49 protein-coding genes are annotated in these 42650 nt (G+C 67.2%); 19 read left to right on the top strand and 30 right to left on the bottom strand.

Annotated features, from left to right (window positions below; genetic code table 11):
• The 5 genes from LQR33_RS04270 to LQR33_RS04250 form a co-directional block, all read right to left on the bottom strand.
• On the bottom strand, nt 1-407 hold a 407-nt coding region (locus LQR33_RS04270), incomplete at its 3' end, for a hypothetical protein (RefSeq protein ID WP_231467746.1).
• Between the two features lie 84 nt (nt 408-491).
• Nucleotides 492-1016: a hypothetical protein gene (locus tag LQR33_RS04265; RefSeq protein WP_231176528.1), complete on the bottom strand. Its 525-nt coding sequence runs from the start codon at nt 1014-1016 to the stop codon at nt 492-494.
• 151 nt (nt 1017-1167) lie between these two features.
• Entirely contained in the window at nt 1168-1542 is a 375-nt protein-coding gene (locus tag LQR33_RS04260; RefSeq protein WP_221665471.1) for a DUF4440 domain-containing protein, read from the bottom strand.
• Between the two features lie 22 nt (nt 1543-1564).
• Complete coding sequence (locus LQR33_RS04255; protein ID WP_166438734.1) at nt 1565-1957, bottom strand: VOC family protein; 393 nt, start codon at nt 1955-1957, stop codon at nt 1565-1567.
• Nucleotides 1958-2015: 58 nt separating this feature from the next.
• Nucleotides 2016-2738 carry a helix-turn-helix transcriptional regulator gene (locus tag LQR33_RS04250; protein WP_166438735.1) on the bottom strand — a complete coding sequence of 241 codons (723 nt, stop codon included), beginning with the start codon at nt 2736-2738 and terminating at the stop codon, nt 2016-2018.
• Nucleotides 2739-2837: 99 nt separating this feature from the next.
• On the opposite strand from LQR33_RS04250, the gene LQR33_RS04245 reads away from it, so the two are divergent.
• The 3 genes from LQR33_RS04245 to LQR33_RS04235 all read left to right on the top strand — a co-directional run bounded on the left by LQR33_RS04245 (nt 2838) and on the right by LQR33_RS04235 (nt 4510).
• Nucleotides 2838-3107 carry a hypothetical protein gene (locus tag LQR33_RS04245; RefSeq protein ID WP_166438736.1) on the top strand — a complete coding sequence of 90 codons (270 nt, stop codon included), beginning with the start codon at nt 2838-2840 and terminating at the stop codon, nt 3105-3107.
• A gap of 99 nt (nt 3108-3206) precedes the next feature.
• Nucleotides 3207-3824, top strand: coding sequence for a glutathione S-transferase family protein (locus LQR33_RS04240; RefSeq protein WP_231467744.1), 618 nt, complete (start codon nt 3207-3209; stop codon nt 3822-3824).
• A 14-nt stretch (nt 3825-3838) separates the two neighbouring features.
• On the top strand, nt 3839-4510 hold the full coding sequence (locus LQR33_RS04235; RefSeq protein WP_231467742.1) for an O-methyltransferase: 672 nt from the start codon (nt 3839-3841) through the stop codon (nt 4508-4510).
• Between the two features lie 78 nt (nt 4511-4588).
• Here LQR33_RS04235 and LQR33_RS04230 read toward each other — a convergent pair whose 3' ends face one another.
• A complete protein-coding gene (locus LQR33_RS04230; RefSeq protein ID WP_166438739.1) occupies nt 4589-5326 on the bottom strand; it encodes a BPSS1780 family membrane protein in 738 nt (245 codons plus the stop codon).
• Nucleotides 5327-5567: 241 nt separating this feature from the next.
• On the opposite strand from LQR33_RS04230, the gene tkt reads away from it, so the two are divergent.
• From tkt to LQR33_RS04190, 8 genes are all read left to right on the top strand, one after another.
• Nucleotides 5568-7556, top strand: coding sequence for a transketolase (gene tkt / locus LQR33_RS04225; protein ID WP_231467740.1), 1989 nt, complete (start codon nt 5568-5570; stop codon nt 7554-7556).
• 94 nt (nt 7557-7650) lie between these two features.
• Nucleotides 7651-8661, top strand: a complete 1011-nt coding sequence (gene gap / locus LQR33_RS04220; RefSeq protein ID WP_166438741.1) for a type I glyceraldehyde-3-phosphate dehydrogenase — start codon at nt 7651-7653, stop codon at nt 8659-8661.
• A 309-nt stretch (nt 8662-8970) separates the two neighbouring features.
• Nucleotides 8971-10146, top strand: coding sequence for a phosphoglycerate kinase (locus LQR33_RS04215; RefSeq protein WP_221665462.1), 1176 nt, complete (start codon nt 8971-8973; stop codon nt 10144-10146).
• 138 nt (nt 10147-10284) lie between these two features.
• On the top strand, nt 10285-10914 hold the full coding sequence (locus LQR33_RS04210; RefSeq protein ID WP_231176515.1) for a LysE family translocator: 630 nt from the start codon (nt 10285-10287) through the stop codon (nt 10912-10914).
• 84 nt (nt 10915-10998) lie between these two features.
• Entirely contained in the window at nt 10999-12063 is a 1065-nt protein-coding gene (gene fba / locus LQR33_RS04205; RefSeq protein ID WP_221665460.1) for a class II fructose-bisphosphate aldolase, read from the top strand.
• 287 nt (nt 12064-12350) lie between these two features.
• Complete coding sequence (moaD, locus tag LQR33_RS04200) at nt 12351-12602, top strand: molybdopterin converting factor subunit 1 (protein ID WP_166438745.1); 252 nt, start codon at nt 12351-12353, stop codon at nt 12600-12602.
• A 1-nt stretch (nt 12603) separates the two neighbouring features.
• Nucleotides 12604-13080 (top strand): molybdopterin synthase catalytic subunit MoaE, encoded by a 477-nt coding sequence (gene moaE, locus LQR33_RS04195; protein WP_231467738.1) that lies wholly within the window; start codon nt 12604-12606, stop codon nt 13078-13080.
• Nucleotides 13081-13105: 25 nt separating this feature from the next.
• Nucleotides 13106-13891: a TIGR00266 family protein gene (locus tag LQR33_RS04190; protein ID WP_231467736.1), complete on the top strand. Its 786-nt coding sequence runs from the start codon at nt 13106-13108 to the stop codon at nt 13889-13891.
• Nucleotides 13892-13897: 6 nt separating this feature from the next.
• Here LQR33_RS04190 and thpR read toward each other — a convergent pair whose 3' ends face one another.
• The 5 genes from thpR to LQR33_RS04165 form a co-directional block, all read right to left on the bottom strand.
• The gene (gene thpR / locus LQR33_RS04185; RefSeq protein ID WP_221667529.1) at nt 13898-14419 is read right to left on the bottom strand and encodes an RNA 2',3'-cyclic phosphodiesterase; all 522 of its coding nucleotides are present in this window, start codon (nt 14417-14419) and stop codon (nt 13898-13900) included.
• Between the two features lie 7 nt (nt 14420-14426).
• Nucleotides 14427-16040, bottom strand: a complete 1614-nt coding sequence (locus LQR33_RS04180; protein WP_231467733.1) for a response regulator — start codon at nt 16038-16040, stop codon at nt 14427-14429.
• 50 nt (nt 16041-16090) lie between these two features.
• Nucleotides 16091-17704: a response regulator gene (locus tag LQR33_RS04175; protein WP_231176500.1), complete on the bottom strand. Its 1614-nt coding sequence runs from the start codon at nt 17702-17704 to the stop codon at nt 16091-16093.
• A 25-nt stretch (nt 17705-17729) separates the two neighbouring features.
• Nucleotides 17730-18866, bottom strand: coding sequence for a PilT/PilU family type 4a pilus ATPase (locus LQR33_RS04170; RefSeq protein WP_166438750.1), 1137 nt, complete (start codon nt 18864-18866; stop codon nt 17730-17732).
• Nucleotides 18867-18954: 88 nt separating this feature from the next.
• Complete coding sequence (locus LQR33_RS04165; protein ID WP_021475421.1) at nt 18955-19992, bottom strand: type IV pilus twitching motility protein PilT; 1038 nt, start codon at nt 19990-19992, stop codon at nt 18955-18957.
• A 137-nt stretch (nt 19993-20129) separates the two neighbouring features.
• Here LQR33_RS04165 and LQR33_RS04160 point away from each other — a divergent pair, with 137 nt between their 5' ends.
• From LQR33_RS04160 to aroG, 6 genes are all read left to right on the top strand, one after another.
• Nucleotides 20130-20825, top strand: coding sequence for a YggS family pyridoxal phosphate-dependent enzyme (locus LQR33_RS04160; RefSeq protein WP_166438751.1), 696 nt, complete (start codon nt 20130-20132; stop codon nt 20823-20825).
• A gap of 52 nt (nt 20826-20877) precedes the next feature.
• Nucleotides 20878-21681, top strand: a complete 804-nt coding sequence (gene proC / locus LQR33_RS04155) for a pyrroline-5-carboxylate reductase (RefSeq protein WP_231467731.1) — start codon at nt 20878-20880, stop codon at nt 21679-21681.
• A 9-nt stretch (nt 21682-21690) separates the two neighbouring features.
• Nucleotides 21691-22272 carry a YggT family protein gene (locus LQR33_RS04150; RefSeq protein ID WP_166438753.1) on the top strand — a complete coding sequence of 194 codons (582 nt, stop codon included), beginning with the start codon at nt 21691-21693 and terminating at the stop codon, nt 22270-22272.
• 79 nt (nt 22273-22351) lie between these two features.
• Nucleotides 22352-22657 (top strand): c-type cytochrome, encoded by a 306-nt coding sequence (locus LQR33_RS04145; protein ID WP_046156063.1) that lies wholly within the window; start codon nt 22352-22354, stop codon nt 22655-22657.
• A gap of 284 nt (nt 22658-22941) precedes the next feature.
• Nucleotides 22942-23352 carry an RNA polymerase-binding protein DksA gene (gene dksA / locus LQR33_RS04140; protein ID WP_021478430.1) on the top strand — a complete coding sequence of 137 codons (411 nt, stop codon included), beginning with the start codon at nt 22942-22944 and terminating at the stop codon, nt 23350-23352.
• A gap of 134 nt (nt 23353-23486) precedes the next feature.
• Nucleotides 23487-24545 carry a 3-deoxy-7-phosphoheptulonate synthase AroG gene (gene aroG / locus LQR33_RS04135; RefSeq protein WP_021478431.1) on the top strand — a complete coding sequence of 353 codons (1059 nt, stop codon included), beginning with the start codon at nt 23487-23489 and terminating at the stop codon, nt 24543-24545.
• A 64-nt stretch (nt 24546-24609) separates the two neighbouring features.
• On the opposite strand, the gene LQR33_RS04130 is transcribed toward aroG, so the two are convergent.
• The 3 genes from LQR33_RS04130 to LQR33_RS04120 all read right to left on the bottom strand — a co-directional run bounded on the left by LQR33_RS04130 (nt 24610) and on the right by LQR33_RS04120 (nt 29306).
• The gene (locus LQR33_RS04130; RefSeq protein ID WP_231467729.1) at nt 24610-25602 is read right to left on the bottom strand and encodes an extracellular catalytic domain type 2 short-chain-length polyhydroxyalkanoate depolymerase; all 993 of its coding nucleotides are present in this window, start codon (nt 25600-25602) and stop codon (nt 24610-24612) included.
• Between the two features lie 217 nt (nt 25603-25819).
• Nucleotides 25820-27076: a deoxyribonuclease II family protein gene (locus LQR33_RS04125; RefSeq protein ID WP_231467727.1), complete on the bottom strand. Its 1257-nt coding sequence runs from the start codon at nt 27074-27076 to the stop codon at nt 25820-25822.
• 208 nt (nt 27077-27284) lie between these two features.
• Nucleotides 27285-29306 (bottom strand): NADPH-dependent 2,4-dienoyl-CoA reductase, encoded by a 2022-nt coding sequence (locus tag LQR33_RS04120; protein WP_221667524.1) that lies wholly within the window; start codon nt 29304-29306, stop codon nt 27285-27287.
• A gap of 190 nt (nt 29307-29496) precedes the next feature.
• On the opposite strand from LQR33_RS04120, the gene LQR33_RS04115 reads away from it, so the two are divergent.
• Nucleotides 29497-30063 (top strand): carbonic anhydrase, encoded by a 567-nt coding sequence (locus LQR33_RS04115; protein WP_021477330.1) that lies wholly within the window; start codon nt 29497-29499, stop codon nt 30061-30063.
• A gap of 156 nt (nt 30064-30219) precedes the next feature.
• Here LQR33_RS04115 and LQR33_RS04110 read toward each other — a convergent pair whose 3' ends face one another.
• The 16 genes from LQR33_RS04110 to LQR33_RS04035 all read right to left on the bottom strand — a co-directional run bounded on the left by LQR33_RS04110 (nt 30220) and on the right by LQR33_RS04035 (nt 41606).
• Complete coding sequence (locus LQR33_RS04110) at nt 30220-30831, bottom strand: glutathione S-transferase family protein (RefSeq protein WP_221667523.1); 612 nt, start codon at nt 30829-30831, stop codon at nt 30220-30222.
• Nucleotides 30832-30867: 36 nt separating this feature from the next.
• Complete coding sequence (locus tag LQR33_RS04105) at nt 30868-31785, bottom strand: alpha/beta hydrolase (RefSeq protein WP_231467725.1); 918 nt, start codon at nt 31783-31785, stop codon at nt 30868-30870.
• A gap of 58 nt (nt 31786-31843) precedes the next feature.
• Complete coding sequence (locus tag LQR33_RS04100) at nt 31844-32425, bottom strand: GNAT family N-acetyltransferase (protein ID WP_231467723.1); 582 nt, start codon at nt 32423-32425, stop codon at nt 31844-31846.
• Nucleotides 32426-32567: 142 nt separating this feature from the next.
• Nucleotides 32568-33446, bottom strand: coding sequence for a phosphoribosylaminoimidazolesuccinocarboxamide synthase (locus LQR33_RS04095; protein ID WP_166438864.1), 879 nt, complete (start codon nt 33444-33446; stop codon nt 32568-32570).
• Nucleotides 33446-34147 (bottom strand): DNA alkylation repair protein, encoded by a 702-nt coding sequence (locus LQR33_RS04090; protein ID WP_231467722.1) that lies wholly within the window; start codon nt 34145-34147, stop codon nt 33446-33448. Before LQR33_RS04090 ends, LQR33_RS04095 begins: the two co-directional genes overlap by 1 nt.
• 488 nt (nt 34148-34635) lie before the next feature.
• On the bottom strand, nt 34636-35766 hold the full coding sequence (locus LQR33_RS04085; protein ID WP_166438760.1) for a 5-(carboxyamino)imidazole ribonucleotide synthase: 1131 nt from the start codon (nt 35764-35766) through the stop codon (nt 34636-34638).
• Nucleotides 35766-36254, bottom strand: coding sequence for a 5-(carboxyamino)imidazole ribonucleotide mutase (gene purE, locus LQR33_RS04080; protein ID WP_221665445.1), 489 nt, complete (start codon nt 36252-36254; stop codon nt 35766-35768). Before purE ends, LQR33_RS04085 begins: the two co-directional genes overlap by 1 nt.
• Nucleotides 36255-36379: 125 nt before the next feature.
• Complete coding sequence (locus LQR33_RS04075) at nt 36380-37201, bottom strand: CPBP family intramembrane glutamic endopeptidase (RefSeq protein WP_166438762.1); 822 nt, start codon at nt 37199-37201, stop codon at nt 36380-36382.
• Between the two features lie 96 nt (nt 37202-37297).
• On the bottom strand, nt 37298-37621 hold the full coding sequence (locus LQR33_RS04070; RefSeq protein ID WP_231467720.1) for a hypothetical protein: 324 nt from the start codon (nt 37619-37621) through the stop codon (nt 37298-37300).
• The gene (locus tag LQR33_RS04065; protein WP_231467717.1) at nt 37618-38844 is read right to left on the bottom strand and encodes a molybdopterin-dependent oxidoreductase; all 1227 of its coding nucleotides are present in this window, start codon (nt 38842-38844) and stop codon (nt 37618-37620) included. Before LQR33_RS04065 ends, LQR33_RS04070 begins: the two co-directional genes overlap by 4 nt.
• Before the next feature lie 80 nt (nt 38845-38924).
• Nucleotides 38925-39215 carry a hypothetical protein gene (locus LQR33_RS04060; RefSeq protein WP_231467715.1) on the bottom strand — a complete coding sequence of 97 codons (291 nt, stop codon included), beginning with the start codon at nt 39213-39215 and terminating at the stop codon, nt 38925-38927.
• Between the two features lie 73 nt (nt 39216-39288).
• Entirely contained in the window at nt 39289-39750 is a 462-nt protein-coding gene (locus LQR33_RS04055; protein ID WP_166438765.1) for a CYTH domain-containing protein, read from the bottom strand.
• Nucleotides 39751-39788: 38 nt separating this feature from the next.
• Nucleotides 39789-40205, bottom strand: a complete 417-nt coding sequence (locus LQR33_RS04050) for a CopD family protein (protein WP_021476082.1) — start codon at nt 40203-40205, stop codon at nt 39789-39791.
• A gap of 64 nt (nt 40206-40269) precedes the next feature.
• Nucleotides 40270-40617, bottom strand: coding sequence for an MmcQ/YjbR family DNA-binding protein (locus LQR33_RS04045; RefSeq protein WP_231467713.1), 348 nt, complete (start codon nt 40615-40617; stop codon nt 40270-40272).
• A gap of 3 nt (nt 40618-40620) precedes the next feature.
• Complete coding sequence (locus LQR33_RS04040) at nt 40621-41442, bottom strand: M48 family metallopeptidase (protein ID WP_166438768.1); 822 nt, start codon at nt 41440-41442, stop codon at nt 40621-40623.
• Nucleotides 41442-41606, bottom strand: coding sequence for a rubredoxin (locus LQR33_RS04035; RefSeq protein ID WP_011133707.1), 165 nt, complete (start codon nt 41604-41606; stop codon nt 41442-41444). Before LQR33_RS04035 ends, LQR33_RS04040 begins: the two co-directional genes overlap by 1 nt.
• A gap of 74 nt (nt 41607-41680) precedes the next feature.
• Here LQR33_RS04035 and thiD point away from each other — a divergent pair, with 74 nt between their 5' ends.
• The gene (gene thiD / locus LQR33_RS04030) at nt 41681-42526 is read left to right on the top strand and encodes a bifunctional hydroxymethylpyrimidine kinase/phosphomethylpyrimidine kinase (protein WP_104945801.1); all 846 of its coding nucleotides are present in this window, start codon (nt 41681-41683) and stop codon (nt 42524-42526) included.
• Nucleotides 42527-42650: the final 124 nt, after the last annotated feature.

The raw sequence follows: 42650 nt of genomic DNA, 5'->3' as shown, positions 1-42650 counted from the left end.
GGCGCCAACCAGCGGCGCGCGGCCGCCGGCAGCGCGGCCATCCGCTCATGCCGCAGCCAGGCCAGCCGGCACAGCGGCAGTACCCACAGCGCGATCAGGTCGCCGTAGTCGACGGTGCGGGCGATGGCGAACGGCAGCGCGGTGTTGAAGGACTGGATCGCCGGCGTCGATATGGGGCTTTTCCACCACAGCCAGGCCAGCGCCAGGCCGGCGGCCGACGCCAGAAAGCGGCGCGGCCAGGCAGCCTGCAGCAGCAGGCCGATCAGCATCAGGCCCGCGAAATCGGACAGTTTGCCGCTGAGCCAGCCCGGATGGCTTGGTTTCAGCCACCAGTCGTTGGCCAGCAACAGCAGAAGCGAGATCAGGAAGGGCCAACTGGCGACGACGGCGGAGAGGCGGCTGCGCATGGAGGGGAAATGGAGAGTCGAAGCCGTCATTCTAGCAGAGCGGCCGCGGCCGGCAGCATGCCGGCCATGACGGGGGACAAGGCGTCAGGAACAATCCGCGTTCAGCGACGGATAGGCGGTGTTCAGCAACCATTTGCCGGCGGTGCCGCCGCTGCCGGGCGCGTTGTAATACCAGAAGCAGACCTTGACCGGGGTGAATTTCTGCCAGGTTTCGCACAGGCCGTTGTCGCCGGCCTTGGTGCATTTCCAACCTTGGGTGACGCCGACCAGGCCGGCGTCGACGATGTCCTTGGGGCCGCCGCTGGTGCCGCAGTTGACGTGCGGCTTGGTGGTGTCCTTGCTCCATTTATCGAAGGACTGCTTGAACGCGGCCCAGTTTTCGAACACCGACTTGTCGATCTGGCTTTGCGCGCCGCTGGGCGGCAGCGGCAGCGCCGCGTTTTTCATGTGCAGGCCGACGTGGCCGCCCTTGCCGCCGGCCGCGCGGTTGTCGGCGTCGGACTTGGCGCTGGTTTGGACATTGGCGTTGGAGGTGCAGGCCGCGGCGTGGATCTGCGGCGCGGCGCTCAGCGCTAGCAGGGCGAGGAGGGTGGAGCGGGACATGCGCATGGACGGTCTCCTTGGCCAGTCTGGGAGTGGCCTCATGCCATCGGCGATGGCTGTGGATAAACGAGAGGATTGGCGGGCTTTGTGGATAAGCCGCCATTTCTGTCAACGCGCATGATCGCGCCGCGTGAAGCCGCGCCGCGCAGGGCCTGGACTATGGGACTGGGGTGTCCTGGCTGAACAGGTTGCGCCACTGGCCGTCCCGGTGCAGCCACAACGAGGAGATGTACATGGTTTCCTCCTGTTCGGCGTTGGGGCGCAGCCATTGCGCGCGGTAGCTGAGCAGGCCGGCGCCGGGAGCGGTCCAGACCAGCCGCGCCTGGTCCAGCTGGTAGCGGACGGCGGCCGGGCCGGCGCGCAGCGGCGCGACGTGCTGGTCCCGGTTGGAGAAGCCGCTGGCGTAGACGCCGACGAAGTCGTCGTCCAGCAGCGCGGCGTCGGCATCGGCGTCGCCGGCCACGAAGGCCCGCCATACGCCTTCCTCCAATGACAGCAGCAGCGGCAGGGAGGGAATAGGGATCGCGTTCATGCCTGAAGCATAGCGCATGAGGTCACGCGGCTTCCTCTTCTTCCCGCTCGATGAAGGCGAACACGTGGCCGTCCGGGTCCGGGAAGTAGCAGATCCGGCAGTGGTCGTCCTCGTACCTGGCGATGATGTCTATTTTGTCGCCCGCCTGGTCCAGCTTGGCGAAGATGTCGTCGACGCGCAGGTAGAAGATGGCGCTGGCCGGCGACAGGCTGGATGCCGGGCGCGGCAGGAAGGCGCAGGCGCCCGCGCGCGGCTGCACGGTGAACAGCGTGGCGCCGCCCTCGCGGACTGCGTACACGGTTTCGTGCCGGGAGAGGCTGTCGCGGACGACTTCGTAGCCGAGCGACTCGAAGAAGTCCAGCGTGGCGCCGGCATCCTGCACGGCGAGCCGGACGCAGAAGGGATGGGAAAGCATGGTTTTCCTTTCGTTGCGGGCGGCGGAATGGTTCAGACTGCCGCGCCCATGCGACAGTTTAGAATGCCCCTGCTGACAGCGTATTGTCAGTGGCATGCTCGCGCCGCCACGCCTGCTGCTGCCGGCGCAGGTAGTCGGCCAGGCTGGCGTGCGATGGCGGCGGCGAGGATTCGGTCCGCCGCAGCGCCTGGATCAGGTCGACGCGGAAGCTGCGGTAGTCGCCGCGCAGGCCGCACCACGCCACCAGCGTCCACTTGCCGCCCCAGTACAGCAGGCCCAGCGGGAACACCGTGCGCCGGGTGCGGGCCTGCGCCAGGCTGAAATAGTCGATGTCCAGCGCCGCGCGCTCGGAGATGGCCAGGCGCAGCTGGTCCCAGCGCGCCTTGTGCGCGTCGTCGAACGGCTCGGTGAAGGCCAGCACCTCGCCTCCGCCGTCGCTGGCGCGCGCGTCGGGCAGGCTGGCGTAGATCTTGGCCAGCAGGCTTTGCGCCGCTCGGCTCAGGTCGTTGCCCACCGCGCGCGACAGCATGTCCATCGCCAGCGTCAGCGCTTCCAGCTCGGCCGAGTTCAGCGTCAGCGGCGGCAGTTCGAAGTTTTCGTCCAGCCGGTAGCCGACGCCGGCCTCGCCGTACACCGGGATGCCGTTGACCGACAGATCGTCGATGTAGCGGTAGATGCTGCGCACCGACACGCTCAGCCGCTCGGCCAGCTCCGCCGCGGTGATGGGCTGGCGGGCGCGGATCAGGTTGACCAGTTGGAACAGGCGTTCGGCTTTGCGCATGGGTGTGATCGTCGGCTGCGGGGTTGCCAAGTGTAGCGCCAACGCGCGAGCGGCTACACTGAATCAAGGGCCCGCCGGGCCGTCACGCGGGAGGGAACCATGGACATGCTTAGTCGCGAAAGCCTGTTGTGCCTGGTGGAGGACGTGGAGTCGGAGGACCCGATCGATTACGCCGACCTGCCGTTCGACGAGCAAAACCTGCGCGAATTGATCGTCGATTCGCTGCTGGAGCGCGAACTGGTGTTCCGTGCCGAAGAGCCGGACGAAGCCAAGCGGATGATGGTCTACCTGGCCGCCACCGCGCGGCTGGCGCTGGAGAACATGGTGCTGCACGCCCGACTGCTAAGGGCGGGGCTGGAGGAGGCCTAGCGGCGGTTTGCGGATATTCGGCGCGGCAGGCGCCGACTAAATAATCATCCGGCATGAATCGGATTATACTGGCCGTTTCCCCACCGCGAGGAAGCCGCCATGCTCCGCATTCTCGGCCGCAGCAATTCCATCAATGTCCGCAAGGTGCTGTGGACCTGCCATGAAATCGGTCTCGACTACGAACGCGAGGACTGGGGGCGCGGCGTGCGCCCGGTTTCCGATCCGGAATTCCTGGCGCTGAATCCGTTCTCCATGATCCCGGCGCTGGTGGACGGCGAGGTGAGGCTGTCCGAGTCCAACGCCATCTGCCGCTATCTGGCCGCCAAGCACGGCCGCCACGACTTGCTGCCAGCCGATCCGGCGGCGCGCGCCCAGGTCGAGCGTTGGATGGACTGGCAGGCCGCCGATCTGAATCCGGCCTGGAGCTACGCCTTCCACGCGCTGAGCCGCAACAGCCCGGAGCATCGCGATCCGGCGCGCATCGCCGATAGCGTGGCGGCGTGGAACAAGCAGATGGCGGTGCTGGAGTCGCAGTTGGGCGAGGGCTGGCTGCGGGGCGAGACATTCACGTTGGCCGACATCGTGCTGGGGGTATCGGTGCAGCGCTGGCTGCTGACGCCATTCGACAAGCCGGCGCTGCCGAAAGTCGAAGCCTATTTCGAGCGCCTGCGCCGCCGCCCCGCCTACCAGGCCCACGGGGGCGAGGGCGTGGCCTGATGGAGAACCGAGAGATGACGATGCAAGCGCAATGGAACGCGGTGGACGATTATTTCTGCCAACAGCTGGTCCCGCAGGACGCCGCGCTGGAGGCGGCGCTGGCCGACAGCGCCGCCGCCGGGCTGCCGGCGATCAATGTGGCGCCCAACCAGGGCAAGTTCTTGAATCTGCTGGCGCGCATCCACGGCGCGCGGCGGATTCTGGAGATTGGTACCTTGGGCGGCTACAGCACGATCTGGCTGGCGCGCGCGCTGCCGGCCGACGGCCGGCTGGTGACGTTGGAATACGAAGCCCGGCATGTGGAGGTGGCGGCCGCCAATCTGGCCCGCGCCGGCGTCGCCGGCAAGGTGGACATCATCCAGGGCGCGGCCGCGGACTCGCTGCAACGCCTGATAGACGACGGCGCGGCGCCGTTCGACCTGGTGTTCATCGACGCCGACAAGCCCAACAACCCGGTGTATCTGGAGCTGGCGCTGCGGCTGTCGCGACCGGGCACGGTGATCGTCGGCGACAATGTCGCGCGCCAGGGCGAGGTGGCTAATCCGGCCAATCCCGATCCGGCCATCGTCGGCACCCGCCGTTTCATCGAGCTGATGGGCAGCCATCCCCGGCTGTCCGCCACCGCGATCCAAACCGTGGGCGGCAAGGGCTACGACGGTTTCGCGCTGGCCATCGTCGAACGCTGAGCGCGGAAGCGAAAACGGGCAGGCGCCGAGAGGCCCTGCCCGTTTCGTTTGGCTGCGCGGCCTTGCCGGCCGCGCGGCTTACTGCTGCGGCGCGAACACGTCGCGCCAGCCGGTGTAGGCGGTGACGAAGGCCACCGGGATCCACAGCAGCAGGCCCAGGCCCAGCGGCAGCAAAGCCACCATGCAGCTTAGGCCCAGCACCAGGCTGGCCACCAAGAGCGGCAGCCAGTTGCTCAGGCAGGCCTTCAGGCTGGCGCGCAGCGCCGGCCAGGGATCGATGCGGTTCAGCGCCACCATGGCAGGCGCGAACCAGTAGGCCATGCCCACCAGCACGCCGCCGATCAGGGCCAGCGCCCCCAGCGCGACGGCGGCGCCGCCGCCCGCGGCGGTGGACGCGCCCGCCCCGGCCGCCTTGCCGAGCAGGCCGCCCATCAGGCCGCCGGACACACCCATCGCCACCGCGGCCACGATCACCACCAGCATCAGGCCGAAGATCATCGCGCCCAGCAGCAGCAGCGGGCCGGGCATCTGGCGGAAGGCGGCGAACAGGTCGGCCAGCTCCAGCTCCTCGCCGCGCTCGGACTTGGCGGCGGCCATCACGAAGCCGGCGGCGAACAGCGGGCCGATCAGCGCGCTGGCCAGGTCGCCCAGCACCGGCACCACGCTCAGCGCGATCTGGATCACCAGGTAGACCAGGGTCAGCAGCACCCAGGTCAACGGTTGCTGGCGCACGATCTGGAACGCTTCCACGAACCAGCGCCAGCCTTGGCCGGCGCCGACTTTGCGATGGATGGGCGGACTGTTGGGTTGCTGCATGGGGTTCTCCGGAAAGGCGCGCTCGGGCGCGCGATGTTGATCGAATATGTCGAAAGAATGCGTTTGATCGTTGCTTATGCCTGATTGTACTCAATTTGCGCCGGGACGGCCGGTTGCCGGGAAAGGGCAAAATCGGCGATAATCTCGCGGTTTTGCGACGGAGTGCCCCTGTCGCCAGCCGCATCGAGCGCGAGGGATGGACCGTCGTACCGGTTCCCAATAGTCTTGAGGTTTTACCTGCATGGTTACCCGCACCGAGCTTGCCAACGCTATTCGCTTCCTCTCCATGGACGCCGTGGAAAAAGCCAAATCCGGCCACCCCGGCGCTCCGATGGGCATGGCGGACATCGCCGAAGTCCTGTGGCGCGATCACCTGAAGCACAATCCGGCGAACCCGGCCTGGGCCGACCGCGACCGCTTCGTCCTCTCCAACGGCCACGGCTCGATGCTGATCTACAGCCTGCTGCACCTGACCGGCTACGATCTCTCCATCGACGACCTCAAGAACTTCCGCCAGCTGCACTCCAAGACGCCGGGCCACCCGGAATACGGTTACGCGCCGGGCGTGGAAACCACCACCGGCCCGCTGGGCCAGGGCATCACCAACGCCGTCGGCATGGCGATGGCCGAGAAGATGCTGGCCGTCCAATTCAACCGCGACGGCCATGAAATCGTCAACCATCACACCTACGCCTTCCTGGGCGACGGCTGCCTGATGGAAGGCATCAGCCACGAGGCGTGCTCGCTGGCCGGCACCTGGGGCCTCTCCAAGCTGATCGCGTTCTGGGACGACAACGGCATCTCGATCGACGGCCACGTCGAAGGCTGGTTCAGCGACGACACCCCGGCCCGCTTCGAAGCCTACGGCTGGCAGGTGATCCGCAACGTCAACGGCCACGATCCGGCCGAGATCGCCACCGCGATCGCCACCGCCAAGAAGAGCGCCGACAAGCCGACGCTGATCTGCTGCCGCACCACCATCGGCTTCGGCGCTCCCACCAAGCAGGGCAGCCACGACTGCCACGGCGCGCCGCTGGGCGCCGCCGAGATCGCCGCCGCGCGCGATCTGCTGAAGTGGCCGCACGCGCCGTTTGAGATCCCGTCCGAGATCTACGCCGAGTGGAGCGCCCGCGACCAGGGCGCCGTCGCCGAGATCGAATGGAACAAGCGCTTCGACGCCTACCGCGCCGCCCACCCGCAGCTGGCCGCCGAGTTCGAGCGCCGCATGGCGGGCGAGCTGCCGGCCGGCTGGGCCGAAGCCCAGGCCGCCGCCATCGCCAAGATCGCCGACGCTGCCCAGACCGTGGCCACCCGCAAGGCCAGCCAGATCGCGCTGGAAGCGTTCTCTCCGTCTCTGCCCGAGTTCGTCGGCGGCTCCGCCGACCTGACCGGCTCCAACCTGACCAACTGGTCCGGCAGCAAGTGGATAGACGGCGAAGGCAAGGGCAACTACATCAGCTACGGCGTGCGCGAGTTCGGCATGGCCGCCATCATCAACGGCATGACGCTGCACGGCGGCCTGCGCCCGTACGGCGGCACCTTCCTGATGTTCAGCGAATACGCCCGCAACGCGCTGCGCATGGCCTCGCTGATGAAGATCAACCCGATCTTCGTGTTCACCCACGATTCGATCGGCCTCGGCGAAGACGGCCCGACCCACCAGCCGGTGGAACAGACCGCCACGCTGCGCTACATCCCCAACCACCACGTCTGGCGTCCGTGCGACACCACCGAGACCGCGGTGGCCTGGGCGCACGCGATCGAGCAGAAAACCACCCCGTCCAGCCTGGTGCTGAGCCGGCAGAACCTGCCCTTCGTCGCCCGCGACGCCGCGCAGACCGCCGCGATCAAGAAGGGCGGCTACGTGCTGCGCGACGCCGAGAACGCGCGCGCGGTGCTGATCGCCACCGGCTCGGAAGTGGAGCTGGCGCTGAAGGCGCAGGAAACGCTGGCCGCCGAGGGCGTGCCGGTGCGCGTGGTGTCCATGCCCTGCACCAATGTGTTCGACGCCCAGGACAAGGCCTGGCAGCAGAGCGTGCTGCCGGCGGGCCTGCCGCGCGTGGCGGTGGAGGCCGGCCATCCGGACTTCTGGCGCAAGTACGTCGGCCTGGAAGGCGACGTGGTCGGCATCGACCACTTCGGCGAATCCGCGCCGGCCGGCCAGCTGTTCAAGGAATTCGGCTTCACCGTGGAAAACGTGGTCGCCAAGATCCGCGCCGTTCTGCGTTAAGACGTAAACAGACCACCGGGGCGACTCGGTGGTCTTTTTTTGCCGTGCCATGTAGTGCCGCCACTACATTCAGTACCCTGGAGAAGAGAGAAGCATGACCATCCGCCTCGCCATCAACGGTTACGGCCGCATCGGCCGCCAAGTTCTGCGCGCCATCTACGAAAACAAGTTGCACGACGACTTCAAGGTGGTGGCGGTCAACGCCTCCGGCGACCTGAACATCAATGCCCACCTGACCCAGTTCGACACCGTGCACGGCCGTTTCCCCGGCAGCGTCGAGCAGGATGGCGAACACCTGATCCTGAATGGCGACAAGATTCCGTTCTTCAGCACTCGCAACCCGGCCGAGCTGCCGTGGAAGGCGCTGGAAGTCGACCTGGTGTTGGAATGCACCGGCGCCTTCACCACCAAGGAGAAGTGCCAGGCCCACCTCGCGGCCGGGGCCAAGAAAGTGCTGATCTCCGCGCCGGGCGGCGATGATGTCGACGCCACCATCGTCTACGGCGTCAATCACGACACGCTGACGCCTGAGATGACTGTGGTGTCCAACGCCAGTTGCACCACCAACTGCCTGGCGCCGGTGGCCAAGGCGCTGAACGACGCGATCGGCATCAAGAAGGGCCTGATGACCACCATCCACGCCTTCACCAACGACCAGGTGCTGACCGACGTCAAGCACAAGGACCTGCGTCGCGCCCGTTCCGCCACCGACAACATGATCCCCACCAAGACCGGCGCGGCCAAGGCCGTCGGCCTGGTGCTGCCGGAGCTGAAGGGCAAGCTGGATGGCTTCGCGGTGCGCGTGCCGACCATCAACGTGTCGCTGGTGGACCTGACCTTCACCGCGATGCGCGACACCTGCAAGGACGAGATCAACGAGATCCTGCAAGGCGCGGCCAACGGCAGCATGAAGGGCATCCTGGGCTTCAACACCCTGCCGCTGGTGTCCGGAGACTTCAACCACACCGAGGAAGCGTCCACCTTCGACTCCACGCTGACCAAGGTGACCGGCGGCAACCTGGTCAAGGTATTGGCCTGGTACGACAACGAGTGGGGCTTCAGCTGCCAGATGCTGCGCACCGCGCGCGCGATGTTCGGCCGCTGAGGCGGACGGCGCAGAACGGCGGGGCGGGCGGTGGTTTCATGCCATTCGCCCTGTTGTTTTGTTACATAGAGCGCGCAAAAAATTTGATTGGTGTTAAAGTGACGCCGCCTGATCGGCATACACTGCCGGATAGGGGCGATCACCGGTTAGCGCGCCCAGCGCGCCGGATACGGCGGCAGCGGACGGGAAATTTTGCGACAGCCCGCGCGTCGAAAAAGGATTGCCCGTGGTTTCGCCCTAGCCTGTTCCGCAAGACTGGCGGCCCGCCGCTTGCCGGACCGTTCCGCATCCAACCGAGCGAGTGAAACGATGAAATTCAACAAACTCTCCGAACAGAATCTTTCCGGCAAGCGCGCGCTGATCCGCGTGGACATGAACGTGCCGCTGAAGAACGGCGTGATCGGCGACGACACCCGCATCCGCGCGAGCCTGCCCACCATCGAGCACTGCCTGAAAGCCGGCGCCGCCGTGCTGCTGATGACCCATCTGGGCCGTCCGACCGAGGGCGAGCCGAAGCCGGAAGACAGCCTGGCGCCGGTGGTGGCCCGCCTGTCCGAGCTGCTGGGCAAGCCGGTGCGCCTGATCGCCGACTTCCACGCCGGCGTCGAGCTGGCGCCGGGCGAGGTGGCGATGCTGGAGAACGTGCGCCTGAACAAGGGCGAGAAGAAGAACAACGACGAACTGGGCCGCGCCTACGCCGCGCTGTGCGACGTCTTCGTCCACGACGCCTTCGGCACTTCGCACCGCGCCGAAGCTTCCACCCACGCGGTGGCCAAGTTCGCGCCGGTGGCTTGCGCCGGCCTGCTGCTGTCGGCCGAGCTGGACGCGCTCTCCAAGGCGCTGCAGGCGCCGGCCCGCCCGCTGGTGGCCATCGTCGCCGGCTCCAAGGTATCGACCAAGCTGACCATCCTGGAAGCGCTGGCCGACAAGGTGGACCAACTGATCGTCGGCGGCGGCATCGCCAACACCTTCCTGCTGGCCGAGGGCAAGGCCATCGGCAAATCGCTGGCCGAGGCCGAGCTAGTGGAAGACGCGAAGCGCGTGATCGCCAAGATCCGCGCCCGCGGCGGCGACGTGCCGCTGCCAGCCGACGTGGTGTGCGCCAAGGAATTCGCCGAGACCGCCGCCGCGACGACCAAGAACGTGGCCGAAGTGGCCGCCGACGACATGATCCTCGACATCGGCCCGGATTCCGCCCAGCAACTGGCCGGCATCATCGCCCAGGCCGGCACCGTGGTGTGGAACGGCCCGGTCGGCGTGTTCGAGTTCGACCAGTTCGGCAACGGCACCAAGACGCTGGCTCAGGCCATCGCCGAGTCCAAGGCGTTCTCGATCGCCGGCGGCGGCGACACGCTGGCGGCGATCGCCAAATACGGCATCACCGAGCGCATCAGCTACATCTCCACCGGCGGCGGCGCCTTCCTGGAATTCCTGGAAGGCAAGGAGCTGCCGGCGGTGGCCATCCTGGCCGAGCGCGCGGGCTAAAAGAGAAGGATCGCATGGCGGCGTGGCCGCCATGCGCTTGAAGAAAATGGCTATTTTGGCGTACCGCGGGCCCATGACCAGCCGCTTGAGGCGGCCGCTCCGTTATACTGGCGGGTATCCCCCCAGCAGGAGAATGTGATGTCGCTGCAAACCTGGTTGTTGTTCGTCACCACCGTGTTCTTCGTTTCCGCCACGCCCGGCCCCAATATGCTGCTGGCGATGACGCACGGCATCCATTACGGCGTGCGCCGCACGCTGATGACCTGTTTCGGGCTGATGACCGCGCTGGGCCTGATCATGCTGGGCTCGGTGGCCGGCCTGGGCGCGCTGCTGGCGACGTCCGAGTTGCTGTTCTCCATCGTCAAATACGCCGGCGCGCTGTACTTGGTCTATCTGGGAATCAAGACCTGGCGCAGCCTGCCGCAGCCGGTGGCCGAGCTGCGCGAGGACGACAGCGACAAGCATGGCCCGTGGGCCTTGTTCCGCCGCGGTTTCCTGGTGGCGATGAGCAACCCCAAGGCCTTCATCTTCTTCACCGCGCTGTTCCCGCAATTCATGAACGCGCATCAGCCGCAGGGGCCGCAATTGGCCATCCTGGCGGCCACCTTCTACCTGATCGAGTCGAGCTGGCAGCTGAGCTACGCCAGCGGCGGCGCCCGGCTCGCCCGCTGGCTGAACAGCGCGCGCCGGCTGCGGCTGGTCAACCGCTTCAGCGGCGGCGCCTTCGTCGGCGCCGGCCTGCTGCTGACCGGCCTGTCTCGACAATAAGCATCACGGCTGCCGATTCGACCATCGTCAGCCGTTTTTTTCGAACCGGCCCCGCGAAGCGCGGGGCTTATGAGGGAGAGATTCATGGCACTCGTTTCCATGCGCCAGCTGCTGGACCACGCGGCTGAATACAGTTACGGCCTGCCGGCCTTCAACGTCAACAACCTGGAGCAGATGCGCGCCATCATGGAAGCTGCCGACAAGGTCGACGCGCCGGTGATCGTGCAGGCTTCGGCCGGCGCCCGCAAATACGCCGGCGCCCCCTTCCTGCGCCACATGATCCTGGCCGCGATCGAAGAATTCCCGCACATCCCGGTGGTGATGCACCAGGACCACGGCACCAGCCCGGACGTCTGCCAGCGCTCGATCCAGCTGGGTTTCTCCTCGGTGATGATGGACGGCTCGCTGAAGTCCGACGGCAAGACCCCGGCCGACTACGACTACAACGTCGGCGTCACCCGCACCGTGGTCAACTTCGCCCACGCCTGCGGCGTGTCGGTGGAAGGCGAGATCGGCTGCCTGGGCAGCCTGGAAACCGGCATGGCCGGCGAGGAAGACGGCGTCGGCGCCGAGGGCGTGCTCGACCACAGCCAGCTGTTGACCGACCCGGAAGAAGCCGCCCGCTTCGTCAAGGACACCGGCGTGGACGCGCTGGCCATCGCCATCGGCACCAGCCACGGCGCGTACAAGTTCAGCAAGAAGCCCACCGGCGACGTGCTGCGCATCGACCGCATCAAGGAAATCCACGCCCGCATCCCCAATACCCACCTGGTGATGCACGGCTCGTCCAGCGTGCCGCAAGAATGGCTGCAGATCATCAACCAATACGGCGGCGACCTGGGCGAAACCTACGGCGTGCCGGTTGAGGAGATCGTCGAGGGCATCAAGCACGGCGTGCGCAAGGTGAACATCGACACCGACCTGCGCCTGGCGTCCACCGGCGCCATCCGCCAGTTCATGGCCAAGAACCCGGCCGAGTTCGACCCGCGCAAATACTTGGCCAAGACCATCGAAGCGATGCGCGACATCTGTATCGCCCGCTACGAGGCTTTCGGCTCCGCCGGCCAGGCGAGCAAGATCAAGGCCATCAATCTGGACTCGATGGCCAATAAATACCTGAAGGGCGAGCTCGCGCAAATCGTGCGTTGAGCGCCGGATGACGATGAATGAGGCGGGGCAGGCTTTGTAAGCAAGATGTAAAAGCGCTTGCAAGGCTTTGCCTGGGAAGCAATAATTCATTTGTCATTTCAGGAATGGGATTCGTATGCACACCGGCCTAGGCTCATCCGAGCGACGCCGGTTGCCATGCAGACTGCCCTACCCGCCCTCGCGGCGGGTTTTTTTTTGCCAATGAGCGATGTTTGCGCGCCGGCATTGGCCCGGCCCGGCGGTTTGCATACACTGCCGGTATTCGGATCAAGAATCAGGAGGGACCCATGAAATTGAGCCTGCTGTATTTCGCCCGGCTGCGCGAGACGCTGGGTGTGGAGAGCGAGCAATTGGACAGCGAGGCGGCCAATGTGGCCGAGCTGCTGGCCGAGCTGCGCCAGCGCGGCCAGTCCTGGGCGCTGGAGTTGGCCGCGGACAAGGTGTTCCGGGTGGCGGTGAACCAGGAGATGGCGAGGCCGGACACGCCGCTGGCCGATGGCGACGAAGTGGCGGTGTTCCCGCCAGTGACCGGGGGCTGAGATGACCGTCAACCATATCCGGGTGCAGACTGAGGACTTCGACGTCGGCGCCGAGGTCAGGCGCTGGTCGGCCAATCCGGCCTGCGGCGCGGTGGTCAGCTTCACCGGCCTGGTGCGCGACTACGGCGACCGCCAGGATGTGGTGGCGCTGGAGCTCGAGCATTATCCGGGCATGACCGAGAAGGCGCTGGCCGACATCGTCTGCGAGGCGCGCCAGCGCTGGTCGCTGAAGGGGGTGACGCTGATCCACCGCGTCGGCCGGCTGGCGCTGGGCGACGATATCGTGCTGGTGGTGACGGCCAGCGGCCACCGCCGCGACGCCTTCGAGGCCGCGTCCTTCCTGATGGACTATCTGAAGCGGCAGGCGCCGTTCTGGAAATGCGAGATTCTGGCCGACGGCAGCCGCCACTGGGTGGACGCCAAGGCCAGCGACGAGGCGGCTGCGGCGCGCTGGGACGATCCAGCCGGCCAGGCTTGATCGGCGATTTCAAAGGGGGTTGGGCATGACGATGGATGTGATCGACTATCAGGTGTTCGGCGACGACATGCAGTACGTCGAGGTGGAGCTGGACTCGGGCGAGGCCGCGGTCGGGGAGGCCGGCGCGCTGTACTACATGCAGGACGGCATCGTGATGGACACCGTGTTCGGCGATGGCTCCGGCCGCGACGGCGGCGTGCTCGGCTCGCTGCTGGGCGCCGGCAAGCGCTTGCTGACCGGCGAATCGGTGTTCACCACGGTGTTCGCCAACCAGTCGCATGCCCGGCGCAAGGTGGCCTTCGCCGCCGCGACGCCGGGCAAGATCGTGCCGGTGCATTTGCTGGAGCTGGGTGGCGTGCTGTACGCGCAGAAGGACAGCTTTCTCGCCGGCGCCAAGGGCGTCAGCCTGGGTCTGGCCTGGCAGAAGCGCATCGGCACCGGCCTGTTCGGCGGCGAGGGCTTCATCATGCAGAAGCTGGAGGGCGACGGCTACGTGTTCCTGCATGCCGGCGGCGCGCTGACCGAGCTGCAGCTGCAGCCGGGCGAGACGGTGCGGGCGGATACCGGCTGCGTGGTGGCTTACCAGCCCAGCGTCGATTTCGACATCGAGTACGTCGGCAAGCTGAAGAGCGCGCTGTTCGGCGGCGAGGGGCTGTTCTTCGCCAAGCTGACCGGTCCGGGCCGGGTGTGGCTGCAGTCGCTGCCGCTGTCGCGGCTGGCCGACCGCATCGTCGCCGCCGCGCCGCGCGCCGGCGGGGAATCGAAAGAACAGGGCTCGCTGCTGGGCGGCTTGTTCAGCGACAAGAACTAGGGCGCGTCAATTGGCCCTGGGCTGACGGCGCCAGCCGTCCAGCCGGTAGTGGCGGGCGCCGTCGGCGCGCAGCTCGGACGCCAGCAGCGCCACTTCCTCCAATGGCAGAGTCAACGGCGGCAGCGCCTGTTCCGGCAGCGGCCGCGCCAGGCGGCGCAGCAAGGTCACGTGCGGGCGGTAGGCTTGAGTCTCGATGGCCAAACCCGCCGCGCGCAGCTCCGTTTTCAATGCTTCCACCCACGCGCGCAGCGCCGGCGGCGGATAGGCCGGTCCGCACCAGCCCACATCGCGCCAGCTGCCGCAGCCGTCCAGCACGATGGCGGGCGGCAGGTTGGCCGCCGCCCGTTCGGCGCAGTCGGCGGCCTGTTGCAGCCGCAGCGGCGTCAGTTCTCCCAGGAAAACCAGGGTCAGGTGCAGTTGGGCCGCGGCAAGCGCGCGGCCGCCGGCCTGTCGCCGCAAGCGCTTCTGCCATGCTTGCAGCCCGGCCAGGCATTCCGGCGGCGGCAGGCAGGCCAGGAAGGCGCGCATGCCGGCCTCAATCCTCGTGGCGGATCAGCGCCTGGCGGCGCTTGACGAAGCCGCGCACCCGTTCGTTGTCGTGCGGCAGCCAGTGCAGCAGCTCGCGCAGGCTCTGCATCTCGCCGGCGTAGTCCTGGCCGGCCTCCTGCCGGTTTTCGGCGATGCGCAGCAGCATCGCGCAGCCGTACAGGCCCAGTCGGCAGTTCAGCGTCCGCATCGCCTCGCTGTATAGCATCGCGGCGGCGGTTTCCAGCCTGCCCTGGTTGGCCTGCTCCAGCGCGGCGCGGCTCTTGTCCTGCAGCTCGGCGTAGGCGACGCTCACCGCGTCGCCGCAGTCCGGCCTCGGCGCGGCTACTTCCAGCAGGCTGCCCAGCTCGTGGCGGCTGTCGGCGAAGCGCAGCGCGATGGATCGCGCCCAGTCCGGCGCGCGCTCGGCGCCATGCTCGTCGGGCAGCTTGGCCGCTGCCGACAGGAAACGCAGCGCGCTGGCGAAGTCGGTTTCCGGCGCGCGTATCCATTCCGCGGCCTCGGCCAGATGGGTCTCGGCTTGTTGCGGTCGCTGCTGGGCCAGCGCGGTCAGCGCGCGGCACACCGCCATCGTCAGCGGGCCGCCGGGCAGCTCGCCCTGGCGCGCGGCGATGTCGTGCTGCAGCCGGTCCAGCTGCTGGGTCTGGCCGCTTTCGCAGCGCGCCTGCAGCAGATCCACCATCGCCTCCGGGCCGAAGAAGCTGTTGCCGCGGCCGATGTCCACCGCGCGCTGCAGCGGCTCCACCGCCCGCGTGGCGTCGCCGCTGCGCAGCAGCGAGGTGCCGTAGTGGTGCAGCCGGTTGAAGTTGCGCGGCGAGATCGCCACCGCCTTTTCCAGCGCGCCGGCGGCGTCCGAATACTTGCCGTCGTCGGTCAGGTTCTGCGCCAAGAGGTCGTAGGCTTCGGTGTAGCGCGGCGCTTCGGCGATCACCTGGTCCAGCAGCGTATTGGCGCCGCCGCCGTCGCCCTGTTCGGACAGGATACGGGCCACGCCCATCTTGGCCCAGGGCAGTTCATCCTTGGACAGCACCTCGCGGTAGAGCCGCAGCGCCGCCTCGTGCAGGCCCTCGCGCGCCAGCAGCTCGCCGCACAGCCGCTGCGCGTCCAGCCGCTGCTGGCGGCTGTCGGCCTCGGCGATCAGCCCGCCCAGGGTCTGGATCGCCTGCTCGGTCTTGCCCTTGTCCAGCAGCCGGTGCGCCGGGGCGAGGAAGGCCTTGCGCCGGGCGGCCGCCTCCAGCCGGTCCAGCAGCTGCTGGGTGGTGAAGGGCTTGAGGATGTAGTCGTCGGGCACTAGTTCGGCGGCGCTGGCCACCTGGCCGTAGTTGCGCTCGCCGGTGATCATCACCCACAGCGTGGACAACGGCAGCGCGCCGGTGCGCCGGGTCGCCTCCAGCAGCTCCTGGCCATTCATGCCTAGGCCCAGGTTGTAATCGCACAGCACCACGTCGTAGCGGCGGCCGCGCAGCCGGTTCTGCGCCTCTCCGGCGTGGCTGGCGGTTTCCGATTGCGTGACGCCGCCCATCGCCAGGATGGCGCGTATGCCCTGCGCCATGCTGTGGGCGTCGTCTACGATCAGCACTGTGGTGTTTTCGTCGAATGCCATATCGCCTCTCGCGTGGGCCGGCGCGCCGGCGGAAGGGTTGCCGGGCGGGTTTATTCGCAGTCGGGGTTCAGCGCGTGCAGCCGGCGCAGGAAGCCGCGCACGCGCTCGTTGTCTTCCGGCAGCCAATCGATCAGCCGCTGCACCTGGCGCTGCGCCTCGGCGAAGTCGCGGTTCGCCTTGTGGAGATTCTCGCAGGTGCGCAGCAACAGCGCGCAGGCGTTCATGCTGATGCGCTCGTTCAGCGTTTCCTGCGACAGCTGGTACAGCATGGCGGCGGCTTCTTCCAGCTTGCCGTTGCCGGCCAGCTCCACCGCCTTGTTGCTCTCCTGCTGCAGCGTTTCGTAAGCGTTTTCGATGGCGGCGTGGCCGGCTTCGTGCTTGTGGGAGATTTCCAGCAGCGTGCCTAGCTCGTGGCGGCCGTCGGCGAAGCGCAGCGCGATGCCGTGGCCCCATTGCTGCGGCAGCTCGTTGCTCAGCTCGGTCGGCAGCCGCACCGCGGCGGACAAGAAGCGCTGGGCGGAGGAGAAGTCGGTTTCGCGGGCGCGCAGCTCGCCGGCGACGCCCTGCAGCTGGCCCAGCGCGTCGCTGGGCCGCTGCTGGGCCAGCGCGGTCATCGCGCGGCATACGGCCATCGTCAGTTTGCCGCCGGGCAGCTCGTCGATGCGGCCGGCGATTTCCGCCTGCAGCCGGTCCAGCTGCTGGGTCTGGCCGCTCTCGCTGTAGGCCTGCAGCAGGTCCACCAGCACGTCGGGGCCGAAGAAGTTGTTGTTGCGGCCGATTTCCACTGCCCGTTGCAGGTAGTCGGCGGCCTTAGTCGGGTCGCCGCAGCGCAGCAGCGCGGTGCCGCAGCTTTTCAGGCGGTTGAAGTTGCGCGGCGAGATCGCCACTGCTTTTTCCAGCACCACGGCGGCGGTCTGGTACTGGCCGTCGTCGATCAGATTCTGCGCCAGCAGGTCGTAGGCGTCGGTGTAGCGTGGCGCGTCGGCGATGATCTCGCGCAGCAGCGCGTTGGATTCCTGGCTTTCGCCCTGCTCGGCGACGATGCGGGCGACGCCCATCTTGGCCCAGGGGATCACGCGCTGGGTCAGCAGCTCCTGGTAGATGCTCAGCGCCTCGCCCTGGCGGCCCTCGTTGACCAGCAGCTCGGCGGCCAGGCGCTTGGCGTCCAGCCGGTATTGCGGGTTCTGCGTCTCGCGCGCCAGCTGCAGCAGCACCTGTATCGATTGCTCTACCTTGCCCTGCGCCAGCAGCTTGTGCGCCGGCGCGAGGAAGGTCTTGCGCTGGCCGGCCAGGTTCATCCGGTCCAGCAGCAGCTGGGAGGCGAACGGTTTGAGGATGTAGTCGTCGGGGGCCATCTCGGCGGCGGCCACTACCCGTTCGTAATGGCGCTCGCCGGTGATCATGATCCAGATGGTGGACAGCGGCAGGTTGCCGCCCTTGCGCATCGCTTCCAGCAACTCCTGGCCGTCCATGCCTTCGCCCAGGTTGTAGTCGCACAGCACCACTTCGTAGTGCTTGCCGCGCAGCCGGTTGCGGGCCTCGCTGGCGTTGCTGACGGCGTCGGAGCGGGTGATGCCGGCCATGGACAGCATGGTGCGCAGACCCTGGCGCACGGTGTGGGAGTCTTCGATGATCAGTACGGTGGTGTTGGCGTCGAATTGCATGGTGGGTGCCGGCTCGGGGCCGGTCTCAAACGATATCCAGGTGGTCTATGCCTTCCAGCGGGTCGCGGTTGCGCGCGCTCTCGCTGTACAGCTTGATTCTCAGGCGCAGGTCGTTGATGGAGTCGGCGTTGCGCAGCGCGTCCTCGTAGGTGATCAGCTCGGCCTCGTACAGCTCGAACAGCGACTGGTCGAAGGTTTGCATGCCGGCCTCGCGCGAGCGCCCCATCACTTCCTTCAGCCCTGCGATTTCGCCCTTGAACACCATGTCCGACACCAGAGGGCTGTTGAGCAGGATTTCCACCGCCGCCACCCGGCCGCTGCCGGACTTGTGCGGCACCAGGCGCTGCGAAATGATGGAGCGCATGTTCAGCGACAGGTCCATCAGCACCTGCTGGTGGCGTTCCTCGGGGAAGAAGTTGAGGATGCGGTCCAGCGCCTGGTTGGCGTTGTTGGCGTGCAGCGTCGCCAGGCACAGGTGGCCGGTCTCGGCGAACTGCAGGCCGTAGGCCATGGTTTCCCGATCGCGGATCTCGCCCATCAGGATCACGTCCGGCGCCTGGCGCAGCGTGTTCTTCAGCGCGATTTCCCAGCTCTCGGTGTCTACGCCGATCTCGCGCTGGGTGACGATGGATTTCTTGTGGGTGTGCACATACTCGATCGGGTCTTCGATCGTGATGATGTGGTCCTGGTTATGGGTGTTGCGCCAATCCACCAGCGCGGCCAGCGACGTGGATTTGCCGGAGCCGGTGCCGCCGACGAAAATCACCAGCCCGCGCTTGATCAGCGCGATGTCCTTCAATACCTCGGGCAGGGTCAGCTGGTCGAAGGTGGGAATGTCGGTGTTGATCTTGCGCAGCACCATGCCCGCCGTGCCCTGTTGGATGAAGGCGCTGACGCGGAAGCGGCCGACGCCGGGCGGATTGATCGCGAAATTGGCTTCCTTCTTCGTCTCGAACTCTTCGGTCTGGCGGTCGTTCATCACCGCGCGCACCAACTCCTTGCTCTGCTGTGCGGTCAGCGCCTGCGGCGCCACCGGCGTGATCTTGCCGTCTATCTTCATCGCCGGCGGAAAGTCGGCGGAGATGAAGATGTCGGAGGCGTTCTTGCCCGTCGCGTGCTTGAGCAGGTCGTGGATGAATTTCGAAGCCTGGTCTTTTTCCATAGCGGCGTTTCCTGCGTGAACTGCTGATACAGTCTAGCCCGCTATCGTTGCGGCGGGCGGTCGCGGCCGGCCTCCGCCGCGGCGGGGCTCAGAATGCGTCCTTGTTGCTGGCTTTGGCGCGCGCCTCGTTCGGCGACACCATATTGCGCCGGGTCAGGTCGGCCAGGCACTGGTCCAGCGTCTGCATGCCGTGCTGCTGGCCGGTTTGTATCATCGAGTTGATCTGGGCGATCTTGTTCTCGCGGATCAGATTGCGGATGGCCGGCGTGCCTATCATGATCTCGTGCGCGGCCACCCGGCCCGAGCCGTCCTTGGTTTTCAGCAGCGTCTGGGCGATCACCGCCCGCACCGATTCCGACAGCATCGAGCGCACCATTTCCTTTTCGCCGGCGGGGAATACGTCGACGATCCGGTCTATGGTCTTGGCCGCGCTGCTGGTGTGCAGCGTGCCGAACACCAGGTGGCCGGTTTCGGCGGCGGTCAGCGCCAGCCGTATCGTTTCCAGATCGCGCAATTCGCCGACCAGGATCACGTCCGGGTCTTCGCGCAGCGCGCTTTTCAGCGCATTGGCGAAGCTGTGGGTCTGCAGGCCCAGCTCGCGCTGGTTGATCAGGCTCTTCTTGCTTTCGTGGACGAACTCGATCGGGTCCTCCACGGTAAGAATGTGCGAGAAGGCGTTTTCGTTGACATAGTCGATCATCGCCGCCAGCGTGGTCGACTTGCCGGAGCCGGTGGGGCCGGTGACCAGCACCAGGCCGCGCGGGTAGTTGGCGATGTCCTGGAAGATGCGCGGCGCGGACAGCTGCTCCAGCGTCAGCACCTTGCTGGGAATCACCCGGAACACCGAGGCCATGCCGCGGTTTTGGATGAAGGCGTTGACGCGGAAGCGGGCGATGCCGGGCAGCTCGAACGAGAAGTCGCACTCGTAGGTGTCTTCGAAAGTCTTGCGCTGGTAGTCGTTCATGATGTCGTACACCATGTCGTGCACGTCATGGTGGTCCAGCGGCGGCAGATTGATCCGGCGGATGTCGCCGTTGACCCGTATCATCGGCGGCAGGCCGGCCGACAGGTGCAGGTCGGAAGCCTTGTTCTTGACGGTAAAAGCCAGGAGCTCGGAAATTTCCATATAATTCTCCACTATGCATAGTCGCCCGCCGGTTTTCCGTTGGCATGGCCGGATCCGCAATCCATTGTATGCGCTTGCCGGGCGGCCGGATATCCCCGCCGCGTCCGCGCCGGGCGCTTCACGGAAATGAAAACGACATGACCGATTCCCTTTCTTCCCGACTGCAGCAGGTGCGGCTGCGTCTGGACGCGGCCTGCGCCGCAGCTGGCCGGCCGCCGGGCGCCGCGACGCTGCTGGCAGTCAGCAAGACCTTTCCCGCCGACGACCTGCGCGCCGCCTATGATTGCGGCCAGCGCGCCTTCGGCGAGAACTATGTGCAGGAGTTGCAACAGAAGTGCGAGGCGCTGGCCGGCCTGGATATAGAATGGCACTTCATCGGGCCCCTGCAGTCGAACAAGACCCGCGTCGTCGCCGAGCGCGCCCACTGGGCGCACTCGATCGACCGGCTGAAGATCGCCGAGCGGCTGTCGGCGCAGCGGCCGGACAGCCTGCCGCCGCTGAATGTCTGCGTGCAGGTCAACGTGTCCGGCGAGGACAGCAAGAGCGGCTGCGCGCCCGAGGAGGCCGCGGCGCTGGTCCGCGCGGCGGCTGCGCTGCCCAGGCTGCGCCTGCGCGGGCTGATGTGCATTCCGGAGCCGACCCAGGACGCCGCCCGGCTGGCGGCGCAGTTCGCCAGGCTGCGCGGCCTGCTGCAGCAGCTGAACGCAGAGGGCTTGGCGCTGGACACATTGTCCATGGGCATGTCGGCCGACCTGGAGACGGCGGTGGCCGAAGGCGCCACCCTGGTGCGGGTGGGCTCGGCCATCTTCGGCCAGCGCGACTACCAACATTGAACATTCCGGCTTCCGGCGCGCGCCGGGGCCGACGCAATCACAAGGGGACGCTATGCGGATCACATTCATCGGCGGCGGCAATATGGCCGGCGCCATCATCGGCGGGCTGGCCCGCCAGGGCGGCCACCGCATCCACGTGGTGGAGCATCAGCAGGACAAGCTGGATCAGCTGGCCGCAGATTTCGGCGCCAGCGGCAGCCAGACGCTGCCGGAAAACTTCTCCGCCGACGAGGTGGTGGTGCTGGCGGTCAAGCCGCAGCAGCTGCGCGAGTTGTGCCTGGCGCTGGCGCCTGTGCTTAACGGCGCGCTGGTGGTGTCGATCGCCGCCGGCATCCGCCTGGACGCGCTGGCGCGCTGGCTGGGCAGCCGCCGCATCGTGCGGGTGATGCCCAACACCCCGGCCATGGTCGGCAAGGGCGTGTCCGGCCTGTACGCGGACGCTGCGGTGTCCGCCGCCGACCGCGAAGCGGCCGAGACCGTGATGCGCGCCGCCGGCCTGACCGTGTGGCTGGCCGACGAGGCCGGCATCGACGACATCACCTGCGTCTCCGGCAGCGGCCCGGCCTATGTGTTCTATTTCATCGAAAGCATGATAGAGGCCGGCGTGAAGGCCGGCTTCGGCGAAGCCCAAGCGCGCGAGCTGGCGCTGGCGACGTTCGACGGCGCGGTGGAGCTGGCGCGGCAAAGCCCGTTGCCGGTGGCCGAGCTGCGCCGCAACGTGATGTCCAAGGGCGGCACCACCGAGCGCGCGATCGCGCGCTTCGAAGCCGAAGGCGTCAAGGCGGCCATCGTCGCCGGCGCGATGGATTGCCGCGACCGCTCGATCGAGATGGGCCGCGAACTCAGCCAGGAGTGATGCCGCATCATGTTCGTTTCTACCTTGCAATCCCTGATCCAGATTCTGACCGACCTGTTCGCGCTGGTGCTGGTGCTGCGCTTTTACCTGCAGGTCGCCCACGCGCCGTTCAAACACCCCTTGTGCCAGTTCGTAGTGGCGGCCACCAACTTCCTGGTGCTGCCGACGCGCAAGCTGGTGCCGTCGGTTCGCAGCTACGATACCGCCACCTTGCTGCTGGCCTGGCTGGTGTGCTTGCTGGCGCGGGTGCTGATGGTGCTGCTGTGGTGGCGGCCGGAGATCTTCGCGTTGCCGCAGGCCTGGATGGTGCTGTCGCTGTGGTCGGTGCTGGCGGTGTTCCAGCTGTCGCTGAAGCTGCTGCTGGGCGCGGTGATCGTCCAGGCGGTGCTCAGCTGGGTCAATCCCTACAATCCGCTGGCGCCGGTGCTGGACAGCCTGACCCGGCCGTTCCTGCGCCCATTCCGCCGCGCGGTGGTGGGCGGCGTGGATCTGGCGCCGATGGCGCTGTCGGTGATCGTCTGGGTGATCCTGGCGGCGCCGGTGGCCTGGCTCGAAGCAGTGTTCTTGACCCAACTCAATGTCATGGGATGATAAAACAGGTTATTTGTCATACCTTTGACAATGGCCGCCCGCCCGGGCGGCCACGTGAAACGCGATAGGGAGAACCTCGATGAAAAAAACCTTGCTCGCCGCCCTGCTGCTGGGCGCAGCCGCCGCGCCGGCGATGGCGAACATGCAGCTGGCGCAGAAATACAGCTGCACCGCCTGTCACACGGTGGACAAGAAGCTGGTCGGCCCGGCGTACAAGGATGTGGCCAAGAAATATGCCGGCGACAAGGGCGCCGAGGCCAAGCTGATCGCCAAGGTGAAGAATGGCGGTTCCGGCGTCTGGGGGCCGATCCCGATGACCCCGCATCCGAATATTCCCGATGCCGACCTGAAGGCGCTGGTGAAGTGGGTGCTGAGCCAGAAATAAACACCGGCATCCGGCTGTAATGAGGCAAGTCCGCAACGGATTCGCCCGGATTCAAAGGCGGCTTTTGCCGCCTTTGAACTTGTATGGAGACACCGGGTCGAAACCGGCATTCCCATTATATTTCTGCCAATTCGGGCGGACTTGTTATCGGTACTGAAACGGGCTATATAAAATGTTAGTGCAATCGGTGATTATTGGGATTCGCGCTGAATACAGTTGCGCAAACATTAGCCCGCCGGTAATCTTCTCCGCCTGTTGCCAACTCTATGCTGGAAGCACCAAACATGGCCAAGCTGACCGAACAGGATATCCTCAACTGGGAAGGCGATGATTACATGAACGCCGACCACCTTGAGTTTTTCAAGGACCGGTTGTTGCAAATGCAGCAGGAGTTGCTGGTAAACGCCAACGCTACCGCCAACCACCTGCAAGAACAGGAAGCCACGCCCGATCCGGCTGACCGCGCCACTCTGGAAGAAGAGTACGCGCTGGAGCTGCGCACCCGCGACCGCGAGCGCAAGCTGCTGCAAAAGATCCAGGCTTCCATCCGCCAGATCGATGACGGCTCCTACGGCTTCTGCGAAGACACCGGCGAACCCATCGGCCTGAAGCGGCTGATGGCCCGTCCGACCGCCACGCTGTCGGTCGAGGCGCAGGAGCGCCGCGAACGGATGAAGCGCCAGTACGCCGACTAAGCGTCGCCTCTTCCCGACATCAAGCGCCACCGCCGCAAGGCCGTGGCGCTTTTTGTCTGGCGGTTGTCACCCGCGGACAAATCCGGTTATCTTGCTGCTATGCAGAAAACGACATAGCCACAAGGGACTACCGCATGCAACGCCAGACCGACGACGTCAGAATCCGTGAAATCAAGGAACTGCTTCCCCCGATCGCCCACCTGTACGAACTGCCGATCAGCGAATCGGCGTCCGAGCTGATCTACAACACCCGTCGCGAGATCTCGGCCCTGCTGCGCGGCGAGGATGACCGGCTGCTGGTGGTGATCGGCCCCTGTTCCATCCACGACGTCGACGCCGCGGTCGAGTACGCGCAGAAGCTGGCGCCGCTGCGCGCCGCGCTGGCGGACGAGCTGGTGGTGGTGATGCGGGTGTATTTCGAGAAGCCGCGCACCACCGTCGGCTGGAAGGGCCTGATCAACGATCCGCACCTGAACGAGTCCTACGACATCAACGCCGGCTTGCGCATCGCGCGCCGCCTGCTGCTGACGCTGAACAGCCTGGGCATGCCTGCCGCCACCGAGTTCCTGGACATGATCACGCCGCAGTACTTCGCCGACCTGATCAGCTGGGGCGCGATCGGCGCCCGCACCACCGAAAGCCAGGTGCATCGCGAGCTGGCCTCCGGCCTATCCTGCCCGGTGGGCTTCAAGAACGGCACCGACGGCAACCTGAAGATCGCCGTCGACGCGATCCGCTCGTCCAGCGTGCCGCACCATTTCCTGTCGGTGACCAAGACCGGCCATTCCGCCATCGTCTCCACCGGCGGCAATCCGGACTGCCACGTGATCCTGCGCGGCGGCAAGGAGCCCAACTACTCGGCCGAGCACGTGCGCGCCGCCGCCGCCGAGCTGGCCGCCGTCGGCCTGCCGCAGAAGCTGATGGTGGACTTCAGCCACGCCAACAGCCGCAAGGACTACCGCCGCCAGATGGAAGTCAGCGCCGATGTCGCCGGCCAGATCGCCGGCGGCGAGCGCGGCATCTTCGGCGTGATGGTGGAAAGCCATCTGGTGGAGGGCCGCCAGGACCAGAAGCCGGGCTGCGAGCTGAAGTACGGTCAGAGCATCACCGACGGCTGTCTGGGCTGGGACGATACCGAGAAGCTGCTGCGCCAGCTGGCCGACGCGGTCAAGGCGCGCCGCGCCGCCGCGTAAACGCCAGCCGGTTTCAGCCGCCCGATGCCCCGCCTTGGCGGGGCATCGTCGTTTCCGCTGTGCCTCAGGGTGCCGAAACCAGGCGGTCGGCCATCGCCTTCAGCGCCCGCATCTGCAGTCCGCTCTTCCAGGCGTAGGCGGGACCGGTATAGCCGAACCAGTCCCAGCAACCCTGGGGATTGGCCGCCGAGGTGGTGGTTTGCGGGTACAGCACGATGATGCGGTTGTCGTCCGCCCACTCGTTGTAGCCGGCGTGCGCGTAGAAGGCGTCGCCCACCTTGCCGGCGTACTGCTGGCAGCCGTGCAGCGCGATATGCACCTTGCAGGCCTGGCCGGCGAAGCAGGCGCGCGGCACGTAGACGTAGCCTTCGGCGGCCAGGCTGCTGCCGGCGGCGGCATAGGGGGTCTGATCGAAGCTCAGCAGCTTGCCGTTAGTGGTCTGAGGCTTGGGCTGCAGCGCGCCGTAGATGTGCTTCAGTATCAGGCCGGCTTGGTCGTAGCCCTGGCCCTGCCAAGTGCAGTGGTTGATATAGGGCGAGGCGGTGGCGCCGCATGCGTTGCCGAAGCTGGGCGTGATCTGGGCGTGGCCGGCCGGCAGCTGTTTCTGGTAGGCGATCTGCGCCGCCGGCACGCCCGCCAGTTGAAAGAAGGATGCGGCGGCGTCCACCACCGGGGTGCGGACCGTGTTGTCCTGGGTGCCGCTGAACAGGTAGATCCGGCGCTTGGCCAGATCGGCCAGCGGATCAATGTGGCCGGCCGCGGCGAACAGCTTGGCGCTGGCCAGCAGCTGGGCCGGCTGGGGCGGCGGGCCGGCCATGCACGCCACGGTGCCGGGCAGCGAGCCCTGCGCGCAATAGTAGGGGCCGCCGGCCACCACGCCGGCGCCGACTACCGACGCGGAATAGGCGACCTGGTACTGCGCTGCCATGAAGGCGCCGGACGACAGGCCGGAAACCGACGACTGCTTGGCATCGCCATGGAAGGCGGGCAGCGGATCGGCGGCCCAGGCCGCCAGCGGCAGCATGGCCGCTAGGCACAACAGGGATTTGAGTTTCATCAACGCTCCTCGAAAACATGCCGGCGCGGCCGGCGGGATGGAAAAGCGGGAAACGGCGAGCGGGTGTTCATGATGAAAATGGCAAATCATTGCGTAAATGGCAATGACAATTGTCGATTTTTGTCGACGAGGCGAGGCGGACTGCCCGGCAAGGCGCTGCGCCGCCCGCTTCCCATGCCGGGGCCGCATGGCCGTGCGGCCCCCGGCGGGCGCGGGTTTAGCGCGCGGAGGCGGCGGTGGAGCCGCCGATCAGCTTGGCGATGGACTGCGCCAGCGCGGCGTTGGGCAGCGCGAAGAACAGGCCGCCGCGGCCGTTCTGGGCGCTGGCGCAGTTGCCGGACAGCGCGCCCTCCTGGTTCATGTCGCCGAAGATCGCGTACGAAATGCCGCCGCCGGTGCTGACGCCTATCTTGGCGTGGTTGAAGTTTTTGCCCAGGCCGCCCTTCAGTGAGAAGGTCTGGCCGGCCCAACTGCCGGAGGTGGCGATGGCCACCGGACCCGGCGCCGGTAGGCTGCTGTCCCAGCAGGCCGGCGCGCCGGATTGGGTGGTGGAGGGAATGGCGTAGCTTTTGCTGGCTTCCCACCAGGTGGCGGCGCGCAGAGGGATGCCGCCCAATTCGGCCGAAACCAGCTGCCACGGCGGCACCTGCAAGGCTGACGGCTTGGATATCAGGGTGACGCCGCTGGACAGTTTGCTGACCTGCGGCATCGCGCTGGCGGACTGCTGGCCCAACTGGCGGACGGCGGCCTGGATGTCGGACGGCCCGCCGTTCCTGACGATCTGCGGGTTGCCCGGATCGGTGACCGCGCTGGCATTGGCCAGGCCTTGCAGAAGCGCAAGCACGTCGGCGTGGCTCAGCTTCAGCGAGAAGAAGTGCTGGCTGACTTCCACGTCGTTGTCGGCCACGCAGCCCAGGGTGTTGCCGTCGCTGGTGCGGGGGTAATGCGCATTGCCGGAAGCCGGCCACGACGGCGTGCTCACCTGCATCACCACGCCGTTGCCCTGGTCGTCCCAGGCCAGCACCCCCTTGGAGTGTCCCCAGGGCGCGTTGCAGGCGTTGCCGGAGCAGGAGGGGATGGCCGGATCATCGTAGAACTGGTCGTTCCACACCACGTAGTTCAGCGCGCCGTTGTAGATCTGGCTGAAGGTGGCGCCCACCGGGTCCGTCGGCGTATCGCCGACGCAGCCGCCGCCCTGGCTCAGGCTGGGCTGGCTGCTGCTGGCGTAGACATACTGCTGGCTGAAGCTCTTGCCGCTGGCGTAGCTCTGCGGGCTGCCGCCGAACTGGCAGCTGTTCACTTGGGCCGAATTGCCGCAGCCGGGAAAAGAGGCCGCGTTGAATTTGAAGGCGAACCACCAGTTGACAGGGTGGCTGGCGTCCAGCAGCGGCGATGGGGCGGCGTAGCTTTGCAGCGCGGCCGCGGCGAGCGCCAGGCTCAGGCAGGCGCGGCGCCAGGCAAGTTGGGAGGGCATGGCATTTCTCCAGTGATAGTTATGGTTCAAAACGTGCCGCGAGCGCGGCCGCGCCATGCTGATTGAGTAATATGTGTCAGGTGTTAAGCCGGCTCAAATGGAAACAATTGTTAATAGATTGGCCGGCGGGCCAGTCAAAAAGCGGCGCGCATGAAAAAGCCCCCGCGGCGGCGGGGGCTGGGAGCGTCGGATTGCCCGAGGCTGGGGCTCAGATGGCGGCGGCCAGGCGCGAGCCCTGGTCGATGGCGCGCTTGGCGTCTAGTTCGGCCGCCACGTCGGCGCCGCCGATCAGGTGCACCGGCTTGCCGGCGGCCGCCAGCGGCGTCTGCAGCTCGCGCAGCGGGTCCTGGCCGGCGCAGATCACCACATTGTCCACGTCCAGCACTTGCGATTCGCCCTTCACCGTAATGTGCAGGCCGGCGTCGTCGATCCGGTCGTAGCTGACGCCGGACAGCATCTTCACCCGTTTCATCTTCAGGCTTTCGCGGTGGATCCAGCCGGTGGTCTTGCCCAGGCCTTCGCCCACCTTGCTGGTCTTGCGCTGCAACAAGTAGACCTCGCGCGGGCTCGGGTGCGGCTGAGGTCCTTGCGGCGCCAGGCCGCCGGCGGTGTCGCCGCTCATGTCCACGCCCCACTCGCGCATGAAGGCTTCGGCGTCCAGCGAGGTGGAGCGGCCCTCGTGGCACAGGTATTCGGCGGTGTCGAAGCCGATGCCGCCGGCGCCGATGATGGCCACTTTCTTGCCCACCGGCTTTTTGTGCTTCAACACGTCCAGGTAGTTGAGCACCTTGGGGTGGTCGACTCCGGGGATGGCCGGGCTGCGCGGCGCGATGCCGGTGGCCAGCACCACTTCGTCGAAGCCAGAAAGATCGTCGGCGGCGACGCGGGCGCCCAGCTTGAGCTCGACACCGGTGGTTTCGATGCGGCGCTTGAAGTAGCGCAGCGTTTCGTAGAACTCTTCCTTGCCCGGAATCTGCTTGGCGACGTTGAACTGGCCGCCGATCTCGGCCGCGGCGTCGAACAGGGTCACGCTGTGGCCGCGCTCGGCGGCGACGGTGGCGAAGGCCAGGCCGGCCGGGCCGGCGCCGACCACGGCCAGCTTTTTCGGCGCGGCGGTTTTTTCGTAGTTGAGCTCGGTTTCGCGGCAGGCGCGCGGATTGACCAGACAGGAGGTCAGCTTGCCCTGGAAGATGTGGTCCAGGCAGGCTTGGTTACAGCCGATGCAGGTGTTGATCTCGTCGCCGCGGCCTTCCGCCGCCTTGTTGACGAAGTCCGGATCGGCGAGGAAGGGGCGCGCCATCGACACCATGTCGGCGCAGCCACCGGCCAGGATATCTTCGGCTACTTCCGGGGTGTTGATGCGGTTGGTGGTGATCAGCGGAATTTTCACCGCGCCCATCAGCTTCTTGGTCACCCAGGCGAAGCCGCCGCGCGGCACCATGGTGGCGATGGTGGGCACCCGCGCCTCGTGCCAGCCGATGCCGGTGTTGATGATGGTGGCGCCGGCCTTTTCGATCTCGCGGGCCAGATGCACCACCTCGTCCCAGCTGCTGCCGTCCTGCACCAGGTCCAGCATCGACAGCCGGTAGATGATGATGAAGTCGCTGCCCACCGCCGCGCGCACCGCCTTGACGGTTTCGATGGCGAAGCGGATGCGGTTCTCGAAGCTGCCGCCCCAGTCGTCGGTGCGCTTGTTGGTGGCGCGGGCGATGAACTGGTTGATCAGATAGCCTTCCGAACCCATCACTTCGACGCCGTCGTAGCCGGCCTGTTGGGCCAGCTTGGCGCAGTTGGCGAAATCGGCGATGGTTTGCCAGACGTCGGCGTCGGACAGTTCGCGGGGGGTGTAGAAGTTGATCGGCGCCAGCAGCGGCGAGGCCGACACGCACTTTTCCTGGAAGCTGTAGCGGCCGGAGTGCAGGATCTGCAGCGCGATCTTGCCGCCTTCGCGGTGCACCGCGTCGGTGACCCGGCGGTGGTTTTCCACCTCGTGCGCGTCTGACAGCTGGGCCGCGCCCTCGGCCACGCAGCCTTCGGCATTGGGGCCGACGCCGCCGGTGACGATCAGCGCCACGCCGCCCCGCGCGCGCTCGGCGTAGAAGGCGGCCATTTTTTCGAAGCCGTTCGGGGATTCTTCCAGGCCAGTGTGCATCGAACCCATCAGCACGCGGTTTTTCAGCGTGGTGAAACCCAGGTCCAGCGGGGCCAGCAGGTGCGGGTAAGCGCTCATGTTTCTTCCTCGTGTCCGTTATGTAGCGGCCTGGGCGGGGCGCGCCCAAGCCTTTGATTCGTCTGGCGATGTCAACCCTGTGGCCAAGATACTTACTGGTAAGTAAGTTGTCAATGGAATCGCCGGCTGTCGGCCGCGGCTGCCGCTATAATCGCTGGACAGCCATTTGAATATGACAAAGGAGAACAATATGTGCGAAACATCGCGCCATGAGCGCGCCGATTGCCTGGCCTCGCTGGAGGAGCGCCCGCTCGGCCGCCGCGGCTTTCTGAAACTGGCCAGCCTGGGCGGCGGCGCCGTGCTGCTGGGCAGCTTCCTGCCGCGGACCAGCTGGGCGGCGGGCGGCACCGACGCCCTGCTGCTGTCTTGCATGGATTACCGGCTGGTCCACGCCGTCGGCGAATTCATGGACGGCCTGGACCTGCGCGGCAAGTACGACCACATCGTGCTGGCCGGCGCCTCGATGGTATCGATCACCGACAAGTTTCCCGACTGGAACGCCACCTTCTGGCAGCACCTGGGCGTGGCGATAGACCTGCACCACATCAAGCGGGTGGTGCTGCTTGACCACCGCGACTGCGGCGCCTACAAGGTGGCGTTCGGCGAGGATTTCGCGCAGGACCCGGGCAAGGAAACCCGCATCCACGCCAAGGCGCTGCTGAAGCTGCGCGACGAAATCCTGGACAAGCATCCGGCGCTGGCGGTGGAAACCTATTTGATGGCGCTGGACGGCAAGGTGGAGACCATCGCGGCCTGATCCGCCGAGGCGGATCGCCGCCGCCCACGCCGGCTGGCCTTAAGAGCCGCCAAACAAAATCTCGCAGAGAACCTGGGTCAAGTCGCGCCGACACAGGCAGTACCAGTCGTACGACAAGGAGGCGCAGCGCAGGATCAGGGGGTTGCTTAGCGGCTCTTATTCGCCGTGCTGGTCGGCGGCGCGGCGGTAGGCCGGGCGCGCTTCGATCATGTCGACGAAGCGCGCCAGATTGGGGTAGCGGCCGCGGCCATCGCCCTTCGCCGCGATCTGGGCGACGAAGGACAGCTGCACATCGGCGCCGGTGAGATCGTTGCCGACGAAGTAGTCGCGGTCCGCCAGTTCGCCGTCCAGATAGCCGAGGTGGTTTTGCAGCTCGCCGTGGATGCGCGGATGCAGCGGCGCGCCGGCCTCGCCCAGCTGGCCGACGTAGAGCTGCAGCAGGATGGGCAGCATCGCCGAGCCTTCGGCGTAATGCAGCAGCTGGACGTAGCGGTTGTAGTCGGGTGAGGCGATGTCCGGCGCGAAGCGGCCCTTGCCATAAGTACGGATCAGGTAGTCGATGATGGCGCCGGATTCGATCAGCACCGCGTCGCCGTCGCGCAGCACCGGCGCCTTGCCCAACGGGTGGACGGCTTTCAGCTCCGGCGGCGCCAGCCGGGTCTGAGGATCGCGCTGGTAGCGGATCACCCGGTAATCCAGCCCCAGCTCTTCCAGCAGCCAGGTGATGCGGCGCGAGCGCGATTCATTCAGGTGGTGCACTTCTATCATGGCGAAACTCCAGTCGAAATGGGGAACAGGCGGCGCTCAGGCGGGGACGATCCTGGCCAGCCAGGCCAGGATATCGCCTTCCACTTCGGCGCGGTTGCTTTCGTTCAGCATCTCATGCCGCCCGCCGGGGTAGATCTTGCTTTGCAGGTCCAGCACGCCGACGTCGCGGTAGCGGATCTCCAGCTGTCCCAGCGCCAGCCGGCCCAGGCTGACCGGGTCGCGGCTGCCGGCGAACAGCAGCACCGGGCAGCGGCGGTTGATGCCCTGTCCCGCCGCCTCGTCTTGCTCCATGGCGACGATGCCGGCGAACAGATCGGCCCACAGGCCCGGCGCCGGATCGAAGCCGCAGTCCGGATCGGCGAGGTAGGCATCCACTTCTGCCGGGTCGCGGCTTAGCCACTCCATCTTGGTCCGCCACGGCGGAAAGCCCAGGTTGAAGCTGCCGAACACCAGCGCGGCCATCAGCCGGCTGGGCCGGTCCCAGCCGTTGCGCCGGCCCAGGAAGCGGGCGACGGCGCCCAATAGCCGTGCCAGCGGCCGCTGGCGGTAGCCGGTGGACGACAGCATCAGGCCGGCCAGCTGGCCGCCGTAGCGCAGGAAGTGGGCGCGGGCGATGAAGCTGCCCATGCTGTGGCCGAACAGGACCACCGGCAGTCCGGGATGGCGCTCCGCCGCGTGACGGCGCGTGGTCTCCACGTCGTCCACCACCTTGCGCCAGCCGTCGTTGGCGGCGAAGAAGCCGCGCGGCGCGGTCGAGGCGCCGTGGCCGCGGTGGTCATGCGCGTACACCGCGTAGCCGGCCGCTGTCAGCGTCCCGGCGAAGCGGTCGTAGCGCGCCGCGTATTCACTCATGCCGTGCGAGATCAGCACCGCGGCGCGTGGCGGGCCGTCCGGCAGCCATTCGCACAGCGGAATGGTTTCGCCGTCGACGGCGGTCAAAAAGGTACGGTGCATGCGCTTGCCCTTGCGTTGGTGGAGCGGGTTACCCAGGCCGCGGTGGGCGGCCGTCGCGTCAGCCCAGCAGCGGCCGGCTGTCGAAGTTCGGGTTGGTGAGCGAAGTCAGCACGTGGTCGCGCCAGGCGCCGTCGAGAAACAGGTAATCCTTGGCCTGCCCTTCGACGGCGAAGCCCAGCCTTTGCAGCAGCGAGGCGCTGCGGACGTTGTGCGGCTGGTAATTGGCCTGGATGCGATGCAACTGCAACTCGTTGAAGGCGAAGGCGATGGCCGCCTGCAGCGCCTCGCGCATCAGGCCCTGTCCTTCGCGCGCGCGGTCGATGCCGTAGCCCAGGTGGCAGGCCTGGAACACGCCGCGGACGATGTTGCTGAAACTGACGGTGCCGATGATCCGTTCCGGCTCGGCCGGCGTCGTCAGCAGGAAGCGAGCGCTGGCGCCCTCTTCCCAGTTGCGGGCGGCCTGGCGCAGCTGCATCGTCCAATGGGATTCGGTATAGAACAGCGGTCCGGCGGTCGGGTTCCACGGCTCGAGGTGGGCGCGGTTGCGCAGCTGGTAGTCGAGTATGGCGGCCGCCTTGTCCGGATGAGCCGGCAGCAGCCGCAGGCGGGGCGTGTCGAGTATCGGTTGGGCGACGGTCATGGCATGGCGTTTTTATGACAAGGCAGTAGATAGTAGTCGCAACGCCAGGCAATGCTCAAGCCATGCCGCCGGCGCGGGGCCGGCGGCGGGAGGCTCTGGCGGCGGAATCGCTGGCATAAGCTTGCCAGGTTGCCGCCTGGTTTCAGCCGGCCAGCCGTTCCAGCGCCTCGCGGTATTTGGCGGCGGTTTTCTCGCGCACGTCCAGCGGCACGGCCGGGGCTGGCGCCTGCTTGTTCCAGCCGGAGGCCTCCAGCCAGTCGCGGACGAACTGCTTGTCGAACGAAGGCGGGTTGCTGCCCGGCTGGTAGCTGTCGGCCGGCCAGAAGCGGCTGGAGTCCGGCGTCAGCGCCTCGTCCATCAGCGTCAGCGTGCCGTTTTCGTCCAGGCCGAACTCGAACTTGGTGTCGCAGATGATGATGCCGCGCGTCGCCGCGTAGGCGGCGGCGGTCTGGTACAGCAGGATGGCGGTGTCGCGCACCTTGGCCGCCAGCGCCTTGCCGACGATGGCCTCGCACTGCGCGAAGTCGATGTTCTCGTCGTGGTCGCCCACGGCCGCCTTGGTGGACGGGGTGAAGATCGGCTCGGGCAGCTTGTCCGCCTCGCGCAGGCCGGCCGGCAGCGGGATGCCGCAGACCGAGCCGGATTGCTGGTATTCCTTCCAGCCGGAGCCGGCCAGGTAGCCGCGCACCACCGCTTCGATCGGCACCGCCTTCAGCCGCTTGGCGACCACCGCGCGGCCTTCCACCTGCGGCAGGTCTTCCGCCGCCACCACGTCTTCCGGCTGGTCGCCGGTCAGGTGGTTGGGCACCACGTCCTTGAGCTTGTCGAACCAGAAGTTGGAGATCGCGGTCAGGATCTGGCCCTTGGCCGGGATCGGGTCGTCCAGGATGACGTCGAAGGCGGACAGCCGGTCGGTGGCGATCATCAGCATGCGCTGGTCGTCGATCTCATAGAGGTCGCGCACCTTGCCGGAGTAGATCTTGCGCAGGCTTTTCAGGTGGGTGGTGTTCAGTCCGGTCATCATGCTTCCTTCGCGGGCAGGGGTTTCTGTTGGATTCGTTTCAGCGCTTCGCGCCGCGACAGCGGCGACAGCGCGATGGCGGACGCGACGAAGCCGCGCACGGCCTCGGCGTCGGTGTAAGCGTATTCGCGCAAGGCCCAGCCTATCGCCTTGCGGATGAAGAATTCGGGGTCGGCGGCGTTGGCCGCGCAGTAGCGGAACAGCCGCCCGGCGTCGGTGTCGCGCTTCCAGTACAGCTGGTGCAGGATGGCGACGCGGCGCAGCCAGAAATCGCCGTCGCAGGACAGCCTGTCCATGTCGATTTGGAGCTCGCGCCGGGCGCGGACCAGCTCGCCTATGATCCAGGCCGCCAGGCCGTCGACGGTGTCCCACCATGATTTGGCGGTAACCAGCGCCAGCAGCCGCGGCAGGGCGGCCGCCGGCAATTCGGCGGCATGGCGGGCCAGCAGGTCCACCGCCACGTACTGGAATTCGCGCTCCGGCTGCCGCCACAGCGCGTCGGCCAGTTCCAGCCAGCCGTCGGGGCCGGCCGCGTCATGCGATTTGATCCACGGCCCGGCGGCCTTGCGCCTGACCGGCGCGGCAACGCCGAGGAAGTCGAACCGGTCGCGCATATAGGCGCGCATTGCCGGCGCTCGCGCCGGATCGGCGGCGGCGGCCAGCAGGGCGCGCAGCGGAGCGAGATCAATATCCCGCTTCACGAGTTCTGAACTCCGGACGAGACCGGCCAAGCGCCGTGGAGCGAATCATTCGTCGAGGTTGGGCTCGTTTTCATGGCGATTGAAAGACTATGTCAAATTACCTGTCGTCAGGCGAATCAGTTTTGAGTCTGCGCTGCGGACCGATATTTAGGAACGGTTCCGCCCGCTGGACGGGCAAGGGGGCTGCGCGGCCAGCCCCCTTGCAACCCCAGGCCGCCCCTGCCGCACGCGAAACCCCGGCAAAAAGCGCCTGGCAAGGCGCCGCCGAAACTAGCCGCGCGCGAACGTCGCGCGGCGTCGAACAGCTCGGCGGCTTAAAACCCTGCCAGCCACTTTTTGCCGGCGCGCGCAGAAGGGGAGCGGGGCGCATCGCATACGTAGTGACTTGCTTGTGATCCTGGGCTGCAGCAGCCATTTTTTATTTCAAGAGCGGGCTTTTGACGCTGGCCATAAAAATGGCGAAGCCGCCGGCCTCGCCATTTCTTTCGCTACAGGGTGTCCTTCAACGCCCTGGCCTGGTCCAGCGCTTCGTCGGCGCTGGCGGCCATCACGTTGAAGTGGCCCATCTTGCGGCCCGGCCGCGCCTGTTTCTTGCCATACAGATGCAGCTGGGCGTTGGGGGCCTCGGCCAGCACGTCCCAGTTGGGCTCGTGGCCGTTGTCTTTCCACACGTCGCCCAGCAGGTTCACCATCACCACCGGGCTGAGCAGGTCGGTGCGGCCCGGCAGCAGGCCGCACATCGCGCGCACCTGCTGCTGGAACTGGTCGGTCAAGCAGGCGGTGAGCGTGTAGTGGCCGGAGTTGTGCGGCCGCGGGGCGATCTCGTTGACCACCAGGCTGTCATCGGCCAGCACGAAGAACTCCACCGCCAGCACGCCGACGTAGTCCAGCGCCTCGGCCAGTTTCCGGGCCATCTCCTGCGCCTGCTTGGCCAGCGCCGGGGCGATGCGGGCCGGGACGATGGATTCGTCGAGGATGCCGTTCTTGTGGATGTTTTCCGCCACCGGAAACACCGCGCTCTGCGCCGAGCTGACGCGGGTGACGATGGCCGACACTTCCAGCTGCAGGTCCAGCATCTTTTCCAGCACGCAGGCCTGGCCGCCCAGGTTGGCGTAGGCGGCGCGCGCCTCGGCCGCGGTCTGCACCCGCACCTGGCCCTTGCCGTCGTAGCCGAGGCGGGCGGTTTTCAGGATGCCGGGCAGGTAGGGCGCCAGGTCCACCTGGATGTCTTCGACGCTTTCGATGGCCAGGTAGGGCGCGGTCGGCAGGCCGGCCTTGTTGATCCACGCCTTCTCGGCGATGCGGTCCTGGGCGACGGCGACGCAGTCGCCGGACGGCGACACGCGGGTGCGGCGCGCCAGCTCGCGCATCGCGTCGGCGTTGACGTTCTCGAATTCGGTGGTGACGGCGGCGCAGCTGTCGGCCAGCTCGCGCAGCGCGGCCGGGTCGTTGTACGGCGCGCGGATGTGGCGGTCGGCGAAGGCCGCCGCCGGCGCGTTTTCGTCCGGGTCCAGCACGGCGACGCGGTAGCCCATGGTCTTGGCGGCGACGGCGAACATGCGGCCCAGTTGGCCGCCGCCGAGTATGCCCAGCATCGCCGGCGGCAGGATGGCGGCCATTACTCGACCTCCGGCAGCGTCATCGCCAGCACGGTTTCTTCCTGTTGCTTGCGGAAGGCGACCAGTTGCTCGGCCAGTTCCGGTCGGGTGGTGGCCAGCATCGCCACCGCGAACAGCGCGGCGTTGGCGGCGCCGGCCTCGCCGATGGCGAAGGTGGCCACTGGAATGCCCTTGGGCATTTGCACGATGGACAGCAGCGAATCCTCGCCGCGCAGGTATTTGGACGGCACCGGCACGCCCAGCACCGGCACGTGGGTCTTGGCGGCCAGCATGCCTGGCAGGTGGGCGGCGCCACCGGCGCCGGCGATGATGGCTTTCAGGCCGCGCGGCGCGGCTTCTTCCGCGTACTGGAACAGCAGGTCCGGGGTGCGGTGGGCGGAGACGACGCGGGTTTCGCAGGCGATGCCGAAGCTTTTCAGCACGCGGGCGGCGTGCTGCATCACTTCCCAGTCGCTGTTGCTACCCATCACGATGCCGACTTCAATCATGGCGGTGCTGCTCGCGGATGGTGAACGAAGACCGCGATTTTAACCGATGCGACAGGCTACCCGTTATGGTTTTTTATTTTCATATCAAGACAGTTAGCGTATAAAGCTGTCCCGAATCGGCGGCTTCACGCCAGTTTTGGATAGGTGAACAACAGCAGGTGCAGGGTGTTGAAAGCCAGGTGGGCGAGCACTGCCAGCCACAGCTGGCGGCGCGCGGCGTAGATCAGGCCGTAGCCGATGCCGGCCAGCGTGGCCAGGCCCATCCAGGACCAGCCGCCGGCCAGGTGGGCCAGACCGAACAGTAGCGACGCCGCCATCAGCGCGGCGAAGGGTTCGGTGCGCAGCTCCAGCCAGCGCTGGACGCCGGCGCGGAAGAAGGCTTCCTCCACCAGCGACACCAGGAAACAGTTGGCCAGCAACCATGGCAGCAGCCAGGCCGGCCACTTCGGCGCGAAGCTTATCGTTCCGACGGCGGCGGCGATGCCGAGCACGAACAGCAGCGCCAGCGCGCCGACCGCCGCGGCCGGCCAGCCCAGCTGCCGTTCCGGCAGCGGCGCGCGGCAGAGGTTCAGCAGCAGCAGCAGGCCGGCGAAACCCTTGTCGTAGCTCCAAAACAGCCGGTACGGCGCGCTGTCCGGGCTGGCCCGGCCCTGCCACAGCAGTGGATTGTCGAAACCGGGCAGCGCGTGCACTGCCAGCGCCAGCAGCGCGGCGATCCACACCAGGTACAGCTCCGGCCGAGGATGGCGGCGCAGCGCCAGCGTCAGCCCGGCGACGGCGGCCGCGCTCAGCACGCCCAGCGGCTGCAGCACGCCGGCGGCCAGCGCCAGCATCGCGCTGGTGATCAGGGCGATCCAGCCGGGCGCTTCCTGGCGCAGGCTGGCGGCGAGCAGCCCCAGCGCCAGCAGGCCGTAGGCGGCCAGCGTCAGGGAGGGAAGCGTGAACATGGCGGCTCCGTCGCGGGATGGGCAAGCGTCCGATGATAAGGCTTGGACGCGGCGAGGCCAAACGGTTCCCGGCCCGGCGCCTGCGCGGACTGGCGCTCAGGGCTTGGGCGGATGCGGCCGCAGCAGCCGGCGGCGCTGGGCGTCGGCCAGGTAGGCGGCGATCGGCGCCACCTCCTCCGCCGGAATGGGCGCCTTGAATGCCTGCCGCATCTTGTCGACCACGGCGCGCCAGCGCGCTTCGTCGAAGTCCGGCTGCAGCGAGATGTAATCGACGGAATGGCAGATCATGCAGCGCTGCAGCGCCGGCAGATAGCCGGGGTGGCCGCTGTCCGGCAGCATCGCCGTTTCATTGGGCAGCGCGATGCTCGCCGCGCCGGCGGGAGCTGTCAGCAGGGCCAGAACCAGCAGCGCGGCCCTCATCGCTTAGCCTCGGCGACGACGATCTCCACCCGCTCGACCACGTCGCGGGCGTAGCCGCCGGGATTCCACGGCTGGACCAGCGGCTGGACCTGGCCGTCGTTGGCGGTGGCGCGCGCCATCAGCGTCAGCGGCCCCGGCTTCACGTCGTCCAGCGTCAGCGTCCATGGCCGGAAGGCGAAGCGTCCGGTTTCCGCTCCCAGCTCCGCCTGCCGCCAGTTGACGCCGCCGTCGGCGGAAACGTCCACCCGGCGGATGCCGCTGCCGCCATCGAAGGCGATGCCGCGCAGCGCCAGCCGGCCGTCCGGCGCGGCGATCGCGTCGCCGTGGGCGGGGTGGGTGATGAAGCTGCGCGCCTTCATCCGCGTCAGCCGCGCCGTCTTGTCCGGCTTGGTCCCGGGCGGCACGCCGTTGTCCGACGTGTCGGGCACGGTGTAGGCCTGGCTGGCGAACCAGCCGTCGAACACGTGGTCCAGCACCTCGATATGCGACAGGTGCTTGATCCAGTAGGCGGCGTAGAAGCCCGGCATCACCAGGCGCAGTGGGTAGCCGTTCAGCACCGGCAGCGGCTCGCCGTTCATCTCCCAGGCGATCATCGCTTCCGGCCGCCGCGCGTCGGTGAGGTCCAGCGAGCGGATGAAGGCCGGCGTTTGCTCCAGCGCCGGCTGGTCGGTGCCGCGGCAGGCGATCTGGCGCGCGCCGTCCAGCACATCGGCGGCGGCCAGCACGTCGGCCAGCCGCGCGCCGGCCATCTCGACGCAGGCCATCGAGCCATTGCCCAGCTGCGCGCCCTGCACCCGCGGCTGCGACAGGCCGCGGCCGTTGCCGGCGCACTGCATCACCACGGTCTGGCGCACCGTCTCGAAGCGCTTTTGCAGGTCGGCCAGCGTCAGCGTCAGCGGCTGTTTCACTTTGCCGTTTATGGTCAGGGTGTGGGATGAGGGATCGATGTCCAGCGGGTGGCCGGCCAGGTGGTAGCGGACGAACACCGCCTCGTTGGGCGTGATCAGCCCGCGGTCGAATTGGGAAAACGGCGTTTCCAGATGCACCGGCCGGGTGGTGATGCGCATCAGCGGCATCTTCTGCGGGTAAGGCACCAGCTCGCGCCAGCCGTTGTCGAAGCCTTGGTCCAGCCAGGCGCCGGCGCGCGTCCGGCCGGCCAGGCTCAGCAGGCCGGCGGCGAGCCCGGCTTTCAGCAAGGCCCGGCGAGTTGACGCGTCGTCCATGTTCGCGCTTTTTGAGGTGGGGATGGACGCGATGCTAGGAGCCGCGGGGGCGGCCGTCTACCGGGGAAAGGGACAGGCGCTCAGCCGCGGCGGGCGTGCCAGCGCCGCGTCAGCGCGCCGGCGGTGGTGGCGAGGATGCCCAGTCCGGCCACCCACACGCCCAGGCCGAAGCCGGGCGGCATTTCGCCGGAGTCGGTAGCGGCGGGCTCGGCCAGCAGCATCATCAGCAGGCCGCCGACCAGCAGCAGCGCGCAGCCCAGCCAGTACAGCCGGCGCTGATGCCAGCCCTGGAACAGCGAATACAGCAGCGAGCCCAGATACAGGCCCAGCAGCGCGGCGGCGGGAATCCATTCAGAGGAAGGGGTGGACATCGGTCTGGCGTTTGGCTCGGGCAAAAGACGATAGACCTGGCCGGCCGGGACTGGTTCGTCCGGCCGGGTCGTTTTACCAGCGGCCGTAAGGGTTCTTGGACAGGTAGGCGTTGGTGTAGCGGCCGTCCTCGGTCACCTCCTCGCCCACCCAGTCAGGCTTGGCGAATGGGGTGTCCTCGCCGGGCAGTTCGATCTCGGCCAGCACCAGGCCGGCGTTGTCGCCGAAGAACTCGTCCACTTCCCAGACGAAGCCGCCGTACTCGATGCGGTGGCGCAGCTTGTCCACCACCATCGGGCACATCGCGGCCATGATGGTTTGCGCGTCGGCCAGCGGGATGAGGTATTCGAACTCGTGGCGGCTGACGTTGCTGATATTGCTCTTCAGCGTCAGCCAGGCCTGCTCGCCCACCACCCGCACTCGCACCGTGCGCTCTTTTTCCACCGACAGATAGCCCTGCCGGTATTGCACGGCCGGGGCCAGGCCGCGCCAGCCGTCGCCGCTCACCACGAAACGGCGTTCGATTTCCAATGCCATCGATCAAATCCTCAAGCGAATTCAGGGTTAGGGGCGCGTCAGAACGGCTTGACCACCACCAGGATCACCACCGCCAGCAAAATCAGCACCGGCAGTTCGTTGAACACGCGGAACCAGACATGGCTCTTGCGGTTGCTGTGGGTGACGAAGTCGCGGCCCAATTTGGCGCAGTAGCCATGGTAAACGGCCAGCAGCGCCACCAGCGCCATCTTGGCGTGCAGCCAGCCGCCGGAAATGCCGAAATCCAGCCACAGCAGCAGGCCGGAGCCTATCGCCAGCACGCCTAGCGGCGTCATGAAGCGGAACAGCTTCCTGGCCATCAGCAGCAGGCGGTCGTATTCCGCCGGCTGGCGCGCCATCGCCAGATTGACGAACAGCCGCGGCAGGTAGAACAGCCCGGCGAACCAGGACACCACGAAAAAGATGTGGAAGGCTTTCAGGTACAGATAGCTCATCGACTTTCCTATTGGGGCGGGATGGGGCGATGGACCGGACGTCGCCGGACCGGTTCCAGCCGAATCAGGACCAGGCCTGCCGTTGCGCCTTCGGCAGCTTGCTAAGCGCCAGCTCGCGCGAGCGTTCGATGCCGCGGCGGATGTCGTCCGGCGCCAGCGCCTCCAGCGAGATCACCTGCACCCAGCGGGCGCGGGCCAGATACGGCGCCGGCCGCACGCCGGGCAGGCCCGACAGCGCCAGGAAATCGCCATCGTCGACCTTGTAGCTGATGCCGGCTTCGCCGCAGACCAGGAACATCTTGCCGCCGATGGAGACCACCCGCGTTCCGCCCCATTTGACTTCGTACTCGGCGCCCGGCAGCGCGCGGGCGTGGTCCAGCATCTCGTCGAACAGGGCGGCGGGCAGCGGCATCGCTCAGCCTTTCTTCGGCGCGGCCTGGTACAGCGGCCACACTTGCGGGATATGGGCCTGCAGGTCGCGGATGCGGGTGGGCCCGGACGGGTGGGTGGACAGGAACTCCATGCCGTTGCCGCCGCCGGCCGCCTGCATCTTTTGCCAGACGTTGACCGCGGCGTTGGGGTCGTAGCCGGCGCGGGCCATCAGCTCCAGGCCCATGATGTCGGCTTCGGACTCCATCGCGCGGCTGTGCGGCTTGGACAGCGTCACGTCGCCCACCAGCGAGGCCAGCTTCAGCTGGCTGTCATTGAGGCCGACCAGCGCGCCGACCAGGCCGAGGCCCATTTGCTGCGCGTAGGCCTGGCTCATGTTCTCGCGGGTGTGCTCGCGCAGCGCGTGCGAGATCTCGTGGCCGATCACGGCGGCCAGCTCGGCGTCGGACAGCTTCAGCTGCTTGACCAGGCCGGTGTAGACCATGATCTTGCCGCCGGCCATCGCGTAGGCGTTCATGTCGTCGGTGGTCAGCACGTTCACCTCCCAGCGCCAGTTGCGGGCGTCGGGGCGGAAGGACGGAGTCTGCGCGATCAACCGCTGCGACACGCGGCGCACGCGCGAGGTCAGCGCCGGATCGGTGTTCAGGCGGCCCGCGGCGCGGGCCTTCTGCAGCTCGCCGGCGTAGGACTTGGCCGACATCTGCTCCACTTCCTGGCTGGACAGCAGCATGCTCTGGCCGCGGTTGACGCCGACCGCGCCGCCGGCGGTGGTGTTCACCTGGGCACAGGCGGCCAATAGCGCGGCGAGCAGCGCGCCGCCGATCCAGCGGGTCCGTCTTCCGGCCATCAGATTTCCACCATCTGGAAATCGTCCTTGCGGGCGTCGCAGTCGGGGCAGGTCCAGTTGGGCGGCAGGTCTTCCCAGCGGGTGCCCGGCGGGATGCCGTCTTCCGGCCGGCCGGCTTCTTCGTCGTAGATGAAACCGCAGATCAGACACATCCAAGTACGCATCGCTTCGCCCTCGTGTTCGGATAAAATGGGTATTCTAAATCGTGCCACCGCAATAAAACAGAAGAGGTTCGCCCTTGACCACTCCTCCCCCCCCTCCCGTGGTGCTGACCCTGGCCGGTTCCGACCCCTCCGGCGGCGCCGGCATCCAGGCCGACATCCTGACGCTGGCCAGCCTGGGCTGCCATCCGTTGTCGGTGATCACCGCGATCACGGTGCAGGACACCGTGGGCGTCAACGACTTGATGGTGCTGGACGCGGACTGGGTCAACGACCAGGCCCGCTTCCTGATGGAAGACATGCAGGTGGCGGCGTTCAAGATCGGCATGCTGGGCAGCGTGGAAAACGTCGCCGTGGTGGCGCAGCTGATCGCCGACTACCCGGACATCCCGGTGGTGCTGGACCCGGTGCTGGCCAGCGGCGGCGGCCACGAGCTGGCCGACGAAGACCTGATCGGCGCGATGCGCGACATGCTGATTCCGCAGGTCTCCATCCTGACGCCCAATAGTCTGGAGGCGCGCCGGCTGGCCAGCAACGATCCGGACGACGATGAGGAGCTGACGCTGGACCAGTGCGCCGAGCGTTTGCTGGGGCTGGGCTGCCCTTACCTGCTGATCACCGGCACCCATGAAAACACCAAGGAAGTGGTCAACAGCCTGTACGGCCAGGACGGCGTGGTGCGCGCCGACCACTGGGAGCGGCTGCCCGGCAGCTATCATGGCTCCGGCTGCACCTTGGCCTCGGCCATCGCCGGCATGCTGGCCACCGGCCTGTTGCTGCCGGAGGCGGTGCGCGAGGCGCAGGAATACACCTACCAGACGCTGGTCAACGGCTTCCGCCCCGGCATGGGCCAGTTCCTGCCGGACCGGATGTTCTGGGCGCGCGGCGACGACGAGGAAGACGGCGATGCCGCCAAGAGTTGAGGGCCTGTACGCGGTGACGCCGGACGGTCTGGACGACGCGCGCTTGTTCGCGCTGGCCGGGGCGGCGCTGGCGGGCGGCGCGCAGACGCTGCAATACCGCGACAAGAGCGGCGACGCCGCGCGC

Origin of the sequence: Chromobacterium piscinae (assembly GCF_021129175.1) — a bacterium.
Lineage (GTDB): Bacteria > Pseudomonadota > Gammaproteobacteria > Burkholderiales > Chromobacteriaceae > Chromobacterium > Chromobacterium piscinae.
This window is presented reverse-complemented; position numbering and strand designations above follow the sequence as displayed.

Excerpts from the sequence above, each read along its gene's own strand:
- LQR33_RS04255 (WP_166438734.1), bottom strand. The coding sequence starts at position 1,957 with ATGCTTTCCCATCCCTTCTGCGTCCGGCTCGCCGTGCAGGATGCCGGC.
- LQR33_RS04165 (WP_021475421.1), bottom strand. The coding sequence starts at position 19,992 with ATGGAAATTTCCGAGCTCCTGGCTTTTACCGTCAAGAACAAGGCTTCC.
- LQR33_RS04045 (WP_231467713.1), bottom strand. The coding sequence starts at position 40,617 with ATGCCGCTGCCCGCCGCCCTGTTCGACGAGATGCTGGACCACGCCCGC.
- tkt (WP_231467740.1), top strand. The coding sequence starts at position 5,568 with ATGGTTACCCGCACCGAGCTTGCCAACGCTATTCGCTTCCTCTCCATG.
- LQR33_RS04210 (WP_231176515.1), top strand. The coding sequence starts at position 10,285 with ATGTCGCTGCAAACCTGGTTGTTGTTCGTCACCACCGTGTTCTTCGTT.
- LQR33_RS04180 (WP_231467733.1), bottom strand. The coding sequence starts at position 16,040 with ATGGCATTCGACGAAAACACCACAGTGCTGATCGTAGACGACGCCCAC.
- LQR33_RS04105 (WP_231467725.1), bottom strand. The coding sequence starts at position 31,785 with ATGCACCGTACCTTTTTGACCGCCGTCGACGGCGAAACCATTCCGCTG.
- LQR33_RS04115 (WP_021477330.1), top strand. The coding sequence starts at position 29,497 with ATGTGCGAAACATCGCGCCATGAGCGCGCCGATTGCCTGGCCTCGCTG.
- LQR33_RS04110 (WP_221667523.1), bottom strand. The coding sequence starts at position 30,831 with ATGATAGAAGTGCACCACCTGAATGAATCGCGCTCGCGCCGCATCACC.
- LQR33_RS04160 (WP_166438751.1), top strand. The coding sequence starts at position 20,130 with ATGACCGATTCCCTTTCTTCCCGACTGCAGCAGGTGCGGCTGCGTCTG.
- dksA (WP_021478430.1), top strand. The coding sequence starts at position 22,942 with ATGGCCAAGCTGACCGAACAGGATATCCTCAACTGGGAAGGCGATGAT.
- LQR33_RS04215 (WP_221665462.1), top strand. The coding sequence starts at position 8,971 with ATGAAATTCAACAAACTCTCCGAACAGAATCTTTCCGGCAAGCGCGCG.
- LQR33_RS04250 (WP_166438735.1), bottom strand. The coding sequence starts at position 2,738 with ATGCGCAAAGCCGAACGCCTGTTCCAACTGGTCAACCTGATCCGCGCC.
- LQR33_RS04060 (WP_231467715.1), bottom strand. The coding sequence starts at position 39,215 with ATGTCCACCCCTTCCTCTGAATGGATTCCCGCCGCCGCGCTGCTGGGC.
- LQR33_RS04145 (WP_046156063.1), top strand. The coding sequence starts at position 22,352 with ATGAAAAAAACCTTGCTCGCCGCCCTGCTGCTGGGCGCAGCCGCCGCG.
- aroG (WP_021478431.1), top strand. The coding sequence starts at position 23,487 with ATGCAACGCCAGACCGACGACGTCAGAATCCGTGAAATCAAGGAACTG.
- LQR33_RS04095 (WP_166438864.1), bottom strand. The coding sequence starts at position 33,446 with ATGACCGGACTGAACACCACCCACCTGAAAAGCCTGCGCAAGATCTAC.
- LQR33_RS04125 (WP_231467727.1), bottom strand. The coding sequence starts at position 27,076 with ATGCCCTCCCAACTTGCCTGGCGCCGCGCCTGCCTGAGCCTGGCGCTC.
- LQR33_RS04100 (WP_231467723.1), bottom strand. The coding sequence starts at position 32,425 with ATGACCGTCGCCCAACCGATACTCGACACGCCCCGCCTGCGGCTGCTG.
- LQR33_RS04130 (WP_231467729.1), bottom strand. The coding sequence starts at position 25,602 with ATGAAACTCAAATCCCTGTTGTGCCTAGCGGCCATGCTGCCGCTGGCG.
- purE (WP_221665445.1), bottom strand. The coding sequence starts at position 36,254 with ATGATTGAAGTCGGCATCGTGATGGGTAGCAACAGCGACTGGGAAGTG.
- LQR33_RS04070 (WP_231467720.1), bottom strand. The coding sequence starts at position 37,621 with ATGAGGGCCGCGCTGCTGGTTCTGGCCCTGCTGACAGCTCCCGCCGGC.
- LQR33_RS04230 (WP_166438739.1), bottom strand. The coding sequence starts at position 5,326 with ATGCAGCAACCCAACAGTCCGCCCATCCATCGCAAAGTCGGCGCCGGC.
- LQR33_RS04265 (WP_231176528.1), bottom strand. The coding sequence starts at position 1,016 with ATGCGCATGTCCCGCTCCACCCTCCTCGCCCTGCTAGCGCTGAGCGCC.
- LQR33_RS04035 (WP_011133707.1), bottom strand. The coding sequence starts at position 41,606 with ATGCGTACTTGGATGTGTCTGATCTGCGGTTTCATCTACGACGAAGAA.
- LQR33_RS04055 (WP_166438765.1), bottom strand. The coding sequence starts at position 39,750 with ATGGCATTGGAAATCGAACGCCGTTTCGTGGTGAGCGGCGACGGCTGG.
- LQR33_RS04190 (WP_231467736.1), top strand. The coding sequence starts at position 13,106 with ATGACGATGGATGTGATCGACTATCAGGTGTTCGGCGACGACATGCAG.
- LQR33_RS04065 (WP_231467717.1), bottom strand. The coding sequence starts at position 38,844 with ATGGACGACGCGTCAACTCGCCGGGCCTTGCTGAAAGCCGGGCTCGCC.
- proC (WP_231467731.1), top strand. The coding sequence starts at position 20,878 with ATGCGGATCACATTCATCGGCGGCGGCAATATGGCCGGCGCCATCATC.
- LQR33_RS04085 (WP_166438760.1), bottom strand. The coding sequence starts at position 35,766 with ATGGCCGCCATCCTGCCGCCGGCGATGCTGGGCATACTCGGCGGCGGC.
- LQR33_RS04260 (WP_221665471.1), bottom strand. The coding sequence starts at position 1,542 with ATGAACGCGATCCCTATTCCCTCCCTGCCGCTGCTGCTGTCATTGGAG.
- gap (WP_166438741.1), top strand. The coding sequence starts at position 7,651 with ATGACCATCCGCCTCGCCATCAACGGTTACGGCCGCATCGGCCGCCAA.
- fba (WP_221665460.1), top strand. The coding sequence starts at position 10,999 with ATGGCACTCGTTTCCATGCGCCAGCTGCTGGACCACGCGGCTGAATAC.
- LQR33_RS04050 (WP_021476082.1), bottom strand. The coding sequence starts at position 40,205 with ATGAGCTATCTGTACCTGAAAGCCTTCCACATCTTTTTCGTGGTGTCC.
- LQR33_RS04235 (WP_231467742.1), top strand. The coding sequence starts at position 3,839 with ATGACGATGCAAGCGCAATGGAACGCGGTGGACGATTATTTCTGCCAA.
- LQR33_RS04040 (WP_166438768.1), bottom strand. The coding sequence starts at position 41,442 with ATGGCCGGAAGACGGACCCGCTGGATCGGCGGCGCGCTGCTCGCCGCG.
- moaE (WP_231467738.1), top strand. The coding sequence starts at position 12,604 with ATGACCGTCAACCATATCCGGGTGCAGACTGAGGACTTCGACGTCGGC.
- LQR33_RS04245 (WP_166438736.1), top strand. The coding sequence starts at position 2,838 with ATGGACATGCTTAGTCGCGAAAGCCTGTTGTGCCTGGTGGAGGACGTG.
- LQR33_RS04170 (WP_166438750.1), bottom strand. The coding sequence starts at position 18,866 with ATGGAAAAAGACCAGGCTTCGAAATTCATCCACGACCTGCTCAAGCAC.
- LQR33_RS04240 (WP_231467744.1), top strand. The coding sequence starts at position 3,207 with ATGCTCCGCATTCTCGGCCGCAGCAATTCCATCAATGTCCGCAAGGTG.
- thpR (WP_221667529.1), bottom strand. The coding sequence starts at position 14,419 with ATGCGCGCCTTCCTGGCCTGCCTGCCGCCGCCGGAATGCCTGGCCGGG.
- moaD (WP_166438745.1), top strand. The coding sequence starts at position 12,351 with ATGAAATTGAGCCTGCTGTATTTCGCCCGGCTGCGCGAGACGCTGGGT.
- LQR33_RS04075 (WP_166438762.1), bottom strand. The coding sequence starts at position 37,201 with ATGTTCACGCTTCCCTCCCTGACGCTGGCCGCCTACGGCCTGCTGGCG.
- LQR33_RS04175 (WP_231176500.1), bottom strand. The coding sequence starts at position 17,704 with ATGCAATTCGACGCCAACACCACCGTACTGATCATCGAAGACTCCCAC.
- LQR33_RS04120 (WP_221667524.1), bottom strand. The coding sequence starts at position 29,306 with ATGAGCGCTTACCCGCACCTGCTGGCCCCGCTGGACCTGGGTTTCACC.
- LQR33_RS04150 (WP_166438753.1), top strand. The coding sequence starts at position 21,691 with ATGTTCGTTTCTACCTTGCAATCCCTGATCCAGATTCTGACCGACCTG.